Origin of the sequence: Rhizobium sp. P44RR-XXIV (genome assembly GCF_001999485.2) — a bacterium.
In the GTDB taxonomy this organism is placed as follows: Bacteria; Pseudomonadota; Alphaproteobacteria; order Rhizobiales; family Rhizobiaceae; genus Rhizobium.
The window spans coordinates 1782447-1840117 of sequence record NZ_MPVZ02000029.1; the positions used below are offsets into that span (position 1 = coordinate 1782447).

The window sequence follows — 57671 nt, forward strand, 5'->3', positions numbered from 1 at the left end:
AAGGCGAGCAGTTCGATGTGCTGTTTCTGCGCTGAACCTATTTGCGTCGATAGATGAAATAGCGCCCTTCCTTGACGCTATCGGGTAGGGGCAACGCCTGGAGATCGGGGTGTTCGAGAGGCAGGCCGCTAACCGCAAAGCCACCTGATGCCAGCACGCCGGCCATGGTCTGTGGAAGCCACGTCAGTGTCACGGCATCCTTGTCTTCGTAGCCGGTGCCGATATCGGCATGGGCAAGCGAGGCACCTGAACCGATGAATTCGCTCGCCGTATCCTTGATTTCACCGAGAACGAGGTCGTCCGCCGCAGGCATCGAGGGGCCATAGGCGTTGACGGCACGATCGAAGGCTATGATGCGGCGATCGGTGAAAAGTTCGCGCAGATGGTCGAAGGTGCGGCCATTGCCGAGGCCGAGTTCCAGCACGGGGCCATCAAGCGTCCGGACATCGTCGGCTACGGCATTGAGGATGTCGCGCTGTGCGCTCAGGCGGCGAATGAAACTATCCAGGCGGCTCATCGTATCTGTCTTATCCTTGGCGTTCTGATGCCTCTTGCCCAGTCGACCTAGCACGGGCCACATCGTCGCGTCGACCGTCGGCTGGTTTTTCGGCACATTTGCTGTAGGGATAGATTGTCGCGGCGCTCGTGAAAGGAGGAACTGTCATGGTCGAGCCATCCAACGATGATTTCTTCCATAAATTGGCGGTTTTCACGCGTTTCGAGGGCGTTACCGACAGCAACAATTACAGGCCTCTGCCGGACGGCTGGCTTCTGGCTGTCGCCGACATCGTCAGCTCGACAAAGGCCATTGCCTCCGGTCACTATAAATCCGTGAACATGGCCGGCGCCAGCGTGATTTCCGCCGTGCTCAACGCATTGGACAAGGGCGATTATCCCTTCGTCTTCGGCGGCGACGGTGCCCTGGTCGCCATTCCTCCGTCAGGAGAGGCGCGGGTTCGGCAGGCTCTGGCGGCGGTGCGGAGCTGGGTCAAGGAAGAATTGCAGCTGGATCTGCGCACCGCGCTCGTGCCCATGTCGGCGGTTCGCGGCGAAGGTCTGGATGTGATGGTCGCTCGCTTCGGCCCCAGCGAATATGTCTCCTATGCCATGTTTCTGGGCGGCGGCACGAGCTGGGCTGAACAGCAGATGAAGGCCGGCAATTTCATCGTCGAGGCGGCAGCGCCGGAGGTACGGCCGGATCTGACGGGCCTATCTTGCCGCTGGAATCCGATCAAGGCACACAATGGTGAGATCGTCTCGATCATTGCGGTTCCCGGCGAGAGCGGCAACAGCGCGAAGTTCCAGCAGCTCGTCGCCGATATCATCGCTATTTCCAGAGAACAGAGCCGTGATGGCCATCCTGTACCGGCTGAAGGTCCGACGACGGCGCTGATTTTCGGCGGTATCGACATGGAGGCGCGCGCGCTGGCATCTGTCGCCAATCGCTGGCGGCGCAAGCTCGCCATTGCCGCCCAGATCGCTCTCGTCTGCATCCTCGATAAGTTCAGGCTCCGTATGGCGGCGTTCGACCCCAAGGTCTACAGGAGCGATATCGCCATGAACTCCGATTTTCGTAAATTCGACGATGGTCTGAAGATGACCATCGATGTCGATGCGGTGCAGCTCTCGCATATCGAAGCGCTGCTGCGTCAGGCCGAGGCGGAGGGTGTATGTCGCTATGGGTTGCATCGGCAGGACAGCGCTTTGATGACCTGTTTCGTGCCGACGCCGCTGATGCGCGACCACATGCATTTCATCGACGGGGCAAGCGGCGGTTATGCCATGGCCGCCATGGCGTTGCGCGGCAAGGGCGTATCCGAGCTGGCCGCCAGCGAATGATGTTTTCATTGCTGGAGCGGTGCGGCATTTTGCCGGCTATTTCATCCTTGAGGCAATTTTATCGTCTGAACTCGCTTTTTTCCCATTGTTTCAGCGGTATGTTCGCCTTATCTGAAAGAGAACAAAACGAGAGTCGGCGATTTTCGCGGCTGTGTTCTGCTGGACTTCCTGGGCGCCGGGCGCGGGGAAGTATGGCAAAATCCTTTTTGGTGTCGGCACAAATCGGGTTGCCCGAACAAGAGTGCCGCCGCCTCATATCATTGTTTCATCCGACCTGAGCCGATAGGCCGGAAGGCGTCCAAGCGGTTATTCCGGGGATTGGCGCCGGCTGCGTTGCTGGGGCGGAGCATTGATTGTAGCAAGATAGGCCGCGGGGAATAATGACTATTCATTCGACTGTTTCCGACATTCTTCTCGATAAGGTTGCAGAGTGGCTCACGCAGGCGGCGTTGACGGGTGAAAACCTCGAAAACATCGTTCGCGGCTTCTGCGAGCGCATGGCGGCGTCTGGACTTCCGGTTGCGCGCGTGCACCTGACCTTTTCGATGCTGCATCCGCTCTATGACGCGCTCGGTTTCACCTGGCGGCGGGCCGGCGGGTTGACGATCGAGGGCTACCGGCATGTCAACGAGAAGCCGGAGCGCTTCGTGCAGAGCCCCTATTTCTACCTTCTGTCCAACAATCTTCAGCATCTACGTCGTCGGATAGACGTAGATGGCGCTGTGGAGTTTCCGATTTTCGACGATCTGCGCAAGGAAAAGGTCACCGATTACCTGGCTTTCGTGCAAACCTTCGGCGCCGGCTCGGTGCAGGGCATGATGGGCTCCTGGTCCACCGACAGCATCGGCGGCTTCAGCGAAGAGATGATCGGCGCGCTGATGCGCATGCAAAATCATCTTGCCATGGCCGCCAAGATGGCGGTTCTCGGCAGGCTCGCCAACAACATGCTGACGACTTATCTGGGCGGCGATGCCGGCAAGCGCGTCTTGAACGGCCAGATCCGCCGTGGTGACGGCGAGACGATCCGTGCCGCGTTGGTCATGGGCGACATGCGGCAATCCACTGTCTATGCCGAAAAAGAGGGGCGACAGGCCTATATCGATACGCTGAACGAATTCTTCGACGCGATCGCCGCGCCATTCAACCGCAATGGCGGCGAGATCATGAGCTTTCTCGGCGACGGATTTCTCGCCGTCTATCCCTGCGGCCGACACAAGGACCCATCCAGGGTTGCGTGCGAGGCCGCCCTCTCGGCCGTTTTCGAGGCTCAGCGCCGCGTCATCGCGTTGAACAAGGATCGCCAGGCCCGCAGCCTGAGCGAAGTGCGCTACGGCATCGGCCTGCATGTCGGCAACGTCATGTTCGGCAATGTGGGATTGAAGGATCGCCTAACGTTCTCGGCTTTTGGCGCTGCCGTCAACGAGGTGGAGCGGCTGCAAACATTGACGAAGAAATACGCGACGGAAGTCGTCGCGAGTCAGGCATTTTCCGGCTACACCGACTGCGAATGGGGAACACTCGGCGAAGAGAAGCTGAGAGGTGTGCGCCAGCGCTTTACCGTCGTCTATCCGAAGGCCGCCTCCGTTGGCGCCGGCCCGGCAGCGATTTTCGACGAAGCGGCGCCGGATGGTCTGTCAGAGGCCGAACAGGTCATTCTGTTGCACAGGGATGCCAAGAAGTTCGAGAGCCGTCTTCAAGTCGAAAACTTCGCTTCGTAACCTTCGCTGCCCGCCGGTTCAGCATAAGCCGATATATCACTGGAAAGACGACAGTTTTTTAACAGTCTCCCCACCACTTTGACCAGCTAGACACCCGTTATGGCCTACGTTAGTGTGCCGTATAAGGCCACAAAGGTCATGTGAGCGGGAAGTAATATGTATGGCGTCAGGGACTGATCTACTGCGTATTGAGAACCTCGACGTTTCGTTCTCGCTGTATGGGGACAAGCTGGACGTCGTGAAGAGCGCCAGCTTGAGAGTACTTCCAGGCAAGGTCACGGCATTGGTCGGCGAATCCGGTTCCGGAAAGTCGATCATCAGCCAGTCGATCATGGGAATCCTCCCGACTCCCGCGAAGGCGTCGGGCCGCATTCTGTTCACCGATCCGCTTAACGGCAAGACGACCGATCTTCTCCAACTGCCGCGTGATGGCGCGGAAATGCGCAAGCTGCGTGGCGCTCGCATGGCCAAGATCTTTCAGGAGCCGATGACCTCGCTGTCGCCGTTGCACACCGTCGGCAATCAGATCAGCGAGGCGCTCCGCATCCATAGCCCAGGCATCAGCAGGGCGGAGCAGCGTGAGAAGACCGAAGAGATGCTGAGCCTCGTCGGCTTTCAGGATCCCTACCACACCTTCGACATGTATCCCTTTCAGCTCTCGGGCGGGATGCGCCAGCGCGCGATGATCGCGATGGCGCTGATCTGCAACCCGGCGCTGTTGATCGCCGACGAGCCGACCACGGCGTTGGATGTTACCATCCAGGCGCAGATTCTGGGTCTGCTGCGCAATCTCCAGAAGACGCTCAACATGGCGATGCTCTTGATCACCCATGATCTCGGCGTTGTCGCCAACATGGCCGATGAGGTCGTCGTTATCTATCACGGCGAGATCATGGAAGCGGGCCCCGTCGAGGAGATTTTCCGTCGACCTCAGCATCGCTACCTCAAGGCGCTGATGACCGCGGTGCCGCATTTCGACATGAAGCCGGGAGAGCGGTTGAAATCCCTGCGCGATGTTCCGGTCAATCTCGGAACATTTTCCGGCAAGAAGAAGCTTATCGTTGGCGATACGAGTACCATCGGCACGGCGCCCGAAGTGCTGCTCAGCGTGCGCAACCTGACGAAAACCTTCAGCTCCAAGGCCGGCGGTCTGTTCGGGCGGCGGGATGGCACGAAGTTTCGCGCCGTTGACGATGTCAGCTTCGACATCCGCCGCGGCGAATGTCTTGGGTTGGTCGGCGAAAGCGGCTGCGGCAAGACGACGGTCAGCAAGATCCTGATGCGGGCGATCACCGCCGACACCGGCTCGGTGAGCTTTGACGATGGCAGCGGCAAGATCGATGTCCTCTCCGTCAAGCGCGGGGAACTGATGGATCTGCGCACCAAGATACAGATGGTTTTCCAGGATCCCGTCTCGTCCCTCTCTCCTCGCATGACGATTCGCAATATCCTGAGCGAGCCCCTGGAGATCCATGGGCATGGCGATAGCGCCGAGCGCAAGGAAAAGGTCAAGGCGCTGATGCAGGCGATCGGGCTCGATAAGCATTATCTGAGCCGCTATCCTCACAGCTTTTCCGGTGGCCAGCGCCAGCGCATCGGCATCGCGCGTGCCCTGGCACTCGGGCCGAAGCTTCTGATCCTGGATGAGCCGGTCTCCGCGCTCGATGTTTCGGTACAGGCGCAGATCCTCAATCTTCTCAAGGATTTGCAGAAGGAGCTCGGCCTGACCTATCTGTTCATTTCCCACAATCTGGCGGTTGTCGATTACATGGCCGACCGGATTGCTGTGATGGCGCGTGGCCGTATCGTCGAAATCGCGCCGCGCGAGATCATCCTGCGCGACCCGGTCCATCCCTATACGCGCTCGCTGCTTGCAGCCGTCCCGTTCCCCGATCTCGATCGTCCGTTGGATTTCTCTGCGGTGAACAGCGAAGGGCCGGCAGCCCGACAAAAATGGGGACCGCAATTTTCCGAAGGAGGGGATGCGGACCTGGCCTATGCGGATCTGGGCGGAGGGCATTTCGTTCGTGCCCGCCGAGGCGCCGATATCGAGGAGCTGCGCACATGGTAACCCGCCGAACCTTTCTCGGTCTGCTGGCCTCGACCGTGCTTCCGGCGCCTGTTATCGCGGCGGATGTCGATAACGAGCCCGATTATCTGGCCGATTGGCTCAGGGCAGGCCAGATGCCGCATCTTGCCAAGCGCCTGCCGAAATTTCCACGCATCGTCAACGTCGCTGCGATGGGGCGAACCCCGGGCCATTATGGCGGCTCGGTGCGCACCATCATCGGCAGCCAGAACGATCTCCGTTTCATGACGGTCTATGGCTATGCCCGTCTCGTCGGATATGATCGTACGCTGACGTTGCAGCCGGATATCCTGGAATCCTATTCCGCGGTTAATGATACGGTCTTCACCTTCAAGCTGCGTGACGGACATAAGTGGTCCGACGGACATTCCCTGACGGCGAACGATTTCCGGTATTGGTGGGAAGACGTCATCCTCAACAAGAAGCTGACGCCTGGCGGCGGCGCGCTCGAATTGCGCCCGCACGGCAGCTTGCCGCGTTTCGAGGTGCTTGATGAGCTGACGGTGCGCTATTCCTGGGATGATCCCAACCCGGATTTCCTGCCGAGCCTCGCCGCACCACAACCGCTCGTCATTCTCGGGCCCAGCCATTATCTGAAGCAGTTCCACGACAAATATCAGGATAGCATTCGTCTTTCCGCGCTGATGCAGGAAAAGCGGGTGAAGAAATGGCAGGATCTCCACATCAAGATGGCGCGATCCTATCGACCGGAAAATCCCAACCTGCCGGTGCTCGACCCCTGGAAGAACACGACCGCGCCGCCCGCCGAACAGTTCGTCTTCGAGCGCAACCCGTATTTCCATCGCGTCGACGAGAACGGGCGGCAGCTGCCTTATATCGATCGGTTCATCCTGAACATCAGCTCGTCGGCGATCATTGCAGCCAAGACCGGCGCCGGGGAAAGCGATCTGCAGGCGACCGGGATCGATTTCAACGATTACACCTTCCTGAAGGAACGGGAGAAGCTTTATCCCATCAAGGTCAATCTCTGGAAGGCGGCGCGCGGTTCGCGCGTTGCGCTCTTCCCGAACCTGAACAGCGCCGATGCGGTATGGCGGGACGTACTGCGTGACGTACGGGTGCGGCGCGCATTGTCTCTGGCGATCGATCGGCACGAGATCAACATGGCCGTCTTTTATGGTCTTGGAACGGAAAGTGCGGATACTGTTTTGCCGGACAGCCCGCTTTACAAGCCGGAATATGCCGCGGCCTGGATCTCCCATGACCCCGATCAGGCCAATGCGCTGCTGGATGCGGCTGGCCTCGACAAGCGCGACGAAGATGGCACGCGCTTTCTGCCTGATGGTCGCCGCATGGAGATTACCGTGGAGACGCCGGGTGAAAGCACGCTGGATTCGGATGTGCTGGAGCTTGTCACCGATCATTGGCGCAAGGTCGGCATCGCGCTTTTCGTACGTGTTTCGCAGCGTGACATCTTCCGCAGCCGCGCCATGGGCGGCCGGATTTTGATGTCGCTGTGGTATGGCCTCGACAACGGCGTAGCGACAGCGGATATGAACCCCGGTGAACTCGCACCGACAATGGACGACCAGATGCAGTGGCCGCTCTGGGGCATGTATTATCTTTCGCGCGAGACCCAGGGGGTTGCGCCGGATGTTCCGGAAGCTGCGAAACTGGTCAAATTGCTTCGCGAATGGGAAACGGCGGCATCTTCCTTCGAGCGCGCGGAGATCTGGCATGAGATGCTGGCGACCTATACCGATCAGGTTTTCTCCATCGGCCTGATCAATGCCACGTTCCAGCCGATCGTGCATTCGGCGCGCATGCAGAATGTACCTGAAAAGGCGCTCTACGGTTTCGATCCCACCTGTTTTCTCGGCGTCTATATGCCGGACACCTTCTGGATGAAGGAGGATCGACCCAATGCTTAAATATATTCTCTGGCGCATTGCGGTGATGATCCCGACATTGCTCATCATCTCGATGCTGGTCTTCACCATCATCCAGTTGCCGCCGGGCGATTTCTTCGAAAGTCAGATTGCCGAGCTGCGCGCCCAGGGTGAGACGGCAAACCTTCAGGAGATACAGGACCTTCGTCACGAATACGGGCTCGATCAGCCCGTCGCGGTGCAGTATGTGCGGTGGGTCGCCGGCATGCTGCATGGCGATTTCGGCTATTCCTTCGAATATCAGTTGCCGGTATCGGATGTGGTCGGTGACCGCTTGTGGCTGACCATCCTGGTGTCGATGACGACGATCCTTTTGACGTGGCTGATCGCGTTCCCGATCGGCATCTATTCCGCCACCCATCAATATAGCTGGAGCGATTACAGCCTGACCTTCCTCGGGCTGCTCGGCATCGCCATCCCGAACTTCATGCTGGCGCTGATCCTGATGTATTTCGCCCAGGTCTGGTTTGGCGTGTCCATCGGCCATCTGATGGATCAGCAATATCTGTCGCAGCCGATGAGTTGGGAAAAGGCGCGCTCGATCCTCTCGCATCTCTGGATCCCCGTCATTATCGTCGGAACGGCGGGTACGGCTGGCATGATCCGCCGCCTTCGCGCCAATTTGCTCGACGAGATGCAGAAGCAATATGTCATCACCGCGCGCGCCAAGGGGCTGCATCCCTTGAGAGCGCTGGTGAAATATCCGTTGCGCATGGCGCTGAACTTTTTCGTGGCCGATATCGGGTCGATCCTTCCTTCGATCATATCGGGCGCCGAAATCACCGCCATCGTGCTGTCGCTTGAAACGACAGGCCCGATGCTGATCAGGGCTTTGCAGAGCCAGGACATGTACCTTGCCGGCTCCTTCCTGATGTTCCTGGCCTTCCTCAACGTTATCGGAGTGCTGATCTCCGATATTGCCCTCGGCTTTCTCGATCCCCGTATCCGCTTGCAAGGCAGGAGCACAAAGTGAACGTACCCCTGCCAAGCCCCGGCGCACCCATGGAGCACTATGTCTCGAGCGCGGATTTCGATCCGGATCAGTTCGAGACCATGTCTGCCGGCCAGACGCGCTACTACATGGCCTCGCAAAAGAAGCTGATGTGGTGGAAGTTCAAGAAGCACAAGCTGGCGCTCGCATCCGGCATCTTCCTGCTGCTGTGCTACGGCACGATCCTGATTGCGGAATTCCTGGCGCCTTACGGGCTGCACACCCGCAATGTCGATTACATTCACTCGCCACCGCAGGCAATTCACCTCTTCAACAATGGTGAGTTCGTCGGGCCGTTCGTCTATGGCCGCAAGATGACGCTCGATATCGATACGCTGCGCAGGGTCTATACGGAAAACCCTTCCGACGTGCAGCCGATCCGCTTCTTCTGCCGCGGCGATGCCTATCGTTTCTGGGGGCTGGTGGATTCAAACGTTCATGTCGTCTGCCCCGCCGTTGGCGGCCAGATGTATCTGCTTGGAACGGACCGACTGGGTCGGGACGTGCTGTCGCGCATCATCTATGGCGCGCGCATCTCCCTGACGATCGGTTTGATCGGCATCGCCATCAGCTTCGTGCTCGGTATCGTCATCGGGGGGCTGGCCGGCTATCACGGCGGGATCTTCGATCTTCTGGTGCAGCGGGTAATCGAGGTGCTACAGTCCTTGCCTAGCCTGCCGCTTTGGATGGCGCTGGCGGCGATCATGCCGGTGAGTTGGAGCCCGATCCTCGTCTATTTCGGCATCACCATCATTCTCGGCATCCTCGACTGGACAGGGCTCGCGCGCGCGGTGCGCTCCAAGCTTCTATCCTTGCGTGAGGAAGACTATGTGCTTGCCGCGCAGCTGATGGGTGCGCCGACGCGGCGCATCATCGGCCGTCATCTCGTGCCGGGGTTCATGTCGCATCTGATCGCTACGGCAACGATCTCGGTTCCAAGCATGATTCTCGGCGAAACAGCTCTAAGTTTCCTCGGATTAGGCCTGCGTCCGCCGATCACGAGCTGGGGTATTCTGTTGACCGAGGCCAAGAACGTCAGCGTAATCGCCTTTTATCCGTGGCTGCTTTTTCCGATGATCCCAGTGATTTTGGTCATTCTGGCGTTCAACTTTTTAGGAGATGGCTTGCGCGATGCCGCCGATCCCTACAAATAGCAGGGTGAACGGCAAAGACAGGATTGCAATTCGAGGAGCGGACGTGGATGTCGTGTGCCGACATACCACGTACATGACTTTCATCCCCCAGAGGTTTTGCCCATGAAGCGGCGCTTAGAAGATGCTCGAATCCTCATGTACAGCCACGATACGTTCGGTCTCGGCCATCTCAGGCGATGCCGCACGATCGCGCATGCGCTTGTCGAGGATTATCGCGGGCTGAACGTGCTGATTATCTCCGGCGCAACCATCGCCGGTGCCTTCGACTACCGGTCGCGCGTTGATTTCGTCAAAGTGCCGAGCGTCATCAAGCTGCGCGACGGCGAATATACGTCGATGGCAAGCCATGTCGCCCTTCAGGAAACGCTGAAGATGCGGCAGTCGATCATCCGTCATACGGCGGAAACGTTTCAGCCCGACGTATTCATCGTCGACAAGGAGCCCTTGGGGCTCAAGGGCGAGGTCGAGGAAACGCTGACCTATTTGAAGTCGCGCGGCACGACGCTGGTCCTGGGCATGCGCGATGTCATGGACGCGCCGCACCTGCTTGAGGCAGAGTGGAAGAAGAACAACGTCCTGCAGAAGATCGATCAGTACTACGATCGCATATGGGTTTACGGGCCGCCGGATTTTCACGATCCGCTGGTCGGTCTCGACGTGCCGCCCGGCGTCCGTCGGAAGATGGAGTTCGTCGGCTTTCTGCAGCGCAGCGTTTCCTCGCTGGGGACGAAGTCGGAGCATGTGCCCGACGAGGACTACATTCTGGTGACGACCGGCGGTGGCGGCGATGGTGCCGATCTGGTCGATGACGTCATCAGCGCCTTCGAGCAGGACAACTCGCTCACACACAGGACGCTAATCGTCCTCGGGCCTTACATGCCGGCCAGGGAGCGTAATCAGTTGCTGGAACGTGCCGGCAAGATTGCCTGTCTTCAGGTGATCGAGTTCGACAACAAGATGGAAGAGCTGATCGCCGGCGCCAAGGCCGTCGTCGCCATGGGTGGCTACAACACCTATTGCGAGATCCTTTCCTTCGACAAGCCTGCATTGATCATCCCGCGCACGCGGCCGCGCGAGGAGCAGCTAATCCGTGCGCAGCGGGCAAGCGAACTGGGCCTGGTCGATATGCTGCTGCCGGAAGAGTCTGCCGATCCAAGGCAGCTCGCCGCTGCCCTGAAGCGCCTGCCAACCCGCGCGCCACCCTCGGCAAGCAGCAGCAACATGCGCCTCGAAGGGCTGGTGCATATTTCGCACACGATCGGCGAGTGGTTTGATGATCGTGAGCGCTACCCGCCGCTATCGATCGTTGCCGAATAGGTTATCGGAACGTATTGATGCGAAAGAAAATACTGGTGGTCCTCAAGGGCTATCCCCGCCTGTCGGAAACCTTCATCGCGCAGGAATTGCTCGGGCTGGAAAAAGCCGGCTTTGACCTGACCTTGATTTCGATGCGCAAGCCGACGGACAAGAAGCGCCATCCGGTTCACGACGAGATCAAGGCGCGCGTGGTCTACCTGCCGGAATATCTGCACGATGAGCCGTTGAGGGTGCTGCGCGCTTTCCTTGCCGGCATCGGCAAGCCCGGCTTCAAGCCACTGTTCAAGCAATTCTGGGCCGATCTGAAACGGGACCTAACGCCGAACCGCGTGCGTCGTTTCGGTCAGGCATTGGTGCTGGCACATGAATGGCCAGACAATGGCGAGTGGCTGCATGCGCATTTCATCCACACGCCGGCTTCCGTCACCGCCTATGCCAGCATCATGACGGGTATTCCATGGACCTGTTCGGCCCACGCCAAGGATATCTGGACATCGCCGGACTGGGAGCTTTCCGAAAAGCTTGGCCGGGCCCGCTGGACAGTGACCTGCACGCGCACCGGTTTCGATCATATGCGTGGCCTGACTGAGATGCGCGATAATGTGCATCTAAGTTATCACGGCCTCGATCTCGATCGTTTCGGCTCCTTTGCGGGCGAACATTCCGCGCGAAACGGTTCGGAGATCTCCGATCCCGCACTTATCCTCAGCGTCGGCCGCGCCGTGGAGAAGAAGGGCTATGACGTGCTGTTGAGAGCGTTGGCGCTACTGCCCGGCGATCTCAACTGGCGCTTTACCCATATTGGCGGCGGCGATGGACTGGCCAAGCTCAAGGCACTTGCCGAAACGCTAGGGATTACCGATCGCATCACCTGGAAGGGGGCGCTGGCACAGGAAGACGTGCTTGCGCACTATCGGCAGTCGGATATCTTCGCACTGGCATGCCGCGTCGCCGCCGATGGCGATCGCGATGGTCTGCCGAATGTGCTGGTGGAAGCATCGAGCCAGCGCCTCGTCTGCGTCTCCACCAATATCTCCGGCGTTCCCGAATTGCTGGAAGACGGTGAGAATGGGTTCGTCGTTCCATCGGAAGATCCGCAGGCTCTCGCCGCTGCACTGGAACTCGCCATCCGCAATCCGGCGCTGCGCCACAGGCTGGGAGAGGCAGCCGAAAGGCGGGTGCGCGAGCATTTCGACTACCATGCCAGCATTCGGCAGTTGACGGGCCTGTTCGAGGAGCAGTGGCGGAAGGAAGATCAATGGCGGAAATCCGCATGACAGAGGCAAAGTCTCCTTCCTTGCGCGTTTTCTTCTATGTCCAGCATCTGCTCGGCATTGGTCATCTGGCCCGAGCCAGCCGCATCGCCAGTGCCATTGCCAGGGATGGCGGCCAGGTGACTGTCGTCACCGGCGGCCTTCCGGTGAATGGCTTTCCCGGTAATGACGTGACCTCGATCACGCTGCCGCCGGTCGTTGCCAGCAGCGCCGGCTTCTCCGGGCTTGCCGATCAATCGGGAAACCCGGTCGATGAGGCATTTCTCGCGCATCGTTCTGCCCTTTTACTAGAGGCATTTCGGCACGCGGCGCCTGATGTCGTTATCATCGAAGCGTTTCCCTTCGGGCGGCGACAGATGCGCTTCGAGCTGCTGCCACTGCTCGATGCCATCGCCAAGGCTGATCCGAAGCCAAGGCTCTACAGCTCGGTGCGCGATATTCTGCAGCAGCAGAAGAAACCGGGGCGCGATGAAGAGACAGTCGGACTGCTTCGCGATCATTTTGATGGCGTTCTCGTTCATGGAGACCCCCATTTCGTTCGGCTGGAAGAGACCTTTCCTTTGACCGAAGCCATTGCCGACAAGATCGTCTACACCGGCCTCGTTGCTCCGAGCCTGCCGCCGGAGCCTGATGAGAGCTTCGACATTGTCGTTTCGGCTGGCGGCGGGGCTGTCGGACGTGACCTCATTCGCACCTCGCTTGAGGCAGCAAGCCGCGTGGCGATCGACCGCCGCTGGCTATTGGTGACCGGGCCGAACCTGCCGGAACAGGATTTCGCCGATCTTGCCAAGGATGCGCCTGGGAATGTCGAGCTCGTCCGTTTTCGCAAGGATTTTCCGTCTTTGCTGAGGGGAGCGGACCTGTCGATTTCCCAAGCCGGCTACAACACCGTCGGCGATCTCCTCGTCACCGGCTGCCGCGCCATTCTGGTGCCCTTCACGGCCGGCGGCGAGACGGAACAGTCGGTTCGGGCCGAGCGGCTGGAAAAGCTGGGTTTGGCACTCACCCTGCCCGAAGCGGGATTGACGACGGATTTGCTTGTTGCCGCCGTGGAGACGGCATTGTCACGGGCCAAGCCACACAACCCCGATATCGACCTTGATGGTGCAGCCAGAACTTCGGCCGTCATTGGCGAGGCCTGCCGAAAGATGACGTGACGCGACGGTCGGGTTATCCTGTCGTTTTATGCTCCTAGATTCCTGCAATCTTGTGATATAAATGAAGAAATGATGAATCGGGGGGAGCGTGGACGAAAGACCGGGCGGCGTCTCTTTTCACAATGGGGCCACGCATCCGCAACAAACAATCCCGCATTTCTGCAACAGCAGTGCCGGCATCAGGCCGGCGCTGGGCCTTTGAATTTGAAAGCCTGCTATAAGCGATGGAAAAAAGCCTAGCGCGTTATATTTGGTCGAATACCCGGCTGGAGCAGATTTGGATACTGCTGGTCGTTGCGGCTTCGATGATCCCTTACTTCCTGTCCTTCGATCTGCCCAAGCAGATCGTCAACGGACCGATCCAGGGTAAGGGTTTCGAGCATCCGGGCGACACGCAGACTTTCATGCACATCGCCGTCGACGTGCCGTTGATCGGCCACATCGAGGTGTTTCAGGGTGTGCAGCTCACCCGTATATGGATGCTGATCGCGCTGAGCCTGGTCTTCCTGGCGCTTGTCGTGCTCAACGGTCTCTTCAAGCTCTATATCAACACCTACAAGGGCCGGTTGGGCGAGCCGCATGCTGCGCCGAATCCGCTTCGAGCTGATCGATCGCGTGCTGCGGTTCCCGCCCGCCCATTTCAAGCGGGTGAAGCCTGCCGAAATCGCGACCATGATCAAGGATGAGGTGGAGCCGATGGGCGGCTTCACCGGCGACGCGTTCGTGCAGCCGGCGCTGTTGGGTGGCCAGGCGGTGACCGCTCTCATCTTCATCATCATGCAGAATTTCTGGCTGGGCATGATCGCCGCGGGTATCGTTGCGGTGCAGGCGATCGTCATTCCACGCATGCGGAAGCGGCTGCTGGAACTCGGCCGCCAGCGGCAGCTGACCGCGCGCGAACTTTCCGGCCGTGTCGGCGAAATCGTTGACGGTATCGGCACCATCCATGCCAACGACACGACCAATCTGGAGCGCGCCGATATTGCGCATCGGCTCGGCCTGATCTTCTCGATCCGCTATGATCTTTACCAGTGGAAGTTCATGGTGAAGTTCATCAACAACTTCCTGGCGCAGGTCACGCCCTTTCTGTTCTATCTGGTCGGCGGCTTTCTCGCCCTTCAGGGCCGGTTGGACATTGGTCAGCTTGTCGCCGTCATCAATGCCTACAAGGATCTGCCTGGCCCCCTCAAGGAATTGATCGACTGGGACCAGTCGCGCCAGGATGTTCAGGTGAAGTACAATCAGGTCGTCGAGCAGTTCAGTGTCGAGAACCTGATCGATCCGAAAATCCAGGTCCTGTCGCCAGCGCCTGCGGGCCGCATCACCCATGCTCTGGTTGCGACCAACCTGACGGTTCTCGATGACAGCGGTGCCCGTGTGCTCGATCATGTTTCAGTCGAGATTCATCCCGGAGAGCGAGTCGCGATCGTCGGCGACAGCGGCGCAGGTGGCGAATATCTCGCCGAGGCCTTCGGCCGGTTGGTCTGGCCGGACAGCGGTCGTGTCTCCATTGACGGCCGCGATCTGCTTGAATTGCCGGAGTCATTGACCGGGCGGCGCATTGCCTATGCGTCCTCCGAGACTTTCTTCTTTCACGGTACTTTGCGCAGCAATCTTCTCTATGCCCTGAAGCACGCGCCGCTCATCCCGCCGGTCTATACCGACGAGGAAGCGACCAAGGCCAAATGGCGGATGAATGAGGCGCGCCGCGCCGCCAATCCCGAACTGGATCTCGATGGTGATTGGGTGGATTATGCCGCAGCCGGCGCGACCGGGCCGGACGATATCTATTCAGTTATCCGCCCGGTACTCGATGCCGTCGCCATGTCACAGGACATCTTCGACATGGCGCTCCGTTCGAGCGTCGACACCGCGACGCATCTGGATCTGACCTCGCGCATCGTCGAACTTCGGCAGGCCCTGCGGCTGAGGCTTCAGGAAGAGAAGCTCGAAGAGCTCGTCGTACCTTTCCAGTTCGATGCCTATAACCTGCAGGCGACTGTCGGTGAAAATCTGTTGTTCGGCACGTTGAAGCGGCCGCAGATGACCAACCGCAAGCTTGCCGCACATCCGTATTTCCGGCAATTGTTCGAAGAGACCGGCCTGATTTCCGACCTTTACGACATGGGCCTGGAGATTGCTGAAAACGCCGTCGAACTCTTCACCGACCTGCCGCCTGACCATCCCTTCTTCCAGCAGCTCACCTTCATGACGGCGGAAGACATTCCGACCTACGAGGCGCTACTGCAGAAGCTGAATGGCAAGGGTTATGAGGCGGCGACAGCCGATGAACGCTCTGCGATCATCCGCCTGAGCTTCTCCTACATCGAGCCACGCCATCGTTTCGGTCTCTTGACGCAGATGCTCATGGAGAAGATCGTCCAGGCGCGGGCGAAGTTCTATGAGAACATTCCCGCCGATCTTGCCGGCGTGATCGAACGTTACGATCCCGAGCGCTTCACGGCTTCTGCAACGTTGATGGACAATGTTCTGTTCGGTCGCATTGCCCATCAACAGGCCAATGCCCCGGAGCGCGTTCATCAGATCATGTACGAGGTCTTCGAGCGTCTCGGCATGCATGACAGCGTCTTGTCGATCGGCTTGGATTTCGATGTCGGCTCCGGCGGCAAGCGCCTGACGAATGTGCAGCGCCAGAAGCTCAATCTCAGCCGCGCGCTTTTGAAACGTGCGGATTACATTATCTGCAATCGTCCGCTGCCGGCGCTCGATCACCGGGTCCAGGATCAGATTGCTCGTGCTGTCTTGGGTGAGCTCGGCAGCGACGGTTATGCTCCGGCGATCATCTGGGTCTTGTCCAACCCAGGCTTTGCCGAATTGTTCGATCGTGTTCTGGTCTTCGATCATGGTAGCCTTGTCGAAAGTGGCTCGACGACCGATCTTTTAGAAAAAAATGGTATGTTCAAAGAACTGTTATCGTAATATCCTATCTCGACAGTGGCGACTGGGGCCGAACACTGGGGGTTTTGAAGTTCATGCTTCTGAAGGATGAAGTTGAAATGCTGAAGCGGGTGCCGATTTTTTCGCGCATCGCACCGGCGAAGTTGAAACTTTTGGCGTTCACGTCGGATCGCGTCAGCTACAATGCTGGCCAAACTCTGTTTCATCAGGGCGATCAGGGCGATGCGGCCTATGTTGTTCTTTCCGGAACTGCTGATATTCTCGTCGATAGCCCCACCGGCGAGATCAAGGTCGCTGAAGTCGACCTCAATTCCATCGTCGGTGAAATCGCCATCCTGTGCGATGTCTCGCGCACCGCGACCGTAAAAGCCACCTCCCGCTTGGAGGCGCTGAAGATCAGCAAGGAACACTTCCTGAAGCTGCTGAGCGATTTTCCGGAAATGGCGGTCGAGATCATGCGCGTTCTGGCAGATCGTCTGAACCATACGACCTCGGAACTAACAGCCGTTCGCAGCCGGTTGACCCATCCACAGCCCATGTCGACGCATTGAGAAACAAGCAAAGAGACCGAGTGGGGCTGTGAACAGTTAAACCACTTGGTATTCGGATGTGGGCACGGCGGTATTTCGGACGCCGCGTCGTCGATGGCGATTAATACTGATTTTCCTGGCTTTTACATCAAGGCGTCGGCCCTGCCTCAATGGCAAAGCCGACGCCTTGATCGTGCGTTTCGTTATTTTCCGTAAGTCAGGACCGTGAACGTATTCGGGAAGAACGTGTTGGCATAGAAGGGAGAGACTGCCGTCAGGATCTTCTTGGAGGCATCGGCGCTACCCTCGGCCGTAATGGCATAGATCGCCTTGGTTTGACGATCCATCGCCATCGTCCGAACGCCCGAGCGAGTGCCCAGCGTTTCCAGCGGCTTATAGCTGTCAGGGCCATCGACCGCAAAAACGTTGAGATTGGCGCTCACGCCATTTGCAGTGAAGATGCGCTTTAGATCACCATCGTAGACGATGCTGTCGGTTCCCCCGCCAATTTCGGCACTGTAAACTATCTTGCCGCTATTCCCATCAAGCACGACGAGAGAGGGCTTGATGGTGTCGTGTCCGCGACAGCTGATGTAGACGCGCTCGTCCGCGGCATTGACGGTCACTGCGGTGGGATGACCGCAAGCCGGAGCGGTGTCATAGGTTGCAACAATCTTTCCGGCTTTGGTGTCGATCTTGTAGACTTTATCGAGATCCTGCGCGGCGAGAAAAAAGGCGGTTTTGCCGTCACTATCGGCACCTTCGACCTTTTTGCTCGGCACTTTCAGGCGACCGACTTCCTTGAGTGAAGGAACATCCAGCATAATCAGCTCGGTACCGTCTTGCCCGGCGCCCATATTGAGCACCAGACGTTTGCTGACGGGATCATAGTGGCTGGTGTCGAGATCCTCACCAACCTTGATCGGTGCCTGGGCCTCCAGCGTCGAAATTTTGAACGGCGTGATGGTGCCATCTTCATTGTTGGAAATGCCGAGATCGAATTCGGGGATCAGCACGGCACCATCCGAGCTATCTGTCGCTGTCTTGTCAATCACCTTGATGACTTTATCGGCAGCAGGATCGAAGACCTGCAAACCTTCCTTGCGATGTCCCAGGAAGACGTGATGCGTGGCTGAATCGACCGAAACATAGTCGTAACCGGAGCCCTTGCCCTCGATTGTCGTGGCATGTTGCTGGTGCCAACCATCGAATGCAAATGCTGGCGTCGTCATAATCAACGCGAGCGCAGTCGTAGAAATTGCCAAGCTCGACCTTATCATCCTATTCCTCCTGATAAGTTTGCCGTTCCCCCCGGACGCAGCAAACTAACAGATGAAGCTTTCAACCAGCTTTCATCAGGGGGCCTTGGGTGATGGGAGCATCCCAGTGCTCGCCTGGATATTTCTCAGGAACATACGATGTTCTGCCGCCTGAAGACGATCAATTACGCAATCGGAGGCAGAGGCACACGCATGGCGTCAAATGCGGAATATCACTCAAACTGAGGAGGCTCCGTCATGGCTTGTCCAGCGCGCTGAACTGCTCCAAATCCCGATGTCTTTTAGGTCCTAGATCAGCCCACGCCGGGCCAGATTGCGCATCAGATGCGATGCGCCGAAGGTCCAGGGCCGGCATTCCGTCGACAGCAGCACGCGGTTCTGCAGGGCGCCCAGCTTTTCATTGGAGATGGTGACGATATCGCCGACTTTGTGGGTGAAGCCCTGGCCGGGCGTATCACGGTCTTCGACCGGCGCGAAAAGCGTGCCCATGAACAGCACGAAGCCATCCGGATACTGATGATGGCGGCCGATGGTCTGGGAAACGAGGTCGAGCGGATCTCGGCTGATTTCCTTCATCGACGAGCGGCCATGCAGCAGATAGCCGTCGTCGCCTTCGACCTTGAGATCGAGATCTGCGTTGCGCACATCATCCAGAGCGTAAGTCTCGTCGAACAGACGAATGAACGGCCCGATAGAGCAGGAAGCGTTATTGTCCTTGGCCTTGCCGAGCAGCAGGGCAGACCGGCCCTCGACGTCGCGCAGGTTGACGTCGTTGCCGAGCGTCGCGCCTCTGACCCGGCCCTGGCTGTCGACGGCGAGCACGATTTCCGGCTCGGGGTTGTTCCACTTGGAGATCGGATGCAGGCCGACATCAGCGCCCGGCCCGACCGACGACATCACCTGCGACTTGGAGAAGACTTCCGCATCCGGGCCGATGCCGACTTCGAGATATTGCGACCAGACGCCTTCCTCGATCAGCGCTGCCTTGACCTTGGCAGCCTCCGCGGATCCGGCCTTCAGGTTGCGCAGGCTGTCGCCGATCAGCGCCGTGACCTTGCCGCGGATCGCCTCTGCAAGATCCGGATTGCCGGCAGCGCGCTCCTCGATGACGCGTTCGAGCATCGAACGGGCGAAGGTGACGCCGCAGGCCTTGATCGCTTGCAGATCGATGGGAGCGAGAAGATGGATGGTCGAGAGATTGGCTTTGGCAGCCAGGAGAGCATCAAGTTTGGCGACGGCCTCGCCCTTCTGTGCGCGGACGAAAGCAACCGCATCATCGCGCTCAAGAAGGTCGCGCATGGTCGGCACTTCCTTCGAGGTGATGTCATAGACGGCACCATCGCGAACAGTGACGAGGGCAGGACCTTCGACATCGGGGCGCCAGATGCGTCCGACGAACGTGCCGGTGCTGAAAATGTCTGAGCTGGCCATGTCTTTGATCTCCCTTAAAACCTCGATCCGTTTCTAGCGCAGTCGCTCCGGCTTTGCCATCCGGCACAGGCCTTGAATTCAGCGCGTTTTGGACATTCACATTTTCCCGGCAGGCCAAAAATGTAAGGCCCCGCGGCAGCGCCGCGAGGCCCTTTGGGCCGCTAGCCGGGAGAGAGTGGCTTTATGCGGCCTGTACCTTGCGATTGCCGCGTGCCCATTCGGGCAGCCAATCGCCATGTGTAACCAGCAGCTCGTCGACCAGCGACCAGATCTGGTCGAGATCGAGCTCGGCGGCCGTGTGCGGATCCATCATCGCAGCATGGTAGATGTGCTCGCGATTCTCGGTCATCAGGGCTTTAACCGTCAGCTCCTGCACGTTGATATTGGTGCGGATGAGCGCCGTCAGCTGCGGCGGCAAGTCGCCGATATAGGTTGGCTGAATGCCGGAGGCATCGACCAGGCAGGGAACCTCGGCGGCGCAATTGTTCGGCAGCGAAGTGATGCAGCCATTGTTGCGGACGTTGCCGTAGATCACGGAGGGTTCGCCGGTCCAGACCGAATTGATGATAGAGGAGGCATATTCCTTCGATTGCTTGACCTCAATCTTCTCGGCCGAGCGGTATTCATCGGCCTGGTTCTTCCAGCGTGCCACCTGTTCGATGCAGCGCTTCGGATATTCGTCAAGGGGAATGCCGAATTTCTCGATCAGATCCTCGCGGCCTTCCTTGATGAAGTAGGGCGTGTACTCGGCGAAGTGCTCGGAGCTTTCGGTGACGAAATATCCGAGGCGCGTCAACATCTCGTAGCGCACCTTGTTCGGGCAGCGCGGGTTCCAGCCGGGCTTGGGAGCGCGGCCCTCGCGATAGGCGCGGACAAGATCGGGATAGAGGTTGCGGTAGGAGCCATCCGGCTGGCGATGCTCGAATGCGAGGTAGAAGGCCATGTGGTTGATGCCGGCCGAGCGATAGCGGATCTCGTCATAGGGAATGTCGAGATCGTGAGCCAGCTCCATCGCCGTGCCCTGTACGGAATGGCAGAGCCCGACCTGCTTGATGGTGGGGTATTTCTCGCCGATCGCCCAGGTATTGATCGCCATCGGGTTCACATATTGCAGCATGACCGCATTCGGGCAGACGGCGAGCATGTCCTCGCAGATCTTCCACAGATGCGGAACCGTGCGCAGGCCGCGCATGATGCCGCCGACACCGAGCGTATCGGCGATCGTCTGGCGCAGGCCATATTTCTTCGGCACCTCGAAATCGGTGACGGTACAGGGTTCATAACCGCCGATCTGGAAGGCGACGACAACGAAATGAGCGCCGTCGAGCGCCTTGCGCTGATCCGTGAAGGTCTCGACCGTGGCCGGGGCGCCGAGCGTCGAGGCGAGCTTGCGGGCAACGATGGCGCTTTCGTCCAGTCGCTGCGGATTGATGTCCATCAGCGCAATCCTTGCGCCCGCGAGGGCCGGACGCTGCAGGACGTCGCCGATGATGTTTTTCATGAAGACGGTCGAGCCGGCGCCGATGAAGGTGATCTTGGGAGTTGCGGTCATTTCAAAATCTCCTGATGCTATGAAGCTACCTCGAACGCCGCTCTGACGAGGCGTTCGGTGTAAGCGGTCTTGGGATGGGACAGAACCTCTTCGACCGGCCCTTCCTCCATGATCTTGCCGTGCTGCATGACGATGACGCGGTGGCAAAGGGCGCGGACGACCTTGAGGTCGTGTGAGATGAACAAGTAGCTCAGACCCCGCTCATCCTGCAGCTTGCGCAGGAGGTCGATGATCTGTGCCTGGACGGAAAGGTCGAGCGCAGAAGTGGGCTCGTCGAGAAGGATGAATTCCGGCTCGAGCGCGATGGCGCGGGCAATGGCGATGCGCTGGCGCTGGCCGCCGGAAAACTCGTGCGGGAAGCGCGACAGGATATTGGCCGGCATGCCGGCGCTGACGAGCGCGTCCTTCACCCGCTCCAGCCGCTCGGCTCTGTTCGCGCCGATATTGTTGACCACCAGCCCTTCGCCAATGATCTGGCCAATGGTCATGCGCGGATTGAGCGACGAGAACGGGTCCTGAAAGACGATCTGCATGCGCGAACGCAGCGGCCGCATTTCAGCGCGCGAGCGGCCATGGATCGGTTGCCCGTCGAAGAAGATTTCGCCGCCATCGGCGTCGATGAGGCGCAGTAGCGCCTGGCCGAATGTGGTTTTGCCCGAGCCGGATTCACCGACCAGTCCGAGCGTTTCGTGGCGGCGCAGTTCCAAGTTCAGGCCGCCAACGGCGACAAGCTCGCGCATGTCGGGCTTGAAGAAGCTGCCATGCCGCAGCATGAAGGCGACCTTGACGGCTTTGCCTTCGAGCACCGTGCCACAGTCCGGCGGCAGTGGCTTTGCCTGTCCGCGTGGTTCCGAGGAGAGAAGATGCTGCGTGTAGGCATGTTGCGGGTTCGCGAATAGGGCTTCGGTCGTGTTGTGCTCGCGCATCTCGCCATGCTGCATCACATAAACATAGTCCGAAAACTGGCGCACCACCGTCAGGTCATGGGTGATCAGGATCACCGCCATGCCGAGCTGCTTTTGCAGATCGCGGATCAGGTTCAGGATCTGCGCCTGCACGGTGACATCGAGTGCGGTCGTCGGTTCGTCGGCGATCAGCACGTCCGGATTGTTGGCCAGCGCCATGGCGATCATGACGCGCTGACGCTGACCGCCCGAAAGTTGATGCGGATATTGCTTCAGCCGCGCCTCGGGATCGGGGATCTGCACCTGTTTCAAAAGGTCCAGCGCCTTCTTCTCGGCTTCGCGGCGGCTGACCTTGCGATGAACGCGGATGGCTTCGACGATCTGGCCGCCGATCGTATAGATCGGATTGAGCGAGCTCATCGGCTCCTGGAAAATCATCGAGATGCGATCGCCACGCAGCTGCCGGCGGGCACGTTCCGAGAACTTCAGCACATTCTTGCCGTCGTAATGGATGGTGGAGTTGTCGGAGACGACGGCACGCTTGGTTAGCAGGCCCATCACGGTGCGGGCCGTCACCGATTTTCCGGAGCCGGATTCTCCGACGATGGCGATGGTTTCACCGCGATAGAGCTGAAAGGAGATATCCTTGACGGCATCGACGATGCCGTCCTCGACCTTGAATTTGACGGCGATGTTGCGTGCGTCGATGACCGGAGCGACGGCCTTTTCGGCGGCGTCGAGCCTGAGGTCGGGAGCGAAGGAGTTGACGAGTGCGAGAGCCATATTCGTTCTCCTGTCAATAAGGGTCGATTGCGTCGCGCAGTCCGTCGCCGAGCGCATTGAAGGCGAAGACGGTGACGAGAACGAAGGCGACGGGCGAGAGGATCCAGGGGTAGGAGCCGATGACCGAATAGGTCGAGGTGTCCTGCAGCATCAGGCCCCACGAGATCAGCGGCGGCTTGACGGCAAAGCCGAGGAAACCGAGGAAGGATTCAAGCAGAACCACGCTTGGGATCGCCAGTGTCACCGCGACGATGACATGGCTCATGACGTTGGGAAATATGTGCTGCAGGATGATGCGCCGGTCGGTCGCGCCGATTGCCATCGCCGCCCGCACATATTCGATCCTTGCCAGCGCCAGCGTCTTGCCACGAACCTCGCGCGACATCTGCGCCCATCCGAGCGCCGACATGACGATGATGACGAAGCCGAGAAAGACATTGGTCGGTGCCGTCACGGGGATCAGCGAGGTCAGCGCCAGATAGAGGGGCAGTTGCGGGAAGGCCAGCACGACTTCGACGAAGCGCTGGATCCAGGCATCCGTCGCGCCGCCGAAATAGCCCGAGATCATGCCGACCGTCGTACCGACCATGGTGATGATGGCAACCACGGTCAAGGCGATCATAAGCGAGATCCGCGAGCCGTAAATGGCACGAGACAGCACGTCCCGGCCGAATTTGTCGGTGCCGAGGAAGTGCACCGGCCCGCCGTCGGTCGTGCCGAACAGATGTCGGTCGCCGGGGATCAGGCCGAACAGGTAGTAGGGGGCACCCTTGACGAAGATGCCGAGCAGGCGCGGGTTATCATAGTCCGGTCCGACGATCGGCTGGAAGGTTACGGGATCAAGGTCGCTCGTTTCGACCAGCGCATAAACTCTAGGGAGGAAGACGAGATTGCCGTCCTTGTCGTGAAAGCTGATAACCTGCGGCGGTGCGAAGCCGGTGTCGGTCGCCTTCGGATCCATCGGCGCGACAAACTCGGCGAAGATTGCCATCAAAAGCAGCAGAATGACGAGGACGAGGCCGCTCATGCCGGTCCACGAGCGCTTCAGGCGCCGCCAGACCAGCGCGACGTAGCTTTCGCTGCCGCCCTTGTGCTTGATCGTTTCATCGGGTGGGGGCGGGGAGTTGCTGAAGGCGAGCATTAGTGGATCCCTCCCTGTTGGCGCACGCGCGGGTCGAGCAGGGCAAGCAGCATGTCGGCGATGATATTGCCGATGATCAGGGTTGCCGAAAGCACCATCATGAAAGTGGCGGTGACGTAGACGTCGCCGACCGCCATCGAACCGACAATGGCCGGCCCAACCGTGGGCAAGGTAAAGATGATCGCGGTCTCGATCTCACCTGTGAGCATGTAGGGCAGAACGACGCCCTGATACATGACCAGGGGGTGTAGCGCATTCGGCACGGCATGGCGCATGACGACGGCGGCGCCGGAAAGGCCCTTGGCGCGTGCGGTCTCGACATATTGGGCATTCAGCGTGTCGAGCAGATTGCCGCGCATGACGCGCATATTATAGGCGAGGCCACCGAAGGTGGCGATGGCAACGACCGGCCACACATGTTTGACGAGGTCGACGAACTTGGCCCAGGACCAGGGCGCACCGCCATATTGCGGCGAGAAGAAGCTGCCGATTTCCGAGACATTGAGTTGGAAGACGAGGATGTAGACGATGATCAGCGCCATCAGGAAGCGCGGCACTGTCATGCCGAGAAAGGAGATGCCGGACAGTAGAGTGTCGATCCAGCTATATTGCCGCGTCGCTGCCCATATGCCGAAGCCGATGCCGAGAATGGATGCCAATATGTGGCACACGAGCGCCAAAGCCAGCGTTCGCGGCAGCCGCTCGCCGACGACATCGGCGACGGGCTTGTTGTAGAACATGCTGTAGCCGAAATCGCCTCTGGTGACGATGCCGCCGACCCAGTTGACGTATTGGACGACCAGCGGCTTGTCGAGGCCATGCTCGCGGCGGTAGATCTGCGCCTGCTCATCGGCTTGTGCGAAGGATGCGCCGCCCTGGTTCATCAATTGCGAGCGGATGTAATCAGCATAGTCGCCCGGTGGTGCCTTGATGATGGCGAAAGTCACCACGCTCAGGATGAAGAGCACAGGTATGGCAGACGCTATTCGCATGAGCAGGAATCGTAACATGGGACGGTTCGCTTCTCTTGATGCTGGCGGCAGCCTCGATCTGTCGGGATCGACCGGCGCCGGCTGTGTTCAATTCGGCCAATGGTCGGGCCATCGGAATGCGGGATGTCTGATCGGCAGCCGGCGGATGGCCGGCTGCCGCAGATGGTTGCCTGCTCGACCTTATTTGATCGGACCGGCGCTGCCCGGGGCACCCGGAAGCTGCTGCGGGAACAGCTCGTATTTGCCCTGCTTGTCAGCCGCTACCCAAAGGCGCTCGCGGATGATGGAATCCTCCGCCCAGTTGAACAGGAAGATCGGCGTGCCCGGAGGAACGTTGGAGAAGCGCTTGTTGATGATGAGCGCGCCCGGATACTCGGTCAGGCCGATATTGTAGAGATGGCCTGTCGAGATCTTCTGGAACTGCTTCATCAAGGCAACGCGTTCGTCATTGTCCTTCGATGTCGTGAACTTGTTGACGATATCAACCATGTCTTTCTCGAAAGGCATCAGGTCAACAGGGCCACTTTCAGGTGCGCGATGGTTCCAACTGGTGCGCGGGCCAACCGGAGCAAGCTGTTCGGTGTTCTGCACGACCGAGGCCAGCTCCGTGCTGTTGCGCCGGACCATCCAGTCGAAACGACCGCCATAGTTGGCGTCGTCACGCTTCGGCCCGTCGAGCGCATTGATGATCACCCGGATCCCGAGCTTCTCCATCTGAGCAACGACACCTTCGGCAAGGCTCTTGTCGGTGGTGTAGTCGTTGCTGACCAGCAGGGTAACCTCGACATCCTTGCCGCCGTTGACGCCGGCCGGGAAGTTGACGATGCCGTCGCCGTCGGTGTCCTTGAGACCGGCCTTTGCCAGCTCGGCCTTTGCCGCAGCAAGATCGAACGGATAGTAGACCGTGGAATTGCGATCATAGAAGGCGCTGCCGGAAGACAGGCCGCCTGGGTAGATCGCCGTGAACGGTCCCTTGACCAGAGATTCGCCAAGCGCCTTGCGGTCGAGCGCCATGGTGACGGCCTTGCGGAAATCCTCATTGCGGTTCAGTTCGCGGACGGCCTGACCGCGCGCATCCGGAGCGCCCCAGCCATTGGCGGAGAAATTCATCTGCAGGTTATAGCCGATGAGGCGAGGACCGAAGGCCAGACGTGCAGGCGCATCGGGCTGGGCGGCTCGCTTCAGCGATGCGACGAAGTTTTCCGGCTGCTCGAGGTTCGACAAGTCACCCGAACCGGCCACTGCCTGTACGTCGCGGTCAGCCCAGGTCGAGAGCTTGTAGTGCAGCTCGTTGAGGTAGGGCAGCTGATTGCCCTTCTCGTCGACCTTCCAATAGTAGGGATTGCGGCGCATGACGATGATATCGTCGGAGCGATACTCCACCGGCACCCAGGCGCCCATCACCGGAATGTTCATATATTCAGGCGGGAAGGCATTCTTGAACTGATCGTAGGTGTTCTTGGAATATTTCGGATGCTGTGGTTTCAGGATATGCGACGGGCCCGGGCAGAAGTTCGGGTAGGCCATCGTGTAGAGATATTGCTTCGGGAAGGCGTCCTTGAAAGTCCATTCGACGGTGTAGTCGTCGACCTTCCTGAGGGTCGTTCCCTCGCCGAAAGCTTCCGGCGAAGCGCCGCCGCCGAGAGGCGAGACGTTCGGATCGACAACCTCGTCTTCCCAATAGAACATGATGTCGTCGGCGTTGAAGGGCACGCCATCAGACCATTTCGCGCCTTCGATCAGGTGCATGGTGAGCTTATGGCCATCCGGCGACCATTCCCAGCCCTTGGCAAGGTTCGGCAGCGGTTCGGTGTCCTTGGCTTCGACCTGGAAGAGCGGCGCGGTGCGCGTCAGGCACTCGGAAAGACCGATATCGATGCCGCCCCAGCCCTGCGTCTGGCCGGCGCCATAGTTCCAGCCTTCCGGCCGGCCGCCAATGACGTGGCGCAGCGTGTCGCCGTAAACGCCGATGCCGTCAGGCATGTTGCCGGTCTTGTAGACCAATGGCTCTTTCGGCAGGCGATCCTTGACGGGCGGCAGCTTGCCGGTCTTGACGAAATTGTCGGTAACCCAGGCGGGCTCGTGATACTCCGGCAGCGCCTTGAACTCCAGAATGGAGCTGCGCTCGACATATTTGATCTTTCCTTCCGCCGGGAAGACCGGCGGAACGGGTGGCACTGTCGGCTCGGCTGCGTAGGCGCTGATGGCGATCGCCGATGTGGCAATCGTCAACGCGGCTAGAAGGCCGATCGGTCGAAAATGTCTCATCTTGTTCTCTCTCCCTCTTTTGCGTGCGCTCTGTTCGAGACGCCGCACTCCTCCAGTACGAGGGGAAATGATCGAGATGCGGCGGTTGATCTCATCCGAGATCCCCGCCGCATGCTCATTTCCCGAACTCTGCCTGCGTCAGCCGGCCTGTTTCAGCGCGGCTTTCTCGACCCGCAATTCCTCGATAGAGCGGACGTTGCGGCTTGCGGCACCCTTCCAGTCGCGCGTCTTGACCTTGCTGTGCGACAGGCGATCCTTGGCGTCTCCGACGGCATGGGCGTATTGCGGCAACCAGCGTGCTTGGGCGACGACCATTTCGTCGACCATCTGCCAGACCTCCTCCGGAGTGGCGATGGCACCGACCAGTGGATCGTGCAGGACGGCGAGCTTCAACAGGTCGATGTCGCCGCTGATGGCGGCATGAACCGACATGCGCTGGACGTTGATCGACGAGATGCAAGTCGCAGCGCATGCCTCTGGTAGTGTGATGCCCGCCACCATGTTGATGCCGAAGCGGTCGACGAAGCCGGGGGATTCGATGATGGCGTCGCTTGGCAGATTGGTGATGACGCCATTGTTCTTGACGTTGAAATGGCCGCGATAGACACGGTTGGTTTCAAGCGCCTCGAGGATATGGCTGGCGTGTTCGTTGGAACGGCGGGCAGGGTCGATCAGCTGGGAGGCGCTGTCGAGGATCTGCTGGAATTCCGTCTCGAACCAGTTGCGCGTCTCGGTGGAGTGGCGCAGATAGCCGCCGGTCTCACCGTGGATCCAGTCGGACATGTCGATCCATTTGTTGATCTCGTCCGGCCGCTTGCGATACCAGGGCAGGTATTCGGACAGATGCCCGTTGCTTTCGGTGGAGTAGACGCCGAAGCGCTTGAGCACGTCGATGCGCAATTTCTCCTGCTGCGAAAAGACGGGGTGTGCCTCGAAGGCGGTCACCAATTCATCCTTGCCGATCTTGCGGCCGTTGAGACGGAGATCGGTGAACCAGGTCTGGTGGTTGATGCCCGAGCAGATATAGTCGAGTTCGCTCTTGTCTTTCGCGCCGAGCACTTCGGCGATCTGTTCGGCACCATGCTGGACGCCATGGCAAAGACCGATCGTATCGACCTTGCCGTATTCGATGGCCGCCCAGGTGTTCATCGCCATCGGGTTGGCGTAGTTGAGGAACTTGGCGCCCGTCTCGGCGACTTCGCGGATATCCTTGCAGAAATCGAGAATGACCGGGATATTGCGCTGGCCGTAGAGAATGCCACCGGCGCAGATCGTATCGCCGACACATTGGTCGATGCCGTATTTCAACGGGATACGGATATCCTCGGCATAGGCTTCGAGGCCACCGACGCGCACGCAGCTAATGACATAGCGCGCACCTGAGAGTGCGGCGCGGCGATCCGTGGTCGCGGTAACTCGCGTTGGCAGCTTGTTGGCTTCGACGATGCGATCGAGGATCGCCTTGATCATCGTCAGATTGTGCTCACTCATATCAGTCAGCGCGAACTCGACGTCGGGGAATTCCGGCACGCAGAGAATGTCGGTAAACAGCTTTTTCGTGAAGCCGACACTGCCGGCACCGATAATGGCGATTTTGAAACTCATGATCCTCACCTTCAAGTCGATCGAACAAGCAGCAACAGGGACTGTGACAGCATTTTCGTCCTATGATCGCAGCAGTTGCGAGACAGGGACGAAATTGCGATTTTCCTCCATCCGCCGATCCTCTTTGGCGGGTAAGTGCTGTTTTCTGGCGGGATTATGCCTATAATCATCGGGCCGACCAGAGAACAATTATGCTTTCAAGGGTAATTTTGTGCTGCAAGAATTGATCGACAATGGACAGGTCATGCGGACGGTTTCGCTGCCGCGCGGACGTCACCGGCTGCATGCCATGCCGACCAGCGCCGGCTATGAAATCAGGGACAATGTACCCTATGACTGGGATGGGCGTCGGCGTGGTCAGACGCCATTCACGGTGCTGCAATACACGATCAGCGGCAGCGGCAGACTGAGGTATGAAAACCGCAACTATCGCGTAGGCGCCGGTGATACGCTGCTGGTATTGGTGCCGCATAACCATCGCTATTGGCTCGAAAAGGGTGAGCGTTGGGAGTATTTCTGGATCTCGATGAATGGCGAGGAGGCACTGCGCATCCATCGTCTGATCCTTGCGGCGGCCGGCCCCATTCTGCGCCTGCAGCCGGCAACGATCGATCATCTTGCCGATTGCAGCCTGCGGCTCATCAGGGATGCGAAGACGCCGGCCGCTGCCTCGGCGCTGGCCTACGAAGCGGCCATGGCGCTCTATGACGATGTCTTCGGCTCGCACGCCTTTACTGCGGATCGCTCCGCCATGCAGATCGTTATCGACTATATCGACGCCAATCTCGACAAGCCGCTGCCCGTCAGCGAACTCGCCAAGGCAAGCGGTCTCAGCCGTGCCCATTTCTCTCGGGTCTTTGCCGAGAGCGAAGGCGTACCGCCGGCCGAATTCGTGCTGCAGCAGCGTATGCAACGCGCAGCGAAACTCCTGACCAAAGCCGCCTTCATCCCCGTCAAGGAAGTGGCGATCATGACAGGTTTTGACGATGCCAATTATTTTTCCAAGGTGTTCCGCCGCATCTACGGCATTAACCCCACGGAGTTCCGAACGACAGGCATGTATGCCGCGGTGCGCAGTCCCAATGAGGAATCAAAGAACGGGCGAAGCCGTTAGTCGGCGTGATGTTCTCGCTCCCCCCCAAATTCCAAATCAGCCAACCGGTCGCATTGCGCGACCGCGGCGAGCCTGTATAGATATCGCCCCGCGGCACCATGCCTGCCTCGCCGCACGCCTGATTTTCCAAGCAACATGTGTTCGTCCCCGATGCGACGGGCTTAATCCATAGGACTGAATATGCGCTCAGTTGTTGCCTTCAACGAATCCTGGACGTTTCGCCAGGGGTTCTCTTCCGCCGATGTCGGTCACCCGCAGGAAGGCGAAGCCGTCACGTTGCCGCATACGGCTGTCGAGTTGCCCTTCAACTATTTCGACGAAAAGTCCTATCAGCGCGCCTTCACCTATCAGAAGATATTGGTTTGGGAGGAGCGGTTCGCGGAGCGCGAGGTATCGCTGGTCTTCGATGCGGCCATGGCCGATGCCGTCGTCTATCTGAACGGCGAGGAAATCGTTACTCACAAGGATGGCTATACACCGTTTGAAGCACGTTTGACCGGCCGACTGCGACAGGGTGAAAACCTTCTCACGGTCAAGATCGATGGCAGTGAAAACCCGGAAATCCCGCCCTTCGGCGGCCGCATCGACTATCTGACCTATGCCGGCATCTATCGCGACGTCTGGCTGAAAGTTGCCGCTCCCGTATCGATTGCCAACATCAAGGTCGAAACCGCCAATGTGCTCGCCGACCTCAAATCCGCGACCGTGCGCTGCGATTTCGCTAACCCGCAAAATCTCGCTTTCAAGGGCACGGCAACTGTTACATTGCGCGGCCCCGCCGGCACGGTCCTCGCCTCTGCACGGGGCGAGACCTCCGGCGAAAGCGTGACTGTTACGTTCGATCGTCTGGCGGATATTTCGCTTTGGGATCTCGACAATCCAGTTGTCTACACAGCTGAAGCCGAGCTTGCGACCGAGCGTGGCGCTGACAATCTCACCACCACCCTCGGTTTCCGCACTGCCACCTTTACCGCCGAAGGCTTTCTGCTGAACGGCAGGAAGCTGAAGCTGTGTGGGCTGAACCGCCACCAGGCTTTCCCCTATGTCGGCTATGCCATGGGCCGTTCGGCGCAGGAGCGCGATGCCGAAATCATGAAGCGGGTGCTGAAATGCAATATCGTGCGCACCTCGCATTATCCGCAGTCGAAATGGTTCCTCGATCATTGCGATCGCATCGGTCTTCTGGTCTTCGAGGAAATCCCGGGCTGGCAGCATATTGGCGGCGAGGAATGGCAGCAGGAATCGATCCGCAACGTGCGCCGCATGATCGAGCGCGACTGGAACCACCCCTCGATCATCATCTGGGGCGTGCGGATCAATGAATCCCAGGATTCCCACGATTTCTACGCAGAGACGAACCGGCTAGCGCGTGAACTCGATCCGACGCGCCAGACGGGTGGCGTCCGCTACATTACCGAGAGCGAGATGCTCGAGGACGTCTACACGATGAATGACTTCATCCTCGGCAACGAGGAGCTTCCGGGCGCCAACCGGCCGCGCACGCCGTTGAGGCCACAGCAGGAAAACACCGGCCTGTCCAAGGATGTACCCTACCTGATCACCGAGTTCGGCGGTCATATGTATCCGACGAAGATCTACGATCAGGAGCAGCGCCAGGCCGAGCATGTGCGCCGGCATCTGGAGGTGCTGAACGCCGCCTATGGCGATCCGTCGATCTCTGGCGCCATCGGCTGGTGCATGTTCGACTATAACACCCATAGCGATTTCGGCTCGGGCGACCGCATCTGCTATCACGGCGTCATGGACATGTTCCGCGAGCCGAAATTTGCCGCCTACGTCTATGCCAGCCAGTGCGAACCTTCCGAAGAGATCGTCATGAAGCCGGTGACGATCTGGGCGCGCGGTGAACGCAACATCGGCGGCGCCCTGCCGCTGATCGTTCTGACCAATTGCGACGAGGTCGAGCTTCGTTACGGTTCGCTTACCAAGCGCCTCGGGCCGGATCGCGAAAGCTTCCCGCATCTGCCGCATCCTCCTGTCATCTTCGATCACCGCTCCTTCACGCAGGATGAACTCGGTGTATGGGGGATGGAATGGGAGGATGTGCAGTTCACCGGCTATATCGGCGGCAAGCAGGTGGCCGCCTTGACGATGGTTGCAAATCCGCTTCCGACGACGCTGCAGGTCGAAGCCGATGCCGATACCTTGCGCGCTGCCGAGCGTGATACCGTGCGCGTCATCGTGCGCGCGCTGGATCAGGCCGGTTCGCGCCTGGCCTTCCTCAATGATGTCGTCACGATCAGGATTGATGGTCCGGCGAAGATCATCGGGCCTGAGACGCTATCGTTCCAGGGAGGCACCACCGGTTTCTGGCTTCAGGCAACGGGTGAGGCCGGGCCGATCACTATCGAGGCATCCTCCTCACGCTTTGCCGGACAAAGCCTCAAATTGACGGCTGAATGAATGCCGGGCTCCGGGATCGGCCGCGTCTGAGCGGCCTATCCTGGGACTTCGCCTGCGCTCAGCGGGATCGATTGCATTAGCGTCTGTCTTGCCGAGGCAAGGTGAACGCGGCATGCAGCATCGATCCGTTGCGGATCGCGCGATTGCAGCGCTTCGATATAATCGAGATGCTCGGCTATGGCGCGGGCGTTGCGTTCGCGGGCAAACGCCTTGTTCCACTGGAAATGATAGTGGAACACGATGGCGATGACATCGTAGAAATCGGCAATGAAGCGATTGTTCGAGGCGCGATGGATGAGCAGGTGAAACTTCTCGTCGAGGCGTGAGAAATCGCGATAGTGTGTGTCAAAATCCTTCAACAGCTTATGATGCTCTCGTTCGATGGCTTTCAGGTCTTCCCATGCCTGATGGCCGGGCGGCAGGCGGCCGAATTCGGCGGCGGAATGCAGTTCGAACATTTCGCGGACGTCGGCCAGTTCCAGGGCGAATTCGCTGGTGAAACCCTTCAGGGTCCAATGGCTGTTGGGTCGCTTCTCGATCAAGCCGAAGCGGCTGAAGCGAATGAGGAATTCGCGAACGACGGAGGTGCCGGTGCCGATCTCGCGCGCCAGCTCCAGCTCGTTGATCTGCATGCCCGGCTGCGCCTCGTCGGACATGATGCGCATCATGAAGCTGCGCTCGATGATATCGTGCAGTGAATCCGTTTCTTCCTTGGGGAAGAGATCGGCCTGTGTCGGCTGACGGAGAACCGTCTTCTGGCGTTTGTTCCAGAGAATGATGCCGGCGTCACTTAGACGCATGAGGATCGCCCGCGCGGTACTGCGGCTGACGCCGAGTTCGGCGGCGATATCGGGCTCGCTCGGAAGCTCGGTATCGGGCTTCAGGCGCACTGTGTAGCGATTATACGCCTCCTTGAAGAGCGTGTTTTGTCTTGCCATTTCCCCCTCGCGTATCGTCGCCGCTCTTCGTTGGCGGCGCTGTCTGGACCATGTTCGAATGGCAGTCAATTGCAGGAGTTTATCGAGGCCGTCCCAACCGCCTTCCTCCAAGACGTCAGGCGATTTCCTCGTTGACACCAAAATGTTTATTGTAGATAAAAAACAAAATCAATTGGCGGATGGAAGGGAGTTGCCCATCACGTCAATAGCCGGAAAGGGATGCGGGCGACCGGTTGGATCGCCCGGCGGCCGACCTGGCAAGATAGAATAGAAGTCATCACAAGGGAGAGGTGATGCAGACAAGGACAATCGGCAGGACAGGCCTTGAGGTCACCGAGATCAGTTTCGGTGCTGCCGCATTGGGTGGGCTTTATCGTGCCTGCCCGCGCGACCAGGCGATGGAGACCTTGCAGGCTGCCTGGGCTAGCGGCATTCGCTATTTCGATGTCGCTCCCTGGTATGGTTTCGGCCTGGGCGAACGGTATGTCGGCGACTTCCTGCGTGCTCAACCGGAAAACAGCTACGTGCTTTCGACCAAGGTCGGACGGCTGATGCGTCCGGTGCCGACCGACAAGGTGCCGAATTACGGCTATGTCGATCCGCTGCCGTTCGATGCAGACTATGACTATTCCTATGACGGCATCATGCGGTCGGTGGAGTTCAGTTATGCCCGTCTGGGGCTAAACCGCATCGATATTCTCTATGTCCACGATATCGGCGGCTATACCCACGGCAAGGCGCTGAACGAGCATTATCTCGGCCAGCTCCTTGGCTCCGGATTGAAGGCGCTCGAGGAGTTGAAATCATCCGGGACGATCAAGGCCTATGGTCTCGGCGTCAACGAGATACCGGTCTGCCTCGATGTCATGCATGCAGCCGATATCGACTGTATTCTTCTTGCCGGCCGTTATACCCTGCTGGACCGTTCCGCGGTCGCGGAGCTGTTGCCGCTTTGCGAGAAGAAGGGCACTTCCCTCGTCGTGGGTGGCATATTCAATTCCGGTATTCTGGCAACGGGTCCGGTGCCCGGCGCGCATTTCGACTATCTGCCGGCGACGCCGGATGTCTTGGCCAAGGTTGGAGCGATGGAGGAAATCGCCCGCAAGCATGGCCTGCCGCTTGCCCAGCCGGCAATTCAGTTCGCGCTGCGCAGTCCGTGCGTGGCGTCCGTCCTGATTGGTACGGCAAAGGCTGGAAGTCTTGTCCGCAACATGCAGCTCGTGGAGCCCAGGCTTCCCGACAGCATCTATGCGGAATTTGAAGGATTGACCCTGGTTGCGCCTCCGTTGGGAGACGAGGCTGTCCGGGTGTAGGCAGTAAATGGGAGCTATCGAGCCGTCGGGAGAGTCGGCTTCGAGGAGGAGAAAGCCTGTTTTGGCGTCGGTGGCAAATGCCCCTGCGCGATGTGTGATGCCCTCGGGCATTACGATGCCGAGCCGTAAGCGTTCAACGGCCGGTGTGCAGGAGAACAGAGCGCGTTGAGAGGAGAAGCAGATGAATATTGCCAAGTCACTTCTATCCCGCCGCGGTTTTACCGCTCTCGCCGGCGCCGCCTTGATCGCAACGGCCATGCCCGTGCAGTCCTTTGCGGCCGACGTGACCATTCCGATCATCGTCAAGGACACGACGTCCTTCTACTGGCAGATCGTTCTTGCCGGTGCACGCAAGGCCGGCAAGGATCTCGGCGTCAAGGTGCCGGAGCTGGGTGCCCAGGCCGAAACCGACGTCAACGGCCAGATCAGCATTCTTGAAAACGCTGTCGCCGGCAAGCCGGCAGCCATCGTCATCTCGCCGACCGAATTCAAGGCGCTCGGCAAGCCGGTGGACGAAGCTGCAAAGTCCGTTCCGATCATCGGTATCGACTCCGGCGCCGACTCCAAGGCTTTCAAGTCGTTCCTGACCACCGACAACGTCCAGGGCGGCCGTATTGCTGCTGATGGCCTTGCTGCTGCGATCAAGCAAATGACCGGCAAGGAGGAAGGCGATGTCGTCATCATCACCAACACGCCCGGTGCCGGCTCTCTCGAACAGCGCCGCACAGGCTTCCTGGATCAGGTCAAGACCAAGTATCCGGGCCTGAAGGTCGTCGCCGACAAGTATGCTGACGGTCAGGCAACGACCGGCCTCAACATCATGACCGACCTGATCACGGCAAATCCGAAGATCGTTGGCGTCTTCGCCTCCAATCTGATCATGGCGCAGGGTGTCGGCCAGGCGATTGCTGAAAACAAGCTCAGCGACAAGGTCAAGGTCATCGGCTTCGACAGCGATGACAAGACGCTCGGCTTCCTCAAGAGCGGCGCGATTGCCGGTCTCGTCGTTCAGGACCCGTACCGCATGGGTTACGACGGCATCAAGACCGCTCTTGCCGTCTCCAAGGGCGAAAAGGTCGAAGCCAATGTCGACACTGGCGCGAACCTCGTAACCAAGGCCAACATGAGCGAGCCGAAGATCGAAGCCTTGATCAACCCGAAGGTCAAGTAAAGCTCAGAGGCTGCGGCCGACTTGTCGGCCGCAGCCTTTCTGTCTGTCCGTCTTTCGGGCGGCCGCGCGGAAATGCGAGAGGGAGGAGAGCCCATGACGAGCCTCGAAGAAATCAGCCATCGGCACGATGACAAGGTCAAGACGGAAGCAAGTCGCGTTCCGGCCGGCTCGCCTATTCTCGAACTCAAGGGATTGCAGAAGCGCTATGGCTATGTCGAGGCGCTGAAGTCTGCAACGATCACATTCCTGGCGGGTGAAATCCACGCCATTGTCGGCGAAAACGGTGCCGGCAAATCAACGCTCATCAAGCTCCTGACCGGCGTCATCACCAGGACGGCTGGCGACATATTCTGGTGTGGCCATCCGGTCGCCCTTGCCAATCCCAATGAAGCCATCGCGCGTGGCATCAATGCCGTGCATCAGGAGGTCGTCCTCTGCCCGCATCTGACGGTCGCCGCCAATCTCTTTCTCGGCGACGAAGTCAATCGCTTTGGCCTGATGCGTAAGAAGCAGATGGTTGCGATGGCCCAGACGGTGCTGGATGATCTCGGCTTCGGACTGCCGGCCGCCGAACTGCTGAGCTCTCTGACCATTGGCCAGCAGCAGCTGGTCGCAACGGCAAGAGCCGCCATGCGCGGCACACAGTTCCTTATCTTCGACGAGCCGACCGCGTATCTGACGCGCAAGGAATCGGCGCAGCTGTTCAAGCTGATCCGCCGCCTGCAGAGCGAAGGCGTGACGATCGTCTACATCAGCCATCGCATGGAGGAAGTCTTCGAGCTGGCCGATCGGGTTTCCGTACTTCGCGACGGCACCCATGTGGGCACGCGCGCGATCGGCGAGACCAACGAGGACGAGCTGATCAAGCTGATGATCAATCGCTCGATCGAACAGATCTACCACAAGGAAGAGATTCCGATCGGCAAGCCCATTCTGGAGACGCGCGGACTTTCCGGTCCCGGTTTCGAGGATGTCTCGCTGACCGTACGGGCTGGCGAAATCGTCGGGCTTTACGGGCTGATCGGCGCTGGCCGTAGCGAATTCGCGCTCGGCCTCTATGGTCGGCAGCCGGTGACTGCGGGTGAAATCCACTGGGAAGGGCGCAAGGTCCAGATCCGTAATGAACGGGACGCGATGGACCTCGGCATAGCGCTTGCGCCGGAGAGCCGCCGCGATCAGGGGCTCTGCCTCAACCTGCCGATCGGCCTCAACATCAATTTGCCTGTGTTCGGGCGGTTGAGCCGTGGTCCGATCATCAACAACAAGAGCGAAGCCGCGAACGCCGACAAGCAGATCCGAGATCTCAGCATCAAGACGCCGAGCCGCCGGGTCCTGGTTTCGGCCATGTCCGGCGGCAATCAGCAGAAGGTCGTCATCGGCAAATGGCTGAGCCACGGCGCCAAGCTTTTCATCTTTGACGAGCCGACGGTGGGTGTCGATGTCGGCACCAAGGCGGAAATCTATCGGTTGTTTGCCAAGCTGCTTCGCGAGGGGGCGGGGATCATCGTCATATCCTCCTACCTGCCCGAGGTTTACGAGCTTGCCGATCGCCTGCATGTGTTCCGCCACGGCCAGCTGGTCGCCAGTCATGATTTTCACGCTGCCACGCACGAGGAAGTCCTCGGCGAGGCCATTGGCGTCTGAACGATAAGATCGAAAGAGGGAGAACAAGAATGGCCGCGAACACGACAGAAGGCCCCGCCGTTGCACCGCGGCGTAAGATGAACATCCTCTTCAGCCTGACGCTGATCCTGCTCCTGATTGCGCTATGGATCGTGCTCGGCTTCTCGACGGACGTGTTCTGGACGCAGCTTAACATCACCAACCTGGCACGTCAGGGGTCGATGACGGCGATCCTTGCGCTGGGGCAGACCTTCGTCATCATTACCGGAGGCATCGATCTTTCCGTCGGCGCCATTGTCGGCTTCTGCACGGTCGTTGTCGCTTGGCTGCTGCAAGCCGGAGTTCCGGTCTGGGCCGCTATCCTCATTACCCTGTTGTTCGGTGTGCTTATCGGCGCTTTCCATGGCTTCGGCATCGTACGCATGGGGCTGCCACCCTTCATTATCACGCTAGCGACGCTGACGTCTCTGCGCGGCATCGGCCTGCTCATCACCAACGGTTCGAGCATCAACATCGTCAATGACGCCTTCACAAATTTCTCGGTCGCCGACTTCCTCGGTATTCCGAGCCTGTTCTGGATGGTGATCGTGGTGGCGGTTCCCGCCGTCGTGTTCCTGCATTTGAGCCGCTGGGGCCGTTACCTTTTCGCGGTCGGCTCCAACCGCGAGGCGGCGCGCCTGTCCGGCGTCAACGTCAACCGCATGATCTATCTCGCCTATATATTGTCTGGAACCTGCGCCGCATTGGTCGGTGTTCTGCTTGCCTCGCGTATCGCCATCGGCAACGCGACCCAGGGCGATGGCTGGGAGCTGCAGGCGATCGCATCGTCAGTTATCGGCGGCACCAGTCTGTTTGGCGCGATCGGTTCCGTCTATGGCCCGCTGATCGGCGCCTTCATCCTGGCGACCATCAACAACGGCGCCAATCTCCTGAACCTGAACTCTTTCTGGCAGCGCATCATCACCGGCGTGCTGATCATCGTCATCGTCTATTTCGACCAGCTGCGCCGCCGGCGCAGCCCGTGATCCGCTTTGCCTTGGCCGGAAACATCCGGTCCAAAAACTCAGGCTGGCGAGGGCCGTACTCTTCGCCAGCTGACGTTTCTGAGCAGATTGCGCAACGGCTTTTCGACCAGCTCATAGGCAATGATACCGAGGAGCGTTCCGGCTATCGCGCCGATGAAGGCAGCGACATCGGATGGGATCGGCGTGGAGGCCACGAGTTTCGCGATGACCGAGATTGCGAGCGTATGCCAGAGATAGATCGAATAGGAGCTGTTGCCGAGATAGGTGAGGGGCGGAATTTCCGGCAGCTTGCCGCCGCGTTCGATCGAAACCATGCCAAGCACCAGTGCGATTGCGAGCGGACCGCAGGTGATCTCGTTGAATTCGAGGCCGAATATCTCGATGGCCGCGAAGCCCGAGAGCGACGCGATGACGAGGACAAGGCCGAGACCGGCGCCTGGAATGCTTCCGCTTAGCCACAACCGGCCGAGAATGGCGCCAGCCACGAATTCCAGAATGATCGGCCTCGTATAGGTGGCGAGCATCGGCGATTGCGGATGGAAGATGGCGCCGGCAATAACGAAGGCGGCAAAGACGCCGACCATGCCGGCAAGGCGGAAGCGTTGCGGCAGAAACAGGCTTGCGGCAAACAGGACGTAGAAGAACATCTCGAAATTCAATGTCCATCCCTGCACCAGCACGGGCCAGATCTCGCCATTGCTCGGCGAGCGGACCGGGATGAACAGCAGAGACCCGAGAATATGGCCGGCCGTCAGGCGCATGTTCGGAAACAGGCCGGCAACAGCGCCACCGATCATGATGGCGGTGACGATCCAGTAGGATGGCGCGATACGCTGCAGGCGGTCGACGAGAAAGCGCAGCGGAGTCACTGGCCGGCGCTCGCTCATGGTCCACATGATGAAGCCGCTGATGACGAAAAAGACGTCGACGCCGGCTGCTCCGATACGGAAATGGCCGCCGCTGCGCTCGGCTGCGTGAAACAGCACGACGGCAAGGGCTGCAAGAGCGCGAAGATATTGTATACCATAGAGCGTTTTCATCGACCGGTCCGAGGCTCCCAATTCGCCGGCGGCGCAAATTCCATCCGGTCGTAGGAAACGAGCGGATCGGCCTTGGGCACACGCGCTCGCATAGACAGCTTCCCTGCGGTGAAATAGAACAGGAAAGAGCCGACGTGATACGGGTTCAGAATGTCGATTTCGACGAAGGAGCGGATCAGAAGCAGCGTCGCCACGCCCAACAACACATAGGATTCGTCGTTCCTGTCATCACTCAGGAAGCGGGTGATATGGCCGACAAAGGCCGTCAGCAGTATCGAGGCCAGCAGGAAGACGCCAACAAGACCGGTTTCGACTGTCGTCTCGATATAGGTGTTGTGGAAATGGAAGCCCGCGCGCGAGGCGATGTAGAATTCCTCCCAAAGGCGCTCCGGTTCAGAAAAACCCTGGACCCAATAGGCCTGGTATCCCACCCCGAAGAAGGGATTGAGCTGCGCGGCCGCTATGCCCTGCTGCCAGAGATAGGTGCGGCCGGTTAGTGTCGAATCCTTGCCGAACAGGCCGAGTATCAGGTCGACCGCGCCGAGATAGACGCCGGCAACAGCAAGGATGACGCCGGAAATGGCGACTGCTGCAAACAGCCTCTTGCGTTGCCGTGGCGACAGAAAAAGAATGACGCGCAGGCTGACGCAGAGCATCACGATCAGCGCGGTGGTCAGCACCGAGGTCGCCGATGCCGAGGCGAGCAGGCAATAGGCTGACAAAAGGCCGGCAATGCCGCCGCCAACCAGCCAGATCCGACGCTCGCCGAGAACGAAGACGGCGGCAAAGGCAAAGTAGATGCCGAGAGAGGCATAGAAACCGAGCTGGTTCTTCGAATCGAACGCGCCGACGAAGCTATAGGTGCCGTCGATCGGATCATACGCGTAGTATCCGAAGAGGATCGAATAGAGGAGTACGATCGCCGTGCCGGCAATCGCGCCGCGCGTCAGAGTGCGGATGTCGAGCGTGCGCATGGCGACCAAGGCACAGAAGATATGCGTCGTATATTGGATCGCCGCACGGGCAGTCACCGAAGGCACGGCCGACCAGAAGATCGACAGGCACGTGAAGACGCCGAAAGCATAGAGCCAGAGCTGCTTCTGGTAGCTGCCGAGCGAGCTGCGATAGTCGATCAGGACCAGCGGGAACCACAGGGCATAGTAAAGCAGGATCGAGGCCTGCCCGAAACGAGACGAATAGGCGAAGACGAAGAACGACAGAGCAATCGCCACCGTGCCATAGGTGGTATTGCTGCCTTGACGAACGAAAACCGATTTGGCTATCCGCATCGATTTTCCTTATCGCATGGCAAGACCGGTGCTGACCTTGATCAAGTCACCGGGCAGCACCTGGGTGTTCTCCTGGGCCGGGATTTCCTTCGTCTGGCCGCTATCGCCGCGGATGATGGTGTAGACGACGTTCACGCCTTGCCCGCTGGAATCGAGGTTGCTGGCATCGGCCGACTGAGCGACCGCTTCCTGCATGAGAGACTGGCTGGTGGAAAGCTTCAGCTGGAGCGTTTCCAGTTGCGTATCGGTATCCTGCATGTCCTGGGCCAGAGATCCCTGCCAGTCGTTGTGCAAGGTAATCTCGTCCTGATTGGCCTTGTTGATGTCCTGCTTGGCTTTCAGGGATGTCGTCTCGGTATCGAGAAGGGTGGCTTCCAGATCGGAGGCACGCTGCTCGGCCGAAATCCGGCGGGAGGCAAGTTCCAGACCCCGTTCGGTGAGGCTTTCGACCTTGTCGCGGTCGGCCTTGGCCAGTTCCAGCTGACGGCTCTGCGTATCGGTCTTCTTCGCGAGAGTTTCCACTTCATTCTGCAGAAGCGTCTTCAGATCTTCCAGGGATTTCAGTTGGGTCGTCATACGCTGGCTGCGTGTCTGCATCAGCGCCTTCTCGCTTGCGAGCAAGGCTGTCGTTTGCGGCAATTGCTTGAGTTCCATGGGGACTTCGATATCGTCCTTGCCGCTCAATTCGGCCAGGAGACGGGCCTTGCGCATCAGCAGGCGACCGCGCTCGGCCATGTAGACGACAGCATCGCCCTTGGCGTTGATGAAATCGCGCGCAAAACGCTGGCCGGCGTCGGCGCGGCGCATGCCGCCGGCAAGGCTCACAGCCTTGAGCACGGTCAGGTTTGGCGCGAAAGGAAATTCGCCCGGGTTCTGAACCTCTCCGGAAAGATAGATCGGCCGGAACTGGGACATTTCGACGGAGGCTGAGGGGCGATCGCGCAGACCGAACTGCTTCTGCAGGCCGATGCCGATAGCTTCGGCGATCTCATCCGTCGTCTTGCCCGTGGCGGGCAGATCGCCGATGAAAGGGATGGAAACGGAACCGGAAGGGCCGACCGTATAATCGCCCGAGACCACCGACCAGTCGCGGATGGTACCCTCGGCAGTCTGCCATTCGGCGACGCGCACATGCAGCTTGTCCATCACACCCAGATGATATCCGGGAAGGTTATCGGCCTGTGCGGCGCCCGATATTGCACAGACGCCGAGGACAAGGAGAGCCGAATATCGGACTGATGTGTAGACGCGAGCGAGCCTCTTGGAAGGCTGAAATTCAATCATGCAGGATCTTCCCTGTTACTAGATCGCAGTCCCGCAGACACGGGAAACCGCAGGATGTCTCCCGCGGTCGCTGCTGGTCTTCGTCAATAGCTGCCACGCGACAGGCACACTGCCGGAATGGTCTTGGCGATGATCATCATGTCGCTGCTGAGCGACCAGTTCTTGACGTAATGCGTGTCGAAAGCGACACGGCTGGCATAGGAGACGTCGTTGCGGCCGCTGACCTGCCAAAGGCCGGTCAAACCGGGGCGCGACTGCAGATAATAGATCGCCGCAGTCTCGTAGAGCTCGAGCTCGTCTTCCACGACCGGGCGTGGGCCGACAACGCTCATCTCGCCGCGGATGATGTTGATCAGCTGCGGCAGTTCGTCGAGGCTTAGCTTGCGAAGCACGGCGCCGACAAGGGTGACGCGAGGGTCATTCTGCAGTTTGCGTGTGGCGCGCCACTCTTCCAACGCTTTTGGATTGGCGTGCAGATAGGCCTGCAGCACCTTGTCGCCATCGACGACCATGGTGCGAAATTTAAGGCAGCGGAAGCTTTTGCCGCTGTGGCCGACACGGCGATGGCCGTAGAAGGCAGGACCGCGATCAGAAAGCTTTACCAGCAACATCAGCATCAGGAAGAGAGGGCTGATGAGCAGCAGAGCGGTCAGGGCGGCAGAGACGTCGAAAACGCGTTTCAATACTCCACCAGTTGGCGGAAAGACGTCGCTTTCCACGGCGCTGAAAAAAGCCGATGTGGCCGATCTCGTCGCAGACTTCATAGAGAAAGCTCCATTCATGTTGGCGAAATTGGTCGGGAATTCTCGGACGCGTAGTTAGAGCTGTGATGGCAGGAGTGTAGGTGGTGATTTTGACTTTTTAAGCCAAACTTTTGTAGCGATATGATATCGCGGTATATAATTACCGCACTTGTGGTGGATTGAATCAAATCAGTGATTTGCTATGTATGAGTTCTACTGTATCAGGCTGCGTATAATGGCTGCGCTGATAGCTCTCCCGCATCTTCGATAATGCTTTTGGACGATGTTATAGGTGAGAGAGGACAAGCTATTCATTATCATCGTCTTCCTTTGCCTCAGGTCACTTTTGATCCGGCGTACGAAAACTTGATTTCGCGTTCGCTCTAGTGCGATGCAGCAATATATTGCGCTGCACATACTGCGCAGCTGCGACACCCGGACTTTGTAATAAAAGTTGATTGGATTGCTGGGGAATTAGGGCAGCCGCAAGGCCGCGATGCGTCCCAAGGATTGCATGATTTTGGCAGATCATCTTGTGGGTGCAGACAAGAAAACCAATAAATTCAATTGTAATTATAATCGCGGCGTAGTTTTAACGAGCCCGGCGTTAGGATCGTATCAATTCGTAACGGATCATCGTGACTTGGTTGAATCTCAATGAATCATAAAATATATTTAGACTTCAGGTCTGATAAGGGAGGAAAGACCTTGATCGCTTTTTTTCTAACGTATGAGCGGGCGAGGTAGCACTATGTATGCGCCGCGCGTTTTCGTGAGCATGCTGGGCACGCTGGTCGTCTTTGCCATCGCGACTTACTTCCTGACGAACTCCCTCTCGACGACCCTGATCGAAACGGCCATTTGCGCCGTCCTCCTGCAGATCGGATATTTCATCGGTGTGCTTTATCTCGTCTGGAAAGAGCGCAAGGCGCTCGATGCGGCGCGAAGTGAAGACAAGGCGACCATTCCGATCGGGGAAGACACGAAGGTTGGTGGGTTGCCCGCCCCCAGCCTAAATCGCTCAGAGCCGTTCAATCCCTGACGCTGCAGTCAGGCGCATCTTTTGACCGCCGACAGGTTGTCGGATTTAAGCCATGTCCTAAGTCTCCGGCAGAACCAGTGGAGACCGACGTGGCTGACAGTGCGGAAAAGAGTGTCTGCGTAATCATCGCGGCAAAGAATGCCAGCGATACCATCGGGCTTGCCATAGCCTCAGCCCTTCGAGAGCCCGAGGTTGCAGAAGTGGTCGTCATCGACGATGGGTCGAATGATGGCACGGCGGCGGTTGCTGCGAAAGCGGATGACGGCAGCGGTCGGCTGCTGATTCACGAATTCGAGAAAAATCGCGGTCCTGCGGCAGCACGCAATCATGCGATCGAGATCTCCAAGGCTCCGCTGATTGGCATTCTCGACGCCGACGATTTCTTTTTCCCCGGACGTTTCAGCTCGCTGCTTGCCCGCGATGATTGGGATTTCGTCGCCGACAATATTGCTTTCGTTACTGCCGATACTGTTCCCGACGCCCAAGCCAGGCTCGATCATTTCGACGCCAAGCCACGCTTTCTCGATCTCGTTGCCTTCGTGGAGGGCAATATTTCCAAACGCGGCGTCCGTCGCGGCGAGATTGGTTTCCTGAAGCCTCTGATGCGCCGCTCCTTCCTGGATGCACATGGCTTGCGCTACAATGAGGCGCTGCGGCTGGGTGAAGATTACGATCTCTATGTGCGGGCCCTGGCCAAGGCCGCGCGTTACAAGATCATCCATAGCTGCGGCTACGGTGCCGTGGTGCGTGGCAATTCCCTGAGCGGCAGCCACAAAACTGAAGATCTGCGGCGCCTTTACGAAGCCGACCGGGCGATCCTGGCAAAAGGCGGTCTTTCGCCGGCAGATGCCGCTGTGATCCGCCGCCATGAGCGGCATATTCGCGACCGCTACGAGTTAAGGCATTTCCTCGACGTCAAATCGCAATCGGGCATGGCTGCGGCTGCGACCTATGCCCTTCGCCATCCCTTTGCCGTTCCGGCCATAGCGGGTGGGATCCTTGCCGACAAAACAGAACGGTTCCGCGGAGGAGGCGCACCGATCGCCCATTCCGGGGCGAACGGCCTGCGGTATCTTCTGCAGGCCGCTCCGGAGTAGGTTTCGCCGGGTCTACAGGTAATCGCGGCGCACGCCTTCGATCACGGTCAGCAGCCGCTCCTTGCAAGCGGCAAGCGCGCCATCCTTGCTCAGTTGCGGCTTTGCCTTGCTCGCCTGCCAGAGAGCGAGCGCCGAAGGCATGGCAAGCGCCTGCTTCGCCATCACCCGAAGCGGGGTCTGCTGGGGATCGGCAAGCAGCACGGTTTCGCCGTGCCGTTGCTTTTCCAATTCTTTCGCGGCCTGCTGATTGCGCTCAAAACCAAGGCCCCAGAAGCGGGCGCCCTTGGCGATCGCCTCGGCGCGGGTGGAGACGGGAATGTGCTTCGGTGCATAGGTGACCCCGAGCGATTGCGCCCAGTCGTTCCATTTGAAGCTGTTGATGGAGCGCGACGAGCTGACGGCAATCCACGGCACGCGGAAGGCATCGGCAAGGATCGCGCCATGCATGGATTCGGCAACGATGAGCTCGGATGTCGCGAGCTCACGGATGACGGCCTTGGCCTCGCCGCGAGGATCGAGATAGGAAAGACCGACCGTCTTGCAGATTTCGGGCCAGAGACCGGCGGCGGCCGACTCCCAATGGGGAATGAACGTGCGCCTGCCTGATTTTGGCAGATTCTGAAACTCCGGCATCTCGGTGACGAGCACGGCTGGGTCGACGATGCCCATTTCGACGGGCAGTCCTACTTTCTTCGCCGTCAGCGGGCCGCGGACACAGCGCACGTCCCATTTCGATTTGTCGTTCGTATCGGGGAGCGAGCCATAGCCGAAACCGCTGCCGATGACGAGCTTGTGGCCCTCGGCCGGCAATATCTCGGTGTTGAGGACAGTGCCTACACCGACCAGCAACGTCTCTTCATGAGCATTGCGAAGGCCGGGAAGCAGGAAATCCCAGAGCCAGAGATTGAGGTCGTCACCGAAATTGCCATGGGTGGATTCCCAGTGGAACGGCTTCATGCAGTACTCCTTGCTGATCCAGATGATAGCGGGGCACGCCGTGGCTCTTCGATGCGGCATGCGCAGCCAATGCTGCGCTGCAAAATCTAGGGCGCTAGTTTGCCCACGGCAAGGCGCATGGCACTTTGTAAAATTGCCGGATCGCGCAGGGCCCATTTGGCCAGCAACCCGAATTGCGGCATTTGCCGCTGTTTCACCTGTCGCGCCTGGCTCCAGAGCGCCTGGCGGCGGGCACGATTCTTGTACTGCCTGATAGCGGCGACATCCTGCGGCCGGCGTGAAAATCTCTGTTCCAGCGTATTCAGCGCCGTCCACGTGTTGAACTGCTGACGCAGGAATTGCGGGGAGTCATTGTCGATACTGTGAAAGATATTGACGCCTTCGCCGCGCAATGCACCAGTGTTTTCACACAGTATGACCCGCTTGGCCGCGAGGATGCAGTCGCAGAAAAACAGGATGTCTTCGGCTGCCAGTCGCAATGTCGGTTCGAAGCGAATTTTCTCGAAGAGCGGCCGGCCGATCACCATGCAGGACATGTGAAGAAAGCTCCAGTCCTGCAGCATGACGCTGGCGATATCGGGGATCTCGATGACCGAAGGCTTCTCGGAAAGCTGCACATTCCCAGCCGATTTGCCGAGTTCCGCGATACCGAAATGATAGGAAAATTCATCGCCTCCCTCGATGGAATCCCAGTAACAATCGGCGTCGTGGCGCGTCAGTGCTTCGAACGCATTGCCGAGGTGATCCGGCGCCCATTCATCGTCTGAGTCGAGAAATGCCACGAACCGGCTCTCGGCCGGCACATTGTCGAGGCCGGTGTTGCGCGCCCCGCCCGGACCGCCATTCACCTGACGGATCACCTTGATGCGTGCCCGCTGTTCGCTGCTCAGCGACTGTAGCTCATTTTCTGCCGGAAGTGGCGATGCATCATCGACGATGAGGACATCGAAGTCCTGAAACGCCTGCTGAGAGATCGACCTCAAAGCGCGCTGCAGAACGCCTGTCTGCTTCTGATAGAACGGAATAACAATCGTGATTGACGCCATCTTCCCGCCTTTACGGTTTCAAATCCAAGAGCTTGCGGCCTCATCCCCCGGGGACGTAACCATCGGCTTTCTGCGACATCCACCATGGTTTGAGGGTAATTTGACCGGTGATGGACGCTGTCGTGACGCCAACAGGTAGCGTCGAATTGATGCGGAGCAATGTCGGAGGGAGCGTTTTATCGAAGATTGTCGATGAAGGGCCTGCTTGTGTGCCGAGATCGATCAGTCCTTGCCGTCATGCGCGATGCGCCGTTCGAGCGCTTTCGAAGCCGCTCGCAGGTCGGATCTTTTGCCCGAGAGTTTCTCGATCGCGGCGACGACAAGGTTGGCCGCCACATAGTCCGATTTATGCCCGAGATTATGGATGACGATCAGTGTCGAGCCGCTGATATCGCGGGCGAGGTGTCTGGCGTGGATGTCTGTAGAAACGGTCTTGTCGGCATCACCCGCGATGATAACAGTCGGTGCCTTGATCTTGCGATAGCGTGGCGAGGCACCTTTCGCCCAATCGCTCAAGGCGGCAATTTCCCTGGCATTGTGTTGAAAGGCATCCGGCCGAAGAGCCTGTAGTGCCCTGGTCGCCTTGATGTACCCGGCGGGGCGTTGATTGGGGGCAAAAACGGCTTTCGTTGCGCCGTCGATCGTCAGGACGCCGATAGGGGGCACGATGAGCGCGCTGAAGAGCAGGCCGGTCAGCGGTGGTCGGGCAGCGCCATAGTACCAGGCGATGCCGCCTGGCCAGGGATAGACAACCGGCGACAGGAAAACGAGGCCCGCAACCTTATCCGGATGACGAAGGGCAAAGGCGGCGACGACAGCGCCGCCGAAGGAATGCCCGACAATAATGGCCTTGCCGATGCCGCGAGCCTCCATCAGGCGCGCGATCGCATCCGCCTGAGCATCGGGCAGGATAGTCTCCGCACCGCCCGCATCGGAGCCGCCATGACCCGGACGATCAACGAAAAGCAATCTGGCTCTGCCCTCAAGCTTGCTGTGGAAAGATAGAAGCGGGTCGTAAAGGCTGGTGCTCGCACCATGAATGAAGACGATCGGCGGCAGGTCCGGCGCCGCACCGGCCTCGATCAGGATGCTGTTCAGCTTGAAGCCACCGACATCGATGCGTTGCTGCTGGCCTGCGAAAGTCTCCGCGTTACCGGCATTGGCCAGTGCTGCGAACGAAAAGAAAAGCCAGAACACGGCAGCAGTCTTTGGAAAGGGAAGGGTGGACATTAGGCCTCGAATTCACGTCTCGGGATCACTCTGATGGACATACGAGCAGGATCGAAATTCGGTTTCACGGGCGGCAGCTGAATACGGCAAGCCCTCATTGCCGACGCACATGCGGAATTTGCAGCCATAAGGGGAGCGCTCCCGCAAGGCTTTCCCATCAGGATTGTAAGATTGTCGCATTTTGGTCATGGTTCACCTCTCAAATTCTGCTGCGCTGCAAAAAATCTTCACCTTCTGTCAAAAAAATCGAGGCGGCACGAATACGCCGTCTGAAGCCGTCGCCAAAATATCGGAAGATGCTTAAATGCTTCTGCCTACAGATGTTTTTTTGCATTTAAATCGGTTGTTTCATGTTTGAGACGACCTCAAACGACGTCTTTTGCCCGTCGTCAAAGATTGGTTTCCGCTCATTTTTGCTGCGCTGCCATATTCCCTTTCCCAAGAGCGCCCTAGGTTATCGTCTGCGAGCTTTGATCTGCTCTCATTGAAACGGCCGCGTGGGGGATGCGGCCCGAAGAAGGGGTGACAGACATCGTGAATGTGACTGCCAACGTGTCTTCGCGGATAAATCTCATGCGTATCGTGCTCATATCCGGCATCATCTTTGTCCATATACCGTTCGATACGCATACGAGCCCGTTCAACGGTGCTTATGGTATTTTCGACTGGCTGCGAGTGTTCTTGCGTGACAGCCTGTTTCGGGTCGGTGTGCCTTGCTTGAGTGCAATTTCCGGCTATCTGTTGTTTCGCAATGGACCAGCGTCGCTGAATTATGGAAAGACGATCGCTCGCAAGACAAAGACGGTCATGCTTCCGTTCTTTCTATGGAACTGTGCTTTCTTCGCCTTCGTCTTTGCTCTTCAGTACTACGGTATTGGCGATGGTTATTTGCCGGATCTGTCCGAATCCAGTCCACGGACATTATCGACGCTTCTTTTCGCAATAGATGGTGCGCCGATTAATCTTCCGCTTTATTTCCTGCGCGATCTGTTCGTCTGTATCCTTCTGTCACCTATTCTCGCATTTCTCATTCGATGCGCTCCGTTGCCGACACTATTGTTTCTTCTTCTGCTCGCGGCATGGCCGATATCGATCGGTATTGTTCTGCGCAACTCTATTCTGTTCAGCTTCAGCTTCGGCATTTATCTTGGCATCTACCGTGTCGATGTCACGATGATGGACCGCTATGCTGCCTTGATTGCTCCTGCTTTCATTGCGCTTGCTGCCATTCTCGCGACGGTTGCCTATATGGCGGGGCCTGGCCTGCCGTTGTGGCTTGAAGTCAGCCGCAATCTGATGATCCTTGTTGGCATCCCCGGTTTTTGGGCCCTGTCGGCAATCCTGATCAGAAGCCGCGTCGGGCGGGGATTGGCTGGAACCGGCGGATTGAGCTTCTGGATCTTCTGCGCCCATTATCCGCTGCTGTTCTGTCTCTGGGTTCTCTGGAACCGTAGCGGCAGCGATCACTATCCAATTTTCTATCTCCTGGCGGCGACAAGCACCCTGCTGCTGCTGCCCTTGAGCAATGGCATGGCGCGTCACGCCCTGCCGTCCTTCTACAATCTGCTGACCGGCAGCCGGGCTCGGCCACAGGCCGAACTTCTTGCTGCCGGGAACCGTACCGCCGACGACCGGCGCGTGCGCTCCGAGCAAAGGTGATGCTATGATGACATCGACAAGCCACGCGCGAAAACTGGGTCTCGTTTCCCTCGCTCTTCTGGGCGCCTGCTTCATTCCGCAGGTTGCTTCGGCACAGGATGATCAACCGACTGGTGGATCTTTCGTTGACAACTTCCAGCGTCTCGATACCAGCCGCTGGTATATTTCCGATGGCTGGAACAATGGGCCGCATCAGAATTGTACCTGGTCGCGAAAGCAGGTGAGCATCAAGGATGGATCGCTGCAGCTGCAGCTTACCGAAGGCAAGATCGGTCAGCGCAACTATGCCTGCGGCGAAATCCAGACCACCCAGCGTTATGGTTACGGCACCTATGAAGCGCGTTATCGCACCGCGACCGGGTCGGGCCTGAATTCGGCCTTCTTCACCTATATCGGCCCGACCGACAAGAAGCCGCATGATGAGATCGATTTCGAAGTGCTCGGCAAGAATGCCGGCCAGGTGCAGGTCAACCAATATATTTCGGCCAAGGGTGGCAACGAGAAATTAGCGCCGGTCGCCGGCGGTGCGGACCAGGGCTTTAACGACTACGCCTTCGTCTGGGAGAAGGACCGTCTGCGCTATTATGTGAACGGCAAGCTCGTTCAGGACGTTACCGATCCTTCCAAGATACCGAGCAATGCTCAGAAGATCTTCTTCAGCCTTTGGGGCACGGACACGCTGAGTGGCTGGATGGGCAAGTTTGCCTATACCGGCGAGCCTGCGACCATGCAGATCAAGCGCGTTGCTTTCACGAAAGCGGGAGAGAAGTGCCTCTTTCCGGAATCGATCACCTGCAAACTCGACTGAGCCATGCCGGCTGCCCAGGGGATGGGCGGCCGGTCCAATGCCATGATGCAACACCAACCACACCATGCGTCTGGTCTCGACCGGTCGCGAAAGCGGAAATCTTGATGCTGCATATTCTTTATTTTGTCCACGATCTCGCCGATCCCGCCGTACGCAGGCGGGTGTTGATGCTGCAGGCCGGTGGGGCGCTGGTGACGCTGGCAGGCTTCCGGCGTGACGACAACGTGCTTGCTGCCATCAACGGCATCGAGCCGATCGAGCTCGGCAGGACGAAAGACGCTCAATTTGCGCAGCGGCTCACCGCGGTCGCCAAATCGGCGGTGAAATTGCGCAATGCTCTGCGCTCAGTGGCGCGGCCGGATGTCATTATCGGTCGCAACCTCGAAATGCTGGCTCTCGCCAATCGCGCTAGGTCCGTTTTCGGCGGCGACATGCCTGTGGTCTATGAATGCCTGGATATCCATCGGCTGCTGCTTGGCGACGGGATGCTGGGGGGAGCACTTCGTAGCGCCGAGCGCCATTTTGGTGCACAGGCGGCATTGCTCATCACCAGCTCGCCGGCCTTTGTCGAACGTTATTTCCGGCCGCGTTCCGGCCTGCACCTGCCGATCATGCTGCTCGAGAACAAGGTTCTGGCGATCGAGGCCGCAACAACAAATAACATCGTCTCGGCGGCGCGGCCGCCGATTGCCGGCAAGCCATGGAAGATTGGCTGGTTCGGCGCGTTGCGCTGCCGCAAGTCCCTGGCTTTGCTCGATGACTTCTCACGACGGATGGAGGGCCGCTTCGAAATCGTCCTGCGTGGCCGGCCGGCTCGCTCGGAATTCGACGATTTCGACAGCTTCGTGCGCGATGCGCCCTTCATGCAGTTCGCCGGCGCCTACAAGAACCCGGAGGATCTCTCCGCGATCTATGGTGAAGTCCAGTTCTCCTGGGCCATCGACTTCTTCGAAGAGGGGCTGAATTCCAGCTGGCTGCTGCCGAACCGCCTCTATGAGGGCGGGCTTTATGGCACCGTGCCGATTGCCATGGATGGCACCGAGACGGGACGGTTTCTTGCTTCCCGAAAAATCGGGCTCACGCTCGACAACGCCGACGCTTCGCATCTCGTCGCCCTTTTCGACGGTATGGACGAGCAGCGCTATCTCGCGGCCTTCGACGCCGTGGCGGCGCAGGATCGCAAGCAATGGATGATCGATCGTGCCGACTGCCAGGGGCTGGTGCAGCGGCTGGCTGCCCTCACGCGCGCCAACGAGCAGATCGCCGAAATACAGGCCCTCCCACAACTGCATCGCAATAGAGGTGGATTGCAATGATGACTGGAAGCTCAAGGGATATGCGTTGCGTAATCGTTATTCCTTGCCTCAACGAGGAAAAGCACATCGAGCCGCTGATCGGCAAACTCGGGCAGGCGCTGGATGACCTCGATGCTCGGATCGTGGTTGCCGATGGCGGCAGCACTGACCGGACGCGCGAGATTGTCAGGGAGATCACGGCCAACGATCCGCGCGTTCTTCTGATCGACAATCCGAAGCGCTTGCAGAGTGCCGCAATCAACCTTGCGATTGAAACCTTCGGTGACGGATATGATTATTTCATCCGCATTGACGCTCATGGTGATTATCCGGACGATTACTGCCAGACGCTGGTTCGGGAGGCCGACGTGACCGGAGCGGATTCCGTCGTCGTCGCCATGCGCACTATGGGCTTCAGCGCCTTTCAGAAGGCAACGGCAGTTGCGCAGAATTCCAAGCTTGGCAATGGCGGTTCCAAGCATCGCGAGGGCGCTAAGGGGCATTGGGCCGAGCATGGCCATCATGCGCTGATGCGTGTCGCAGCCTTCCGTTCCGTCGGCGGCTATGATGAACTCTTCAGCCACAACGAGGATGCCGAGCTCGATTACCGGCTGCACAAGGCCGGCTTCCGCATCTGGCTGACCGACAAGACCGCGATGACCTACTACCCGCGTTCCAGCGTCCCGACGCTGTTCCGGCAATATCTCGGCTATGGCCGGGGCCGCGCCCGCAATATTCTCAAGCATCGCAGCATGCCGAGCGTGCGTCAGATGCTGCCGCTTGCCGTCGTGCCAATCTTTATCGGTGCTTTCCTGGCGATCCTCAACTGGATCGCAGTCATTCCGCTGAGCCTCTGGGCTGTTGCCTGCATCGCCTATGGCTTCTGGATCGCAGTTGGCCAGAAGAACCCCTATGGCCCGCTTGCCGCCATTTCCGCCATGGTCATGCATTTTGCCTGGTCAATGGGTTTTTGGATGGAAGTGCTGAGCTTTCGGAACAGAAGGGTGGCTTCATGACGCAAACCCTCCGCCGTCCGATCAGGATTGATATCGCCGTCTGCACTTACCGTCGCGTCGAGCTGGATCAGACTCTGCTGTCGCTCGCGGTACTGACTATCCCCGCCGGCGTCATCGTGCGCATCATCGTTGCCGACAATGATGTGACTCCGAGCGCCCGCGATCGCGTCGATGCCATGCGCTCTGCCGTTCCGTTCGAGATCGCCTATGTGCATTGCCCGGCCTCGAATATCTCGATCGCCCGCAATGCCTGCCTGGACAATGCGGCCGGCGATTTCGTCGCCTTTATCGATGACGATGAGACGGCCTCGGAGGATTGGCTGGCGGAATTGCTCGTCATGGCGGACACGACCGGTGCCGATGCCGTTCTCGGGCCTGTGCAGGCTAGCTATGCGAGCACCGCGCCCGCCTGGATGCGGAATGGCGATTTCCATTCGACCTTGCCTGTCTGGGTCGCGGGGGAGATCCGCACCGGCTACACCTGCAATGTTCTATTGCGTCGCAGCGCACCGTCGCTCGTCGGGCGCCGCTTCAACATCGCGCTCGGTCGCACCGGCGGCGAGGATACCGAGTTCTTCACCCATATGCACAATGCCGGCGGCCGCATCGCTTTCGCGGCGGATGCCTTGATCCATGAGCCGGTTCCCGGCAAACGCGCTACCGTTTCGTGGCTTGCAAAGCGTCGGTTCCGCATGGGCCAGACCCATGGTCGCATGTTGCTGGAAGATGGGTCGGGCGCGTGGCCGTTGCACGCAATCGTGCTTGCCGGCACGAAGTCAGCCTATTGCTTTGTCGTTGCGGCACTCCTCGTCGCCTCTCCCGTCAAGCGGCATCGTTACGGCTTGCGCGGCATCATGCATGCCGGCGTCGTCAGCGGCCTCTTTGGCGTTCGCGAGATCGAGCAGTACGGAACTATGGAGAAGGCGCCGCAATGACGGATTTCATCCCCGATGTCAGCTTCGTCATCGCTGCCTATAATGCCGAGGAGACGCTCGCGCGTGCCATCGACAGTGCGCTCGCCCAAGGCGCCGTCAGCATGGAGGTGATCGTCGTCGACGATTGCTCGACCGACAGCACGCGAGATATCGCCGGCAATCATCCCGATCCCCGTGTTCGTCTTGTCGCACTGGCGCGTAACGGTGGTCCGGGTGCTGCCCGCAACGCCGGTCTCGATGCGGCCCGTGGCCGCTGGGTAGCCGTGCTCGATTCCGACGACGCTTTGCGCCCGGATCGAATGGCGCGTCTGATTGCCCGGGCGGAAAAGGCCGAGGCCCAGATCGCGGTCGATAATCTCGACGTCATTCGCGAAGATGTCGGAACGATCGTTCCGATGTTTCCCGAAGCGGTGCTCACCCGCCTGCCGGTGCTGACGCTGGCGAAATTCATCGCCTCGAACATGATTTTCCGTTCCGAGCACAATTTCGGCTACATGAAGCCGGTCTTCGAGCGGGAATTCCTGGAAAAGCATCGCCTGCGTTTCGATGAGCGGTTACGGATCGGCGAGGATTATATTTTCCTGGCCTCTGCACTTGCCAGAGGCGGCGTCTGCGTCGTCGAGCCGATGGTCGGTTATCTCTATTACATTCGCGATGGATCGATATCGCGTGTTCTCAAAAGAGAACATGTCGAGGCCATGCTTTCCGCCGACGCCAGGTTCTTTGCCGAACATCCCTTCGGCGCTGCGGCACTTGCCGCACAAAGGCGGCGAACGCGCAATCTGAAAGAGGTCAAAGCCTTCCTGATGCTGGTCGCCAGCATCAAGGAGCGCGAATTGCCGAGCACTCTCAAGATTGCACTCCTCAACCCGCGCGCGATGCGTCATCTGAGCATGCCCGTTGCCGCCCGCCTGCGTCGTCTTGCCGCGTCCCTGCGCGGCGGCCGTCAGCAGACACCCGCCTCTCAACTCTCCTCGCCCCTGCCCAATATGGGCGCAGGCCCTCACTCTAACAAAGGATGATAGAGCCATGGACCCCAAGCACCGTGTGAGAAAAGCAGTCATTCCGGTTGCCGGCAACGGAACCCGGTTCCTGCCTGCCACCAAGGCAATGCCGAAGGAGATGCTGACGATCGTCGATCGTCCAGTCGTTCAATATGCCGTCGACGAGGCTATCGAAGCCGGCATCGAGCACATCGTCTTCGTCACCAGCCGCAACAAGTCGGCGATCGAAGATCACTTCGACGACACGCCGGAATTGATTTCCTCGCTGCGGCTCGCCGGCAAGAGCCATCAGGTCAGCGAGCTGGAGCGTCTCCTGCCGCGGCCGGGCTCCGTCAGCTTTACCCGCCAGCAGGCGCCGCTTGGCCTCGGCCATGCCGTCTGGTGTGCCCGTGACCTGATCGGCAACGAACCTTTCGCGCTGCTGCTGCCGGATATGCTCTGCTATGGCATGCGCGGCTGTATGGCCGGCCTGATGGACCTCTACAGCGAAGTCGGCGGCAATATCGTAGCTGTTGAGGAATGCGCCCCCGAAGAGACCTCGAAATACGGCATCATCGGCAAGGGAGCTGCCGTCCGTCACGGCTTCGCCGTGACCAAGATGGTCGAGAAGCCGCATCCGTCGGAAGCGCCTTCAAACTTTTACCTTAATGGTCGTTATATCCTCCAGCCCGAGATCTTCGATATTCTGGCCCGCCAGGAGCGCGGAGCCGGCAATGAAATCCAGCTGACCGATGGCATGTTGCGCCTCTCCGAGACGCAATCTTTCCATGCCCAGGTCTATAACGGACGGACATTCGACTGCGGGTCCAAACACGGCTTCATCGAAGCGAACGTCGCCTTTGCGCTCGCTCGCTCCGATATCGGCGGCCTGGTTTATGACTCGATCCGCAACCTGGTCGTCTCGCACGAAGCGCAGATGACCGCTGCTTAAGCCTGTTCACGTTCTGACCCGCGGCCGTCGAGGCCGCGGGTCACAGCTTATTATCCATTCAGGCTTCTCCGACTAAGGTGGTCGCCATGCATCAGAAGAACTTTACTTTCCACAGCGCTCACTCCCAGGCTGAGCAGCATGACGGCTTCATCGATCTCGATCGGCTGATGGCGATCGTGACGCGCCGCATCCGAACCATCATCTTCGCAGTGGCTGCCTTTGTCATTCTGGCCGTGGCTTATTTGCTGACCGCCACGCCGAGCTACACGTCGATGACGCAAATCCTGCTCGATGAGAGCATGACGAAATATGCTGAGAGCCAGCCGCCCGTCGCCAGCAGCCAGCAGGCGGACATGGAGATCGCCAGCGCCGTCGAAATCCTGAAATCGAACGAGATGGCCTTGCGCGTCGTCGATACCGCGGGGCTTGCCGACAACAATACACTGCTCAATCCACCACAGTCGCCGGCGGCCCTGCTCAAGTCGGGCGCGGGGCTGATTGCCAGTATCTTCAAGGTGGGGCGTACGCCCATGACCCCGGAAGAGATGCGCGAAGCGCAGCGCCAGAAGGTCGCTGCCGTGCTGCAGGATGGTCTCAAGGTAGAACGCGTTACACGAAGCTCGGTTGTCGCCGTCTCCTTCAGCTCGACCGACAGGCTATTGGCCGCCAAGGTAACGAGCGCCTATGCCGAGGCCTACCTGACGGATCAGCTGAACGCCAATTTCGACGCGACGGAACGCGCCTCCGTCTGGCTGCAGGAACGCTTGAACGATCTGCGCCAGCGTGCGCAGGAAGCCTCGCTCGAAGTCGAGAAATACAAGGCCGACAATGGCCTGACCTCGACCGGTGGCGAGCTGATGTCGGAGCAGCAGATTTCCGATCTCAACAAGCAGCTGATCATCGCCCAGGCCGATACCGCCAGCGCGGCGGCACGCTACAATCAGTATAAATCGATCATCGACCAGGGTCCGGACAACGCCGTCAAGAATGCGACCATCTCGTCCAGTCAGACCGATACCTCGGTCCTGCAGGACCTGAAGACACGTTATCTCGCCGTCGAGAAGCGCGAGCAGGATGTTACGCAGAATTTCGGCGCCAACCATCCGCAAGCCATCGCGCTCAAGGCCGAGCGGCAGGACATTACCCGGCAGATCTATCAGGTCCTTCAGCAGCTGACCGCCAGCTACAAGAACGAGCTTGATGTCGCGCAGTCCCGTTCCGCCTCACTTCGCGAGAGCATCGAGGGCGTCGTCGGCAAGAATTCGGAAGCCAACAAGTCGCTGGTGCATCTGAATGAGCTGAATCAGAAGGCGACGGCGCTGAAGACGCTCTATGAATCCTATCTCGGCCGCTTCGAAGAGGCGACACAGCAGCGATCCTTCCCGATCGCCAAGGCACGCGTCATCTCCGTTGCAGGCGTGCCGACATCGCCGTCAAGCCCGAAGAAGACGCTTGTTATGGCACTCTCGGTGATCCTCGGTCTGATGGCCGGTTGCGGCGTCGCCGCATTCCAGGAGTTCCGCGACCGCTTCTTCCGCGTCGAAGCGGATGTACGCTCTGCGCTTGGATTGAAGTTCCTCGGCTATCTGCCATTGCTTGGTCAGCAGAGCAACGGCAAGAAGAAGCGCCGAAAGACCAATATCGGTCAGGAGCCGGTAACCGCCGAAGAGGCGGAGCACGGTGTCACCTTCGAACGGATGATGCGCATCTCTGTCGAGGCGCCGCGCTCGATCTTTGCCGAGACGCTGAGAAATGCCAAGCTTGCCAGCGACGTCATGCTGCAGGGCCGCACCGATCGCGTGATCGGCGTCGTCTCGGCGCTGCCGGGCGAA

General features: G+C 59.1%; 44 protein-coding genes and 1 pseudogene (2 of these 45 cut by a window edge). 28 read left to right on the forward strand and 17 right to left on the reverse strand.

From position 1 onward, the window contains the following. On the forward strand, positions 1-35 hold the final stretch of the coding sequence (locus BSK43_RS34095; RefSeq protein WP_077470224.1) for an FkbM family methyltransferase. 844 nt of this gene lie to the left of the window's left edge; 35 of the gene's 879 nt are visible here — the last part of the coding sequence; its start codon lies off the left edge, out of view; the stop codon is at positions 33-35. Between the two features lie 2 nt (positions 36-37). Here BSK43_RS34095 and BSK43_RS34100 read toward each other — a convergent pair whose 3' ends face one another. Beyond that, a complete protein-coding gene (locus tag BSK43_RS34100; RefSeq protein ID WP_077470225.1) occupies positions 38-517 on the reverse strand; it encodes a class I SAM-dependent methyltransferase in 480 nt (159 codons plus the stop codon). Between the two features lie 146 nt (positions 518-663). Here BSK43_RS34100 and BSK43_RS34105 point away from each other — a divergent pair, with 146 nt between their 5' ends. From BSK43_RS34105 to BSK43_RS34155, 11 genes and pseudogenes are all read left to right on the forward strand, one after another. Continuing rightward, on the forward strand, positions 664-1839 hold the full coding sequence (locus BSK43_RS34105) for a DUF3095 domain-containing protein (protein ID WP_077470226.1): 1176 nt from the start codon (positions 664-666) through the stop codon (positions 1837-1839). 380 nt (positions 1840-2219) lie between these two features. Next, positions 2220-3557, forward strand: a complete 1338-nt coding sequence (locus tag BSK43_RS34110; protein ID WP_077470227.1) for an adenylate/guanylate cyclase domain-containing protein — start codon at positions 2220-2222, stop codon at positions 3555-3557. Positions 3558-3717: 160 nt separating this feature from the next. Beyond that, a complete protein-coding gene (locus BSK43_RS34115) occupies positions 3718-5628 on the forward strand; it encodes an ABC transporter ATP-binding protein (protein ID WP_077470228.1) in 1911 nt (636 codons plus the stop codon). Continuing rightward, complete coding sequence (locus BSK43_RS34120) at positions 5622-7538, forward strand: ABC transporter substrate-binding protein (RefSeq protein ID WP_077470229.1); 1917 nt, start codon at positions 5622-5624, stop codon at positions 7536-7538. The genes BSK43_RS34115 and BSK43_RS34120 overlap by 7 nt, the downstream gene beginning before the upstream one ends. Further along, positions 7531-8529, forward strand: a complete 999-nt coding sequence (locus BSK43_RS34125; protein WP_077470230.1) for an ABC transporter permease — start codon at positions 7531-7533, stop codon at positions 8527-8529. The genes BSK43_RS34120 and BSK43_RS34125 overlap by 8 nt, the downstream gene beginning before the upstream one ends. A 29-nt stretch (positions 8530-8558) precedes the next feature. Then, the gene (locus tag BSK43_RS34130) at positions 8559-9701 is read left to right on the forward strand and encodes an ABC transporter permease (RefSeq protein ID WP_077470231.1); all 1143 of its coding nucleotides are present in this window, start codon (positions 8559-8561) and stop codon (positions 9699-9701) included. 102 nt (positions 9702-9803) lie between these two features. Beyond that, positions 9804-11018: a glycosyltransferase family protein gene (locus tag BSK43_RS34135; RefSeq protein WP_077470232.1), complete on the forward strand. Its 1215-nt coding sequence runs from the start codon at positions 9804-9806 to the stop codon at positions 11016-11018. A 17-nt stretch (positions 11019-11035) separates the two neighbouring features. Then, positions 11036-12295 (forward strand): glycosyltransferase family 4 protein, encoded by a 1260-nt coding sequence (locus BSK43_RS34140; RefSeq protein WP_077470233.1) that lies wholly within the window; start codon positions 11036-11038, stop codon positions 12293-12295. After that, positions 12292-13449, forward strand: a complete 1158-nt coding sequence (locus tag BSK43_RS34145) for a glycosyltransferase (protein ID WP_077470365.1) — start codon at positions 12292-12294, stop codon at positions 13447-13449. The genes BSK43_RS34140 and BSK43_RS34145 overlap by 4 nt, the downstream gene beginning before the upstream one ends. A gap of 224 nt (positions 13450-13673) precedes the next feature. Beyond that, positions 13674-16389 (forward strand): annotated as a pseudogene (locus BSK43_RS34150) (ABC transporter ATP-binding protein). Between the two features lie 53 nt (positions 16390-16442). Further along, positions 16443-16919 (forward strand): Crp/Fnr family transcriptional regulator, encoded by a 477-nt coding sequence (locus BSK43_RS34155; RefSeq protein WP_077470366.1) that lies wholly within the window; start codon positions 16443-16445, stop codon positions 16917-16919. A 182-nt stretch (positions 16920-17101) separates the two neighbouring features. On the opposite strand, the gene BSK43_RS34160 is transcribed toward BSK43_RS34155, so the two are convergent. The 8 genes from BSK43_RS34160 to BSK43_RS34195 all read right to left on the reverse strand — a co-directional run bounded on the left by BSK43_RS34160 (position 17102) and on the right by BSK43_RS34195 (position 28855). Beyond that, positions 17102-18130, reverse strand: coding sequence for a hypothetical protein (locus tag BSK43_RS34160; RefSeq protein WP_077470235.1), 1029 nt, complete (start codon positions 18128-18130; stop codon positions 17102-17104). Positions 18131-18466: 336 nt separating this feature from the next. Then, on the reverse strand, positions 18467-19609 hold the full coding sequence (locus BSK43_RS34165) for a fumarylacetoacetate hydrolase family protein (RefSeq protein ID WP_077470236.1): 1143 nt from the start codon (positions 19607-19609) through the stop codon (positions 18467-18469). A 181-nt stretch (positions 19610-19790) separates the two neighbouring features. Then, positions 19791-21161 (reverse strand): alpha-glucosidase/alpha-galactosidase, encoded by a 1371-nt coding sequence (locus BSK43_RS34170; protein WP_077470237.1) that lies wholly within the window; start codon positions 21159-21161, stop codon positions 19791-19793. Positions 21162-21178: 17 nt separating this feature from the next. Beyond that, on the reverse strand, positions 21179-22849 hold the full coding sequence (locus BSK43_RS34175) for an ABC transporter ATP-binding protein (protein ID WP_077470238.1): 1671 nt from the start codon (positions 22847-22849) through the stop codon (positions 21179-21181). Positions 22850-22862: 13 nt separating this feature from the next. Further along, positions 22863-23990 (reverse strand): ABC transporter permease, encoded by a 1128-nt coding sequence (locus BSK43_RS34180; protein ID WP_077470239.1) that lies wholly within the window; start codon positions 23988-23990, stop codon positions 22863-22865. Beyond that, positions 23990-25000, reverse strand: a complete 1011-nt coding sequence (locus tag BSK43_RS34185) for an ABC transporter permease (protein ID WP_077470240.1) — start codon at positions 24998-25000, stop codon at positions 23990-23992. Before BSK43_RS34185 ends, BSK43_RS34180 begins: the two co-directional genes overlap by 1 nt. A 162-nt stretch (positions 25001-25162) precedes the next feature. After that, entirely contained in the window at positions 25163-27250 is a 2088-nt protein-coding gene (locus tag BSK43_RS34190) for an ABC transporter substrate-binding protein (protein WP_077470241.1), read from the reverse strand. A 138-nt stretch (positions 27251-27388) separates the two neighbouring features. Next, on the reverse strand, positions 27389-28855 hold the full coding sequence (locus tag BSK43_RS34195) for an alpha-glucosidase/alpha-galactosidase (protein WP_077470242.1): 1467 nt from the start codon (positions 28853-28855) through the stop codon (positions 27389-27391). Between the two features lie 244 nt (positions 28856-29099). On the opposite strand from BSK43_RS34195, the gene BSK43_RS34200 reads away from it, so the two are divergent. Both BSK43_RS34200 and BSK43_RS34205 read left to right on the forward strand, forming a co-directional pair. Further along, complete coding sequence (locus BSK43_RS34200; protein WP_348641775.1) at positions 29100-29969, forward strand: AraC family transcriptional regulator; 870 nt, start codon at positions 29100-29102, stop codon at positions 29967-29969. 180 nt (positions 29970-30149) lie between these two features. Further along, on the forward strand, positions 30150-32393 hold the full coding sequence (locus tag BSK43_RS34205) for a glycoside hydrolase family 2 TIM barrel-domain containing protein (protein ID WP_077470243.1): 2244 nt from the start codon (positions 30150-30152) through the stop codon (positions 32391-32393). A gap of 35 nt (positions 32394-32428) precedes the next feature. Here BSK43_RS34205 and BSK43_RS34210 read toward each other — a convergent pair whose 3' ends face one another. Beyond that, a complete protein-coding gene (locus tag BSK43_RS34210) occupies positions 32429-33331 on the reverse strand; it encodes a GntR family transcriptional regulator (RefSeq protein ID WP_077470244.1) in 903 nt (300 codons plus the stop codon). 293 nt (positions 33332-33624) lie between these two features. Between BSK43_RS34210 and BSK43_RS34215 the strand changes: the two genes are divergently transcribed. The 4 genes from BSK43_RS34215 to BSK43_RS34230 all read left to right on the forward strand — a co-directional run bounded on the left by BSK43_RS34215 (position 33625) and on the right by BSK43_RS34230 (position 38463). After that, on the forward strand, positions 33625-34644 hold the full coding sequence (locus BSK43_RS34215) for an aldo/keto reductase (protein WP_077470245.1): 1020 nt from the start codon (positions 33625-33627) through the stop codon (positions 34642-34644). Positions 34645-34825: 181 nt separating this feature from the next. Continuing rightward, positions 34826-35815: an ABC transporter substrate-binding protein gene (locus BSK43_RS34220; RefSeq protein ID WP_068395386.1), complete on the forward strand. Its 990-nt coding sequence runs from the start codon at positions 34826-34828 to the stop codon at positions 35813-35815. A 93-nt stretch (positions 35816-35908) separates the two neighbouring features. Then, on the forward strand, positions 35909-37459 hold the full coding sequence (locus BSK43_RS34225; RefSeq protein WP_077470246.1) for a sugar ABC transporter ATP-binding protein: 1551 nt from the start codon (positions 35909-35911) through the stop codon (positions 37457-37459). A 29-nt stretch (positions 37460-37488) separates the two neighbouring features. Further along, positions 37489-38463, forward strand: a complete 975-nt coding sequence (locus tag BSK43_RS34230; protein ID WP_077470247.1) for an ABC transporter permease — start codon at positions 37489-37491, stop codon at positions 38461-38463. Positions 38464-38501: 38 nt separating this feature from the next. Here the strand turns inward: BSK43_RS34230 and BSK43_RS34235 are convergent, their stop codons facing one another. The 4 genes from BSK43_RS34235 to BSK43_RS34250 form a co-directional block, all read right to left on the reverse strand. After that, complete coding sequence (locus BSK43_RS34235; RefSeq protein WP_077470248.1) at positions 38502-39503, reverse strand: acyltransferase; 1002 nt, start codon at positions 39501-39503, stop codon at positions 38502-38504. Then, positions 39500-40792, reverse strand: coding sequence for an O-antigen ligase (locus BSK43_RS34240; protein WP_077470249.1), 1293 nt, complete (start codon positions 40790-40792; stop codon positions 39500-39502). The genes BSK43_RS34235 and BSK43_RS34240 overlap by 4 nt, the downstream gene beginning before the upstream one ends. 9 nt (positions 40793-40801) lie before the next feature. After that, positions 40802-42076 (reverse strand): polysaccharide biosynthesis/export family protein, encoded by a 1275-nt coding sequence (locus BSK43_RS34245; RefSeq protein ID WP_077470250.1) that lies wholly within the window; start codon positions 42074-42076, stop codon positions 40802-40804. 83 nt (positions 42077-42159) lie between these two features. Then, entirely contained in the window at positions 42160-42840 is a 681-nt protein-coding gene (locus BSK43_RS34250; protein ID WP_077470251.1) for a sugar transferase, read from the reverse strand. Between the two features lie 730 nt (positions 42841-43570). Between BSK43_RS34250 and BSK43_RS34255 the strand changes: the two genes are divergently transcribed. Then, entirely contained in the window at positions 43571-43861 is a 291-nt protein-coding gene (locus BSK43_RS34255; protein WP_077470252.1) for an exopolysaccharide production repressor protein, read from the forward strand. Between the two features lie 89 nt (positions 43862-43950). Further along, positions 43951-44958, forward strand: a complete 1008-nt coding sequence (locus tag BSK43_RS34260; protein ID WP_077470253.1) for a glycosyltransferase family 2 protein — start codon at positions 43951-43953, stop codon at positions 44956-44958. A 12-nt stretch (positions 44959-44970) separates the two neighbouring features. Here the strand turns inward: BSK43_RS34260 and BSK43_RS34265 are convergent, their stop codons facing one another. From BSK43_RS34265 to BSK43_RS34275, 3 genes are all read right to left on the reverse strand, one after another. After that, complete coding sequence (locus BSK43_RS34265; protein ID WP_077470254.1) at positions 44971-45915, reverse strand: polysaccharide pyruvyl transferase family protein; 945 nt, start codon at positions 45913-45915, stop codon at positions 44971-44973. Positions 45916-46001: 86 nt separating this feature from the next. After that, positions 46002-46961, reverse strand: coding sequence for a glycosyltransferase family 2 protein (locus BSK43_RS34270; protein ID WP_077470255.1), 960 nt, complete (start codon positions 46959-46961; stop codon positions 46002-46004). A gap of 222 nt (positions 46962-47183) precedes the next feature. Next, positions 47184-48191, reverse strand: coding sequence for an alpha/beta hydrolase (locus BSK43_RS34275; protein ID WP_077470256.1), 1008 nt, complete (start codon positions 48189-48191; stop codon positions 47184-47186). A 573-nt stretch (positions 48192-48764) separates the two neighbouring features. On the opposite strand from BSK43_RS34275, the gene BSK43_RS34280 reads away from it, so the two are divergent. The 8 genes from BSK43_RS34280 to BSK43_RS34315 form a co-directional block, all read left to right on the forward strand. After that, on the forward strand, positions 48765-49850 hold the full coding sequence (locus BSK43_RS34280) for an acyltransferase (protein ID WP_246662777.1): 1086 nt from the start codon (positions 48765-48767) through the stop codon (positions 49848-49850). Positions 49851-49854: 4 nt separating this feature from the next. Beyond that, positions 49855-50658 carry a glycoside hydrolase family 16 protein gene (locus BSK43_RS34285; RefSeq protein ID WP_077470257.1) on the forward strand — a complete coding sequence of 268 codons (804 nt, stop codon included), beginning with the start codon at positions 49855-49857 and terminating at the stop codon, positions 50656-50658. Positions 50659-50762: 104 nt separating this feature from the next. After that, complete coding sequence (locus BSK43_RS34290; RefSeq protein WP_077470258.1) at positions 50763-51974, forward strand: glycosyl transferase family 1; 1212 nt, start codon at positions 50763-50765, stop codon at positions 51972-51974. Continuing rightward, the gene (locus tag BSK43_RS34295) at positions 51971-52969 is read left to right on the forward strand and encodes a glycosyltransferase family 2 protein (RefSeq protein ID WP_077470259.1); all 999 of its coding nucleotides are present in this window, start codon (positions 51971-51973) and stop codon (positions 52967-52969) included. Before BSK43_RS34290 ends, BSK43_RS34295 begins: the two co-directional genes overlap by 4 nt. Then, positions 52966-53904 (forward strand): glycosyltransferase family 2 protein, encoded by a 939-nt coding sequence (locus BSK43_RS34300; RefSeq protein ID WP_077470260.1) that lies wholly within the window; start codon positions 52966-52968, stop codon positions 53902-53904. The genes BSK43_RS34295 and BSK43_RS34300 overlap by 4 nt, the downstream gene beginning before the upstream one ends. Beyond that, positions 53901-54926, forward strand: coding sequence for a glycosyltransferase family 2 protein (locus BSK43_RS34305; protein WP_077470261.1), 1026 nt, complete (start codon positions 53901-53903; stop codon positions 54924-54926). The genes BSK43_RS34300 and BSK43_RS34305 overlap by 4 nt, the downstream gene beginning before the upstream one ends. 7 nt (positions 54927-54933) lie before the next feature. Continuing rightward, the gene (locus BSK43_RS34310) at positions 54934-55839 is read left to right on the forward strand and encodes a UTP--glucose-1-phosphate uridylyltransferase (protein WP_077470262.1); all 906 of its coding nucleotides are present in this window, start codon (positions 54934-54936) and stop codon (positions 55837-55839) included. 86 nt (positions 55840-55925) lie between these two features. Further along, on the forward strand, positions 55926-57671 hold the 5' portion of the coding sequence (locus BSK43_RS34315; RefSeq protein ID WP_077470263.1) for a polysaccharide biosynthesis tyrosine autokinase. The gene runs 597 nt beyond the window's last position; 1746 of the gene's 2343 nt are visible here — the first part of the coding sequence; its start codon is at positions 55926-55928; its stop codon lies beyond the right edge, outside the window.

Bases quoted from the DNA above. Each gene is read 5' to 3' on its own strand.
- BSK43_RS34100 (WP_077470225.1), bottom strand. From the start codon at position 517: ATGAGCCGCCTGGATAGTTTCATTCGCCGCCTGAGCGCACAGCGCGAC.
- BSK43_RS34105 (WP_077470226.1), top strand. From the start codon at position 664: ATGGTCGAGCCATCCAACGATGATTTCTTCCATAAATTGGCGGTTTTC.
- BSK43_RS34110 (WP_077470227.1), top strand. From the start codon at position 2,220: ATGACTATTCATTCGACTGTTTCCGACATTCTTCTCGATAAGGTTGCA.
- BSK43_RS34115 (WP_077470228.1), top strand. From the start codon at position 3,718: ATGGCGTCAGGGACTGATCTACTGCGTATTGAGAACCTCGACGTTTCG.
- BSK43_RS34120 (WP_077470229.1), top strand. From the start codon at position 5,622: ATGGTAACCCGCCGAACCTTTCTCGGTCTGCTGGCCTCGACCGTGCTT.
- BSK43_RS34125 (WP_077470230.1), top strand. From the start codon at position 7,531: ATGCTTAAATATATTCTCTGGCGCATTGCGGTGATGATCCCGACATTG.
- BSK43_RS34130 (WP_077470231.1), top strand. From the start codon at position 8,559: ATGGAGCACTATGTCTCGAGCGCGGATTTCGATCCGGATCAGTTCGAG.
- BSK43_RS34135 (WP_077470232.1), top strand. From the start codon at position 9,804: ATGAAGCGGCGCTTAGAAGATGCTCGAATCCTCATGTACAGCCACGAT.
- BSK43_RS34140 (WP_077470233.1), top strand. From the start codon at position 11,036: ATGCGAAAGAAAATACTGGTGGTCCTCAAGGGCTATCCCCGCCTGTCG.
- BSK43_RS34145 (WP_077470365.1), top strand. From the start codon at position 12,292: ATGACAGAGGCAAAGTCTCCTTCCTTGCGCGTTTTCTTCTATGTCCAG.
- BSK43_RS34155 (WP_077470366.1), top strand. From the start codon at position 16,443: ATGCTTCTGAAGGATGAAGTTGAAATGCTGAAGCGGGTGCCGATTTTT.
- BSK43_RS34160 (WP_077470235.1), bottom strand. From the start codon at position 18,130: ATGACGACGCCAGCATTTGCATTCGATGGTTGGCACCAGCAACATGCC.
- BSK43_RS34165 (WP_077470236.1), bottom strand. From the start codon at position 19,609: ATGGCCAGCTCAGACATTTTCAGCACCGGCACGTTCGTCGGACGCATC.
- BSK43_RS34170 (WP_077470237.1), bottom strand. From the start codon at position 21,161: ATGACCGCAACTCCCAAGATCACCTTCATCGGCGCCGGCTCGACCGTC.
- BSK43_RS34175 (WP_077470238.1), bottom strand. From the start codon at position 22,849: ATGGCTCTCGCACTCGTCAACTCCTTCGCTCCCGACCTCAGGCTCGAC.
- BSK43_RS34180 (WP_077470239.1), bottom strand. From the start codon at position 23,990: ATGCTCGCCTTCAGCAACTCCCCGCCCCCACCCGATGAAACGATCAAG.
- BSK43_RS34185 (WP_077470240.1), bottom strand. From the start codon at position 25,000: ATGTTACGATTCCTGCTCATGCGAATAGCGTCTGCCATACCTGTGCTC.
- BSK43_RS34190 (WP_077470241.1), bottom strand. From the start codon at position 27,250: ATGAGACATTTTCGACCGATCGGCCTTCTAGCCGCGTTGACGATTGCC.
- BSK43_RS34195 (WP_077470242.1), bottom strand. From the start codon at position 28,855: ATGAGTTTCAAAATCGCCATTATCGGTGCCGGCAGTGTCGGCTTCACG.
- BSK43_RS34200 (WP_348641775.1), top strand. From the start codon at position 29,100: ATGCGGACGGTTTCGCTGCCGCGCGGACGTCACCGGCTGCATGCCATG.
- BSK43_RS34205 (WP_077470243.1), top strand. From the start codon at position 30,150: ATGCGCTCAGTTGTTGCCTTCAACGAATCCTGGACGTTTCGCCAGGGG.
- BSK43_RS34210 (WP_077470244.1), bottom strand. From the start codon at position 33,331: ATGGCAAGACAAAACACGCTCTTCAAGGAGGCGTATAATCGCTACACA.
- BSK43_RS34215 (WP_077470245.1), top strand. From the start codon at position 33,625: ATGCAGACAAGGACAATCGGCAGGACAGGCCTTGAGGTCACCGAGATC.
- BSK43_RS34220 (WP_068395386.1), top strand. From the start codon at position 34,826: ATGAATATTGCCAAGTCACTTCTATCCCGCCGCGGTTTTACCGCTCTC.
- BSK43_RS34225 (WP_077470246.1), top strand. From the start codon at position 35,909: ATGACGAGCCTCGAAGAAATCAGCCATCGGCACGATGACAAGGTCAAG.
- BSK43_RS34230 (WP_077470247.1), top strand. From the start codon at position 37,489: ATGGCCGCGAACACGACAGAAGGCCCCGCCGTTGCACCGCGGCGTAAG.
- BSK43_RS34235 (WP_077470248.1), bottom strand. From the start codon at position 39,503: ATGAAAACGCTCTATGGTATACAATATCTTCGCGCTCTTGCAGCCCTT.
- BSK43_RS34240 (WP_077470249.1), bottom strand. From the start codon at position 40,792: ATGCGGATAGCCAAATCGGTTTTCGTTCGTCAAGGCAGCAATACCACC.
- BSK43_RS34245 (WP_077470250.1), bottom strand. From the start codon at position 42,076: ATGATTGAATTTCAGCCTTCCAAGAGGCTCGCTCGCGTCTACACATCA.
- BSK43_RS34250 (WP_077470251.1), bottom strand. From the start codon at position 42,840: ATGAAGTCTGCGACGAGATCGGCCACATCGGCTTTTTTCAGCGCCGTG.
- BSK43_RS34255 (WP_077470252.1), top strand. From the start codon at position 43,571: ATGTATGCGCCGCGCGTTTTCGTGAGCATGCTGGGCACGCTGGTCGTC.
- BSK43_RS34265 (WP_077470254.1), bottom strand. From the start codon at position 45,915: ATGAAGCCGTTCCACTGGGAATCCACCCATGGCAATTTCGGTGACGAC.
- BSK43_RS34270 (WP_077470255.1), bottom strand. From the start codon at position 46,961: ATGGCGTCAATCACGATTGTTATTCCGTTCTATCAGAAGCAGACAGGC.
- BSK43_RS34275 (WP_077470256.1), bottom strand. From the start codon at position 48,191: ATGTCCACCCTTCCCTTTCCAAAGACTGCTGCCGTGTTCTGGCTTTTC.
- BSK43_RS34280 (WP_246662777.1), top strand. From the start codon at position 48,765: ATGCGTATCGTGCTCATATCCGGCATCATCTTTGTCCATATACCGTTC.
- BSK43_RS34285 (WP_077470257.1), top strand. From the start codon at position 49,855: ATGATGACATCGACAAGCCACGCGCGAAAACTGGGTCTCGTTTCCCTC.
- BSK43_RS34290 (WP_077470258.1), top strand. From the start codon at position 50,763: ATGCTGCATATTCTTTATTTTGTCCACGATCTCGCCGATCCCGCCGTA.
- BSK43_RS34295 (WP_077470259.1), top strand. From the start codon at position 51,971: ATGATGACTGGAAGCTCAAGGGATATGCGTTGCGTAATCGTTATTCCT.
- BSK43_RS34300 (WP_077470260.1), top strand. From the start codon at position 52,966: ATGACGCAAACCCTCCGCCGTCCGATCAGGATTGATATCGCCGTCTGC.
- BSK43_RS34305 (WP_077470261.1), top strand. From the start codon at position 53,901: ATGACGGATTTCATCCCCGATGTCAGCTTCGTCATCGCTGCCTATAAT.
- BSK43_RS34310 (WP_077470262.1), top strand. From the start codon at position 54,934: ATGGACCCCAAGCACCGTGTGAGAAAAGCAGTCATTCCGGTTGCCGGC.